Genomic DNA, 51,451 nt, shown 5'->3' with positions numbered 1-51,451 from the left:
AATAGATAAATCAATATATGAAAAACAAATCTTTTATTATATCAGATTTAATTTACAGACTTTCTTGCACACTCCCATTTTATTATATAAAATATCATGATATTTTGTGATCGAAGTAAAAAAATCTATTTAATACAGTCCTTTTTTGTATATAAATTAATATAAAATTATTTTTAAAGTTATTAATTTTTTTAACTAGATTATTCATTCTAAATATGTTAAGATATTAGAAAAATCAAAGGGAGTTATTTTATGGAAGATTATAAGCCAGCTATTATTGTTGTTGTCATTTTCGGCGTAATATTACCTCTGGTTACTTACCTGATTACATTTATGCCTTAATTGCGCAGCCCGTTTTCGGGCTTTTTTTATTGTTATTTTTTTATTTTAAAACATCTGTTTCTTTTTACTGCTGTTTCATGAGACTAGTTGTTATTAAACGCAACATACTGCCCTTCAAATTCAGCTGCCAAAATATCGTCTTCGTAGCAATATACTTTTACAGATAATTTTCCTTTATGGTTTTCATTATACATTTTCAGAAAATTTATTTTATCATCTTCATTTGTTAATGTGCATTCTGCTGTGAAATCCTTTTTTATCGGCTTTAAATATTTTATGTTGCTTTTGGAAATCACAATGTGGGCATTGGGGTCTACTTCTTTGATATTTGCGAATGTTAATGCCCAGCCTGCTACAGTCATGAGACAGCTTATGCTTCCGCCGAATGCTGTAGACTGGTGATTTTTATTTGGCTCTAATTTCGCAGAGATTTCGACCTTCAATTTTGTGAATTCTTTGACACTGAATTCCATGGCTTTTGTGACTGGTATTTGATTATGGAGAAATTGTTCAAATTCATTTTTGTTCATGCGGGCTCCTTTTTCTTAGTGTGTTTTTGTGGATATTATAGCATTTATCTTTTGATTGGGGAAGGGTGTGTGTGTTTTGTTTGCAAATAATTTATGGAATGAAACTTAACCTCGCTTCTACTAATTCTCAGCAACTAAAAAACCCCGAAAACCTGCGTTCTCGGGGATATAAAAAAACATAATATTATCTTTTTGAAAATTGCGGCGATCTTCTTGCTTTTTTCTTTCCGTATTTCTTTCTTTCTACCATTCTTGAATCTCTTGTTAAGAATCCAGCTTCTTTTAAAGCTTTTTTCAGATTCTCGTCAGCTTCAAGTAATGCTCTAGAAACACCGTGTCTTATAGCTCCTGCTTGTCCAGTATTTCCTCCTCCGTTTACATTTACTTTAACTCCATATTTAGTCAAAGTTTCTGTAAGTGTCAAAGGTTGTTCTACTATCTTAGCTAAAAGCTCTCTTCCGCCAAAATAAGTTCTCATTTCTTTACCATTTATAACTATCCCATTTTCTCCAGGAATTAATCTTACTCTTGCTACTGAAGTCTTTCTTCTACCAGTTCCCCAATATTGAATTTTATTTGCCATTAATTTATCCTCCTATAATTCTATCTTTTCAGGTTTTTGTGCATCATGTCTGTGATCTGTGCCTTTATAAATTTTAAGTCTGTTAATCATTTCTCTTCCTAATTTATTTTTCGGCAGCATATTTTTAACGGCTATTCTTATTACTTCAGTAGGTTTTTTATCTAACATCTCTTCCAAAGATCTAGTTTTTAATCCACCTGGGTATCCACTATGTCTATAGTATTTTTTATCAAGCATTTTATTTCCTGTAACTACGAATTTATCTGCATTAGTTACAACAACAAAATCTCCACCGTCAACATGTGGTGTATAAATTGGCTTATGTTTTCCCATTAGTCTAACAGCTATTTCCACAGCTATTTTCCCTAGTACTTTTCCTTCTGCATCAATTTCGTACCAATCTCTTACTACTTCTTCTTTTTTTAAGTTCTTAGTGTATTTATTATTCACTTTATCCTCCTAAATTTTTTTATTTAAGGATAACGGTTCCTTTGTGGGAAAGGATTATACCTTATCATTATATTAGATTTAACCCGCTATGTCAAGTAAAAGTGCTTATTTTTTTGAATAATTAATTATATTTCTATAAATTATTTTAATAATATATTTCTCAAAAATTTGGGTATCTTTATTATAAGATTTTGAAAATTTCCTTTTTCCCTGAATTATCCTTTTTGTTTTTCTATACTACATAGCCAGATTTACTATTGCCAGTACAGTTATTATCCAGAGAATAGGATTTATACTCTTTATTTTCCCCTGAAATATTTCTATTACTACATATGAAATAAATCCGAAACTTATTCCTATACTTATACTATACGCCAGAGGCATCATTATTATTGTCAGAAATGCCGGTATTGCCACTTCTATTCTGTTAAAATCTATATGAAGCAGATTTTTAAACATATACACTCCCACTATTATCAGTGCCGGAGCTGTTGCATATCCCGGTACTATTCCTATAATCGGGGCGAAAAACAATGTTAATATCATACACAGTGCTACTATTATTGAAGAAAAACCTGTTCTGGCACCATCTGCCACTCCCGCTGCCGACTCTACGAATGTTGTTGTTGTACTTGTTCCCAGCATTGATCCCACTACAGTTGCTATGGCATCTGCCTCGAGTGCTTTCCCTATATTCTGTACATTACCGTCCTCATCTTCCAGCCCTGCTGCTTTAGCACATGCTATTATTGTTCCAATCGAATCAAAAAGATCAAGAAACATAAAAGAGAATATCGGTCCTATAAATGATATTTTTAATGCTCCTATTACATCAAACTTCAAAAATGTCGGTGCTATACTCGGCGGAAATGACACCACAGTTGCAGGAAGATTCGCGTTACCTGTAAGTATCCCGATTACTGTTGTTATCAGAATCCCATACAGTATTCCTCCCTTTATCTTTTTTAATTCAAAAAATCCTGTAATAACAAGGCCTAACACACCTAAAATTACTGCAGGTGTAAATTTTCCTATTCCTATTAAAGTTGCCGGATTTGCTACTATCAGCCCCATATTCTGCAGCCCTATAAAGGCTATAAAGAGACCAATTCCCGCTGCTATTGAGTATCTTATTACTATTGGAATAGAATCTACTACTTTTTCTCTTATTTTCATAAGTGTTAACACTAAAAATATCACACCTGATAAAAATACTATTCCTAATGCCTGTTCCCATGGGATTCCTCTTCCTATTACCAGTGAGTAGGTAAAAAATGCATTCATTCCCATTCCCGGTGCCATAGCTATAGGCATATTAGCTATAAATGCCGCCAGCAGACATCCTATTGCTGCTGCAAGGCACGTTACTGTTATTAGCGCTCCCTTATCCATACCTGTACCGTCACTTAATATTGCCGGGTTTACTATTACAATATAAGCCATTGTCAGAAAAGTAGTCAAACCACCTATTATTTCCTGCTTTAAGTTTGTTTCTCTTGCTTCAAAACCAAAAAATTTTGAAATCATCTCTGTCCTCCTATTATTTTTGAATCAAAAAAGCCCCATTACTTCATGGGGTTTAATAGTTTTAAAATATTAAAACTCCCCATAGTAAACTGTTATCGGCAGTTTGTAGAAACTCTTGACCTTATTTCAAGATTATATGGTTAACTTTTTTCATAATTATAATACCTGTAATTTTACATTGTGTCAATATCTTTTTCGTTAATTTTTTTATAATAGTTCTAAAAATTCCGAATAATCTAGCTGAAATACCTGATTATCGAATTTCAGATAATATGCCAGAAGCATTAATTCACCTTTTGTATTTCTGTCTCCGTATTTTTTGTCACCTGCTACAGGAAATCCCATATCTGCAAGCTGAACACGTATCTGGTGTTTTCGCCCGGTTATTAATTCTGCTTCCAATACTGTATATTTGTTTTTTATTGTTTTTATTTTCTTAAAAACTGCTTTTGCTGCTTTTCCGTTTGCTTCATCAGAAACTATTACTTTGCTTTCTGTAGTTTCCAAAAAATTTTCAATAGTAAATTCATCTTCTTCTACAATTCCGCATACTACAGCTATATATCTTTTTTCCAGTTCATTATTTCTGATTTTTTCCGTAAGATATCTCAAAAACTTCAGATTTTTTGCTCCAAGGAGTAATCCTTTTGTTTCTTTATCTATTCTGTTTGCAAAATTGATATTTTCATTTTTGTAAAGTGATTTATAAATCTCGGCAAGTCCGTAATCATTTCCTGTTCCTTTATGTACAGCTATTCCAGCAGATTTATTTATAACGAGACAGTTTTCATCCTCGAAAAAAACCATTTTCATGTATTTATTTCTATCTACTTTGAGATTCTTATACTGACTTTCTTTGGGATTCTCCTTCTCTTCAAGAAATTTTATTTCTATCATATCTCCAAGAGCAAGCCTGTAATTTTCTTTTTTCTTTTTCCCGTTTATTTTCACTTTACCTGTTCTTATATATTCAAATATTGTATTAAGAGCCGTCTCTTTCAGTCTTTTTCTCAAGAATCTGTCCAGTCTGACTCCTTCCATATTTTCATCACACTTTATTATCATAATGCCTCTAATCTACATGTATTTTTACACTCTGTACCAGCCCGATAAGCATAAATGAGGCCAGATACGAACTTCCCCCGTAACTCAGAAACAACAGAGGTTTTCCGGTTACAGGCATCATCCCCATTGTCATTCCCACATTTACTATAAGATGAAAAAAGAAAACACTTGCCGCACCGTATAAAATCATCTTGCCAAATTCATTCTCTATTAATTTGCTGGGCCTCAGAATAAAGAATATAAGGAGGAAATACAGGACTATTACAGATGCCGATCCCACAAATCCCAATTCTTCTGAGATAATGGAAAATATAAAATCCGTCTGTGCTTCGGGAAGAAAGCTAAGTCTGCTCTGACTTCCCTTAAAAATACCTGTTCCTGTGAGTCCGCCTGCTCCAATTGATATTTTTGACTGGACAATATTCCAGCCGTCACCTCTTACATCCCTTTCCGGATTCATAAAAGTAGTTATTCTTGTTTTCTGATATGATTTTAACCCGAACATATATACCGGAACTGCCAGAACACATGCTACCAGCCCCATTATTATTATCGGCTTTAATCTCACACCATACAAAAAAATCATTGATAAAAATATAAATATTATTGCAAGTGTTGATCCCAGATCCGGCTGTATCAAAATCAGTACTACTATAATGGATATGGGAAGAAACACTACAAAGATATCAATTATGGTATTTATTCCGTTTTTATAATTTTTTGTGATAAAGGCGCCTAGTATCAGTATTACCATTACCTTGACAAATTCAGACGGCTGTAGTGAAAAAGGCCCTATCATGATCCATCTCTGGGCTCCCAGTCTTGACTGACCGGCAAATTTTACCAGTAACAAAAGTCCTATACTTATGCAAATCAATATCAAAATTCGCTTTTCAAATTTTCTGTAATCATAAAATGTAAGAAAAACCATTACTCCTGTTCCGAGTACTACCCAGAAAAGATGTTTTACTATTATGCTTTGTGTCTTTGGGTCTTCTTTTGTGGCACTATATATAAAAATAGTACCAATTGCCACAAGTGTATACACTATTAAAAGAAGTAGCTTATCTACTCTGTGTAGATTTGTCTGCAGCCTCCTTGTTAACTGTTTATTTTTAAACATAATTTCTCCTTTTTATTTGCCTGTATGACCAAAACCGCCCTCTCCGCGCTTTGTTTCTGAAAGGTCTTCTTTTACTTCAAAATCCAGTCTGTAGACCTTGCTTAATATTAGCTGCCCTATTCTCTCATTTGGCTGTATTTTATACACTTCATTGCTTAAATTTATCAAAAGTACCTTTATTTCTCCTCTGTAGTCAGAGTCAATTGTCCCCGGAGTATTCAAAACAGTTATCCCGTGTTTAAAAGCCAGACCGCTTCTCGGTCTTACCTGTACCTCGAATCCTTCAGGTATTTCAAGCTTTATTCCTGTGGGAACAAGATATCTCTCTAAAGGTTTTAACTCTATTTCTGTTTCAATATTGGCAGAAACATCAATCCCTGCTGACCCTTCTGTCATATATCTCGGTATTTCCACATTATTTTCCGCAGTAATTCCTACTTTTATTTTTTCCATTTTATATCTCCCAGTATAGTTACATTTTCTTCGTAATATTTATCTTTTATAAAGTCATTTATCAGATTCAAGTCTACATTTTTTACTTCTGTACGAAGTTTTTCTTCATCAAATATCTCTCCGTATTTCAAATAATGAGTACCTATAATATTCATTCTGTTTCTTACATTTTCTAATGAAAAAGCTATTTTGCTCAAAAATTTATTCTGTGCTTTTTCCAGTTCAGAAAGATTTATCCCGTTTCTTCTAAGATTCAAAAATTCGTCTTTCGTAATCTTGATAGCTTTTTTATATGACTTTTCGTTTGTCCCTATATATGTTGTTACTACTCCGCCTTCTTTGTATGTCTGGTTAAATGTGTGAACAGAATATGCCAGTCCCATTTCTTCCCTGATTTTTTGAAATAGTCTGGAACTCATAGTTCCTCCCATTATATTTGATATTACGTCATAGTAAATTCTGTTTTCGTCAAGATAAGAAACTCCCGGATAAGATATACATATATTTACCTGTTTTATGTCTTTTTCATAGATTTTTTCTCCATTTTGAAATGAAAAATCTATCTTTTCATATCTGTCAGTTCTCTCCTGATTAAAATTACCGAAATATTTATCTATTATTCTTTTGATTTTTTCTTTTTTAAAGTTTCCTGATACGACTATTACGATGTTATCTTTTGTATATCTTTCAGTATAATATTTTACAATATTTTCTCTTGTAAAACCTTTTACACTTTCTTCAGTACCTATAATGGGTTTCCCCAGATTCCCTGTTATACTGTCTTTGGAATTAAGCTCCATAACCAGATCATCCGGTGTATCCTGATACATTTTTATTTCTTCCACTATTACATCTTTTTCTTTTTCAAGCTCTTCCTCATCAAATGTAGAATTTCCCACCATATCGCATAAAATTTCCAGCGCCTGCTCGACATAGTCTTTCAGAACACTTATATAATATACTGTTTCTTCTTTGCTGGTATAAGCATTAATGCTCCCGCCTAAATAATCCACCTCTTGTGATATTTCCTGATAATTTCTGTTCTTAGTTCCTTTAAACATCATATGCTCTATTAAATGTGACAATCCATGCTCTTCAACTGTTTCATCCTTTGCTCCTGTTTTTATAAAGACACCTATGGATGCTGAAGAAACATTTGAAATATAGTCATAAATTATTTTTATTCCTTTTGGCGTATTAGTTAGTTTTAACATCTCTCACTCCTTTAATATTCAGCTTTTCTAAATAAATATATTCCCAGTGCAAAAAATACTATATTTGTCAGCCATGCTGTTATGTATAACGGGAATAGTGAAACTACCGGTCCCATTGATCTAAGCATGGTTGATATTCCATAATAACTGTATCCTATCAGCACTGACAGCCCTATATTTATTGCTGCTCCTCCCCTGATATATTTACTTCCCAGAGATAACCCGATAAAACTCATGATGAATGAAGCAAAAGTAAATGACAGTCTGTTGTATAATTCTGAAAACAGATCATTTGTATTCGCCCCCACTCTGCTGTAGTAAACTGATTTCTCTCTTAGTTCCCTCAAAGTTAGTTCTTTTGCTTTTACCTGATCTTCTAATATCTCATTTGGCGTTGCCCGCAGCTGAAATTCACTGCTTAGTATCTCACTTTCTGTATTCTTTTCTACATCCAGCTCTTTTAATGAACTGAAATCCCATATTTTTGACTGATTGTTATATGACGCACTTGGTGATACATATATTTCTTTTATACCATTTAGGTTATCATGAAAATCTACAATCATAATTCCTTCCATTATATTTTTGTCTTTATTTACATAACCTGCGTAGAGCATTCTGTTTTTATCAAGTTTTATATATACATCTTTTTTCTCATTTTTTTTAGTCTGGTCTTCTTCTTTTAATTTTCTGTCTTTCATTTCCCGTTTCATCTTATTTGATTCCGGGAGAATATTTATGCTCATATATACTGTAAAAAGCGATACCAGCGCTGAAAATAGTATTGGAAACAGTACAAATCTTCTGAAGCTGATTCCGGCAGTTTTTACTGCTGTTATTTCCAAACGTTGTGCCATTTTACTTATTGAAAGAAGGCTCCCAAGAAGAATCCCCAGTGGTGCTGTATTTACAATTATGTCCGGCAGTCCGTATCTTATATATGTCAGACTGTCGCCAAGAGTAAACTTATCTTCCATTATCCATCCGGTAACATTGATGCTTTCTGCCAGAAGGAATATCAGCAGAAACATCATCATCCCGAGTATAAAACCTTTTATATAATTTATTAAAATATATTTGTCTAACTTATTCACTATCGGCTCCTTGACTTTTTAATAGATAATACCAAACATAAAACCAGTAAAATAAAATTTGGCATCCACATAGCTATATTGGGATCTACATGATTTTTCTGCACTACTATTTTGGCATAACTTACCAGTCCTATATAAACAAATATGACTATAAGACTTATCCCGAAACTTATACCTTTCCCCGATCTTTTATTAGACACTGCCAGAAGAACTCCCAGCCAGCATAATAAAACACTCGCAAAAGGTCCTATTATTCTTTCGTTATATTTTATCATGTATTTTACAGAATCTTCATAAGATTCGCCGTCTGCCATAGATTGTTTATAGGCTGCTTTTAATTCTTTCAGGTTCATTTCACTTCTTGATTTTTTCTCTACATCTTCCTGCTTAAAAAATGTACTCATGGGAAGATATTGTTCTTCATACCTCGCGACCACTTTTCTGTCTCCGGTTTTATCAAAGTTAAATCCTTCCACATTTTTCAAAAGCATATACCCTGCTTCAAACTGGGCTTTCTCTGCAAAAAATATAGTAGGATATTCTTGATTTTTTGATTTCTGAAAGAGTACAAATTTACTTGCCTCTGCTTTGCTGTTATCCACTTCGTCTACATAAAACCCGAATCCCGCATCAGAATTAGAAAGAAATACTTTTGCTTCTGTAAGTGAGCTGGGTTTTGAAGAAAACAGGTTTCTCTTCTCTATGTTTATATTATTCAACGCTCTGGGATTAACTTCTATTTCCATAAACAGTCCCAGTGCAGTAAGAAGCAGACCGAATATAATTGCAGGTCTTGTTATTCTGAACAGGCTTGTTCCGGTACTTTCTATTGCTATAAGCTCATTAGTTTCAGAAAAGTTTCCATAAGTCAGCATTACCCCGAGAAAGGCTCCCATAGGAATTGTCTGTGTAAGCACACCCGGAACCAGATATATAAAGTAATCTATTACCAGCAAAAGCGGAAGATCATTCGTAAATAATTTTTCCATTATATCAATGAAAACATTAATTATCAGTATAAAAGTAAATATGCTTATTCCAAATACTGAAGGTAATATAAGTGCTTTGTATATATATTTATCTATTATTTTCATTTTCCACCTTCGGTTTCTCGTCGTTATTTTCAAGTTCTTTCAATATATCATTTCTAAATTTTTTTTCATCATTATTCTGTTTGTACTCTGCAAGTGTATCTTTTATAAAATCAGGGAATAAATCTGAATAACTATATAGATATGTTGATATTATATTGACTGAAATACTCTCTTTCATTGCTGTTCTGATTTTTTTATCAGTTTTTGAAACCAATAAAAGTATTATAAAAATTATAAATACCAAAAAGCTTCCTTTTAGTAACCCCAAAAAACCTCCCAGTATATTATCCAACCTTTTTAACTTTATTAATTTCAAAAATCTTTTGAATAAATTCAGTATAATAAATAATATTACAAAAATTGCAGCGGTAATTCCTGCAAAAATCTTTACATTATCCAAATATGTCCCGTTATCCTCAGTAAAAAAAGCGGAAATAAAAGGGTATAACATATTTGAAAGATAAAATGACAGTAATGTTATAAATATTCCAAAAAATTCAAAAATAAATCCTTTTTTGTATCCCAAAAGAAAAAAAAGTGCCAATATAATTAAAAAAGCTATATCAATTATCATTATTTCTCTCCTATATAAATTCTGGTTACTCTTTGACCAATTCCACACAAAATTTCATACGAGATAGTCCCGCATAGCTCTGCTACTTCTTCCACATGAATATTTTCCCCAAAAAATTCCACTGTATCGCCAGCCTGTACATCAAGATCTTCCGGTATACTTACCATAAGCTGATCCATGCATATTGTCCCTGCTATCTTACATCTTCTGTCTTTTATGATAACTTCACCTTTTCCTGTAAGGTCACGTCTTATACCATCTGCATATCCTATAGAAACTGTAGCTATTTTTTCTCCCGCCTTAGCTTCATATCTTCTATTATAGCTTATAAATGAATTATTTTCTAATTTTTTTACAAAACTAACTCTGGCTTTAAGAGTCATTACAGGTTTGAAGTCATATGAAAATGTATTTTCCTTTTTTATCCCGCCGTATAAAATGATTCCTGGTCTTATAATATCATATTTTGAATCAGAAAACTGCATTAATCCAAAGCTGTTCAATATATGTTTATATTTCACTTCCGGAAATTTTTCCACTACTTTTTTAAATCTGTCAATCTGCCATTTTGAATATTCAGAATTCGAATCAGCAGAAGACAAATGCGAAAATAATCCTTCTATGTTTATTTTACTGCCCTCGCCTGTTCTTCTTTTCACTTCGTCAAGAGAATCTATATCAAATCCTATTCTTCCCATTCCCGTATCTACTTTAAGATGAACCCTTGGAGCCAGATTATTTTCATTAAGAAAATCTATTTCACTCATAGAAGTTAGCGGAAAAGCTATATTCATATCTATAGCTTTTCTCATATCTTCAGTTTCAATCGGACCGAATATCAATATATTTGCTGACTTATTAAGTTTTCGGAGTTTTTCCGCCTCATTAAATGTTGCCACTCCCACCCATTTTATACCTTCTGAAACAAGCACGTTAAATATTTCTTCTATTCCATGTCCGTATGCATTAGCTTTTATTGCCGGCAACAGCATACTGTCACCTGCTATTTCTTTCAGAATGTTTATATTATGTCTCAAATTATCTAAATTGATTTCAGCCCAACTTCTCATTTATACTCACTCCTATACTACGACTTTTTCCATACTTCTGTCTTTTTTTCCATGACTTTCCTGTTTCGGCGGCTTTTTGAATCTTCTCATCAGATAAACAAGAGGACTTGCCAGCCATATTGATGAATAAGTACCGTATACTATTCCCACCAATAATGTTATGTTAAATGTTCTTAATGTGCTTCCTCCGAATACAAGCAGTGCAACCAGTGCAAGAAGCGTAGTCAGTGATGTATAAACTGATCTTATGAACACTTTATTTACACTTTCATCAATTACATCTGCAAATGGTTTTTTCCCGTTATATTTATGGTCATTTTCCCTTATTCTGTCGAATATTACTATTGTATCATTCATTGAATATCCCAGTATTGTCAGTATTGCCGCTATAAACGGAGTATCTATCTCAAACTGGAAAAATGATACGAAACCTATAGTAACCACTACATCGTGTAAAAGGGCAAGAACACTGCTTAAAGCATATATCCATTCAAATCTTATTGTTATATATATAAGTATCAATATAGACCCTAACGCTAACGCCCACATTGCATTTTTAGCAAGTTCGTTTCCTACTACGGCTCCTACTGCGTCAGATTTTATTAATTCGTAATTCCCCTGTTTTTCTTTCAGATCTGCAAGTAATGCTGATTTTTCTTTTTCATCAGCTATCTGTGTTCTGAGTAAAACTGTATTTCCTTCTGAATATTGTACTTTATTTGATTTCAGCGAAGGATATTTAGTTGCCATTTCTTTTAATGTTTTGTCCATTGCTTCCTTGCTCACAGGCTGTTCGAATTTCATCTGGTAGATATTACCACCTGTAAAATCTATTCCCAGATTGAATCCTCTTGTAAATATTGAGAAAAGAGAAAATAATATCATACATATCGAAAATATAAAATATACTTTTTTTGTTTTCATTAATTTTAAATCCATATTATTCCACTCCTTTCATGCTGAATAATTTTTTTCCGTCTAAATGGAATATATTTACAAATATTTTTACAATAACTTTTGTAATAAATATTGCAGTAAACATACTTACCAGTACCCCTATAGTAAGGATAACGGCGAACCCTCTTACAGGCCCTGTACCAAAGAAGAATAAAACCATTGTTATCAGAAGTGTTGTTATATTTCCGTCCAAAATTGCGGGAAATGCCCTGTTAAACCCGTCATCTATACAATCCTGAAATCTTTTGCCTTCCATTATCTCATCTTTTATCCGTTCAAAAATAATTACGTTTGCATCCACTGCCATACCAAGCGACAATATAAATCCAGCTATACCCGGAAGTGTAAGTGTCGTTCCTATAGCACTCATCAAACCTGCTGTTAGTAAACCAAATACACATAGTGCCAAATCAGCAACGAATCCTGCCATTCTGTATACTGCAAGCATGAATATCGAAACCAGTGCTAAAGCTATCATTGCAGCTATTTTAGTTGCTTTTATAGATTCTGCCCCTAGAGAAGCATCCACACTTCTAGTTTCCATTATCTGGATATTTACCGGAAGTGCTCCGGCTTTCAGAAGATTGGCCAGATTCTGCGCGCTTTCATAAGTAAAACTTCCGCTTATTGAACCTTTCCCGCCTGGAATTTCTGATTGGATAACCGGCGCTGACTGTTCTTTTCCGTCAAGCATTATTGCCAGCTGTTTTCCCATGTTATTTCTAGTTATTTCAGCAAATTTAACTGCTCCTTCGTCGTTTAGTTCAAATCCAATCATTGGTTTACCAAGCTGATCTTGTTGAACATAAGCATTTTTTATTGCCGAACCGTCCAAAACTGTAGGTCCGTATGAATTATCCCCTGTTTTTATCTTAAACTCAAGTTTTGCAGTGGTTCCTATCAGATCTATAGCTTCCTGTGCATCTTTAACTCCTGCCAGTTCTACAATAAGTCTGTTTTCACCGCTTTTTTGGATAACCGGCTCCGACACTCCAAGACCGTCGACCCTTCTTTCTACTATTTCCCTTACTTTATCCATAGTGTCAGGCTGTAATTTTTTACCGTCTTCTTCCTGAGCTTCCAATACTACTGATGTTCCCCCTCTTAAATCCAGTCCCAGATTAATAGAGTTTCTAAAAAGCAATATTGCCGGTACTACCACAACCAGTATAAGTATTACTATCCTACTTGTCTTAATTTCCATTTTCCCTCCTACATTTTTTCAGTTTTGCTGTATGAAATATTTAATTTCATATCACTGCTGCTATTATCAGAATTCAAATATTCCTCAGAACCGCACAGTTATTTCATATCCAGAAACTTTTGCAGAATAATGGCAGCTGCCACCATATCTACTACTTTCCTGCGTTCCCTAGGATTTTTCTTTGAATAATTTCTCAGATAATGCTCTGCTTCTACTGTTGTATATCTTTCATCCACTGTAATAATTTCCAGATTATCTATACTTTTTTTCAATTCCTCAATGAATTCATTTACCTTTTCCACCTGTCTTTTTACTGTACCGTCCAGACTTTTTGGAATTCCTACTACCAGTCCATTGGTATTTTCCTGAATTAAAAGTTCTTTTATTCTCTTTACCGGATCTGTATCATTTCTGTTTATTACTTCCAAAGGAGTTGCAAGTATCCCCATGATATCTGATTTTGCAACTCCTATTCTTACATCTCCTACATCAAGTCCGAGATATTTTTTCATAGTTTTTCCTCTAAATATCTTTTTCCAAACTCAAGTGCCTCGTATACTTTTTCACCGGCTTTTCCCCCGGCCTGTGCGAAATCCGGTCTTCCTCCGCCGTTTCCGTTAGCTATTTTCGCTACTTCTTTTACTATATCACCGGCTTTAACTTTCCCGATAAGGTCTTTCGAAACCCCTGCGAGGAACATAGCATTGCCGTTGTTTGCCCCGATAAGAACAACTCCGCTTTTCAGCTTGTCCTTTACTCTGTCCACTATTTCTTTCAGTTCTTCATTATCTTTATTTTCGAATCCTTTGATAAGCACTTTTATACCGTTTATTTCTACAATGTGTCCCATCAATTCATTAATTTCATATTTTAAGAATTTCATCTGAAGATCATTATAATTTTTTTCCAGATCTTTATATGATTCTTTTAATTTTTCCACTGCTTCTTTTATTTTTTTCTCTTCTACTTTTAGTGATTTAGCCAGTTCTTTCTGTGCTTCTTCCAAAGAGTTCACAAAATCAAGACTTTTATATCCTGTAGTTGCTGTAATTCTTCTTACACCTGAAGCTATACCAGATTCACTTTCTATATTTATAAGTCCGATTTCTCCTGTTGACTTCACATGTGTTCCTCCGCACAGCTCAATTGAGAATTGCGGAATTTCTACTACCCTTACTTCATCACCGTATTTGTCACCAAAAAGAGCCATTGCGCCTCTTGATTTTGCAGTTTCTATATCTTCATTGTATACAGACAGCTCTATATTTTCCAAAACTATCTGGTTAGCTATTCTTTCTATAGCTTCTATTTGCTCAGGCGAAACTGCCTCATAATGTGAAAAGTCAAATCTCAGTCTTTCCGGGTCTACAAGTGATCCAGACTGCTCTACATGTGATCCCAGTACTTCTCTCAAAGCTTTGTGAAGTATATGTGTAGCAGTGTGATTTCTCTGGGTGTCTTTTCTTTTGAATTTATCTATTTTCAATGTAAGTTCATCGCCGACTTTCGGCATAATACCTTTTACCAGCTCTACTTCATGTATAAAGATATCTTTCTTCTTTATTACATTTACTACTTTTCCTTCAAATAAATCTATAGAATCTATAATACCTGTATCTGCTACTTGTCCTCCTGATTCTGCATAAAACGGAGTTTTATCAAATATTATTTCATAATTGCTTGACCCGTGGCTTTTATTTACATGCAGTACCTTTGCCTTTGTTTCTGTCTCTTCATATCCTATGAAACGTGTTTTCCCGTGTTTCTCATAGAATTCATCTATAAACTCATCTTTTATCATATCTGATATAGTTTCTTTAGAGCTTTTTGATCTTATTTTCTGTTCTTCAAGCTTTTCAAAAAATTCATCTTCAGATACTTCTATTTCTTCATATTCCAGTACTTCCTTAGTTAACTCAAAAGGAAAACCATATGTATCATATAACTTAAATGATATTTCCGAAGGAAATTTATCTTTTCCTTCTTTTTTCAATTTTTCTACTTCTTCTTTCAGAATTTCCACGCCGTTTTTCAAAGTAACAGTGAATTTTTCTTCTTCTATTTTCATTACTTTTTCTATATAATCGATCTTTGATTCCATTTCAGGATAAGCTTCTCTCATTATTTCCACAACTACAGGAACTAATTTATATAAAAATATATCCTCTTTTTCAAAGATTCTTTCTTTTATGGTACTTGCCACTCCAAAAGCTCTTCTTATGAGTTTTCTAAGAATATATCCTCTTCCTTCATTAGACGGAAGAACACCGTCTCCTATAAGAAATGTAGCCGCTCTAACATGGTCAGCTATTATTTTTAAAGCTTTATCTGTTTTGTTATTTCTTTCTACTTCAAGTATTTTTTCAGTTTCTTTGATTATAGGTATAAACAGATCTGTATCAAAATTCGATGCTTTTTTCTGCATAACAGCTGCTATTCTTTCCAGCCCTGCTCCTGTATCTATATTTTTTTCAGGCAGAGGAATAAGCGATCCGTCTTCCAGTCTGTTCCATTCAGTAAACACCAGATTCCAAATTTCAAGATATCTGTCACAGTCACATCCTGGTTTGCAGTCCAGATTTCCGCATCCCATTTTTTCACCGAGATCTATATATATTTCACTGCAGGGTCCGCATGATCCTATAGGTCCTGCTGCCCACCAGTTGTCCTCTTCCCCTAGTCTTACTATTCTTTCTTCTGGTATTCCTACATCTTTATTCCATATATTATAGGCTTCATCATCATCTAAATATACAGAAACCCATAATTTTTCGGGTTCTAACTTCAAAATTTCTGTAATATATTCCCATGACCAGAATATAGCTTCTTTTTTGAAATAATCTCCAAATGAAAAATTTCCGAGCATTTCAAAGAATGTCTGGTGTCTGGTTGTTACTCCTACATTTTCCAGATCATTTGTTCTTATACATTTTTGATATGTTGTTATTCTTTTAAAAGGTGCTTCTTTTTCTCCGAGAAAAAAAGATTTAAAAGGAACCATTCCTGCCACTGTAAGCAGGAGTGTTTTATCATCTGGTATTAAAGATGCACTTTCAAAGTATTTATGTTCTTTAGATTTGAAAAAATCTATAAAACTCTTTCTGATTTCGTTACCTGTCATTTCTCCTCCTAGTGATTTGACTTACTTAATTTTAATTTATATAACACTTGCGTGTCGAAATCACTTGTGCCCCTTGGGTGCTAGTGATTTGACTACTTTTATTTAAATTTATTCATACTATCGTGTCAAAATCACTTGTGCCACTTGGGTGCTAGTGATTTGACTTACTTAATTTTAATTTATATAACACTAACGTGTCAAAATCTCTTGTGCCTTTTAGGTGCTAGTGATTTGACTTACTTAATTTTATTTATATCATGCAGTTCTTGTCAGATTCAGATCTAACCAAGCTTTAAAAACAAAACACTGACAATCTGTCTTATTTGAATTTAAATTATTCTCACTCAAAATAATATTATAAAACCTGTTATTTTTATTAATAAGGGACTAATCTAATTTGAAATTCCCGCCTAAGTATACCTTTTTGGCCAGTTCATCATTGGCTATTTCATCACTTGTTCCGCCTATCAAAATTCTTCCTTCAGCCATGATATAAGCTCTTTCTGTTATTTTCAGAGTTTCCCTTACGTTATGATCTGTTATTAATATTCCCAGTCCTCTGTCTTTCAGGTGTATAATTATATTTTGTATATCTTCCACGGCAATAGGATCGACTCCGGCAAAAGGCTCATCAAGAAGTATAAAGTCAGGATCTGTAGAAATAGTTCTTGCTATCTCTACCCTTCTTCTTTCTCCCCCTGATAGTGAATATCCAAGGTTTTTAGATACATGTGAAAGCTTGAATTCCTCTATAAGTCCGTCTTTTATTTTCTCACGCTCTTTTTTCTTAACGCCGCGCATTTCCAAAACAGACAGTATATTTTCTTCCACACTTAAATTTCTGAATATCGAAGCTTCCTGAGGAAGATAACCAAGTCCGAGTCTTGCTCTTTTATACATGGGATAATCAGTTATATTTTCGTCGTTATACTTTACTATCCCTTGATTTGGTCTTATTATTCCCGTTATCATATAAAAAGTTGTTGTTTTTCCGGCACCGTTTGGTCCCAGAAGCCCCACTACCTCACCTTTTTTTACGATCAGGTCTACATCTTTTACTACTTCTCTTTTTTTATAAATCTTTTTCAGATTATTAGCTTCGATACTAATAGTTCTATACGCCATTACTGACTCCTTATCTTACTTTTATATTATAAGTTTTTCTGTATGTTCTTCCGTTGAATTTCAAAATTTCCACTATCTGAGTATCACTGTATAACTGTATTTCATTTGTTACCACATCGTCATTTTTATTCCATTCTACTGGAATTTCCAGTATTTTACCGTATATATTTACTTTAGCAGTAGCAGGAAGAGATACTTTTTCCCCTATTTTTACGGCATTTGGAATATACACCTTTGTACTTGCCCGTTCAAGCATTTCTTCAATACTTTCAGGCTGTACATTTACATTAAAAGATTTCGATCTGCTGGCTGTACCTGCTGTTAATTCTGCTGTCAATGTTACATAAGTAGTTTTACCGCCGTAGAATTCCTTGCTTACTCTTCCCGTTCTGTCAATGCTCCCGTCATTTGAACTGCTCCATTTTATATTCACAGGAATTTTATTAGAAGCTTCCATGCTTTTCGGAAGACTAACACGGTTTCCTTTTATTTCAGGAGTTCCCAGTCTCGCATATACATCATCCACAGCGTCTGTATCAGTCTTTTCTGACTTTCTTTCATTTTGTGCAGGCTCATTTTTCTTCAGATAATAATCTACTTTTATATTTTCTTCATTTTGAAGTATCTTCTTATCTATATCATAGTATGCTTTGTTTGAGCTTATTCTCGTCTTATCTTTATAAGTCACTACGTTCCCCAAAAGCTCAAGCTGTCTTGTTTTGTTATTTATAATGGCTTTATCCGTACTTATGTCTACTTTTCCGCCGCCGATATTATTAATTATTTTTACGTTTGTCTGAGCATACCCGTTTTCTGTATTCAAATCTATGTAGAAATAGTTAGCTGTCATTTGTGTACTTTCCCTGAATGTCAGTCTGACATCATCTCTTGAAAGAACCACGTTTTTACCGGCATCTATTTCACTGTACTGTGAAAGCATGTTCAGATCTTTATAGCGTACATTTACATTATTTTTTATTTCTCCTCTGGTCATGCTGTATTCATTATCCTGATGAACCAGAAAGTATATTTTCGCAGTAGCTCCTGTAAAATATATTGCTTCGGAATCTATGAGCTTTTCTTTACTTTTTACAAAGTCTTTTACATTTCCTCTTATTTTTCCGTTAACGTTTCCGTCAAACTTAAACTCTCTCTTTTCAAAGTTACCGTCTCCGGTATTGGAAGTAATAATATCTCCCTGATCACTTCTCATAACCATACTGTTTGCAAAGATATTTTTTGTTTTGGTATTTGCATTACCGCTGCTGCCCGAAACGACCATATTTTCCCTTCTTACGGAAAAACTGGAACTCATAAGTGCATCTCCGGTACTTACTACATAATGAAGACTGTTTCCTTTTATTATATACCCGTCGTTATTTAATGTAAATGCAGAATTCGTCACCAGTACCTGATCTTTTAGATTATAAATACCTTCTATGTAATCACCGTCAACATTATTCTGCGGATACTTAAATCTTCCTCCGCCTCTGGCATTTACCATTTGTCCTTTTATATCATAAACTGCATGTCCCGCAGTAATCTCAGAACCTGCGTCCTTGTAATATACATTTCCGTCAGCAGTAAGTATTTCTGTCAAAAGTTCGTATACTGCCGAATTAGCTTTTAATTCATTGCCTTCTCCGGTATAATGCACACTTCCATTGGCATCTACTTTTTTCTGTTCTGTATAATACACTGCCTTATCAGCAGTTATCCTGTCTTTTTCCTTTGTAAAATCAGTATTTCCGGTAAGATGTATTTCCAGAAATTCAGTTGTGGTTTCTAATTTATCTCCCAGTATTGTCGTACCGTCTTCACTGTTTACAGCCTTTGTTCTCACAGGTGACGCCAGTTTATCCGTGGCTTTCTCATAAGTCAGAAGTTCGCTGAAAAGAGTCCACTTATTATCTTTGGTTCTTCCTACTACTTCGCCCTTTATCTGCATATCCTGTGACTCTGTCTCAAGAAGTCCCTCTTTTCCTGTTATCATTACATCTTTTTTCAGTAAATCTATAATTACATTTTTAAATGTAATTTCCTTATCATCAGGAAGTCCTATCTGTTCATCAGCATATATTACCGCATCGTCTTTCAGATAATAAACTACCTTTTTGGTTTTGGCTTTTTCTTTTAATTGGTCTATTTCCGATGGAGGTGCAACAGTTTTAAAAAATATAACATAAATAAAATATGCTACAAAAACAGCCAATAATATGTATATAAGTTTTTTCCACATTTAATTTATCTCCTCCATTTTTTTCTTCAGGTCGCTTAAAATACTCAGAGCTTCCAGCGGCGTTAAATTATTAACATCTATATTTTCAATATCAAATAATAATTCCTCGTAAAAATCTTCTTTCAGATTCTGCTGTTCTTCTTCTACCATATCATTTTCCGCAAAAAGGGAAAGCTGTTCTACATTAACTGTTTTTTCTATAAGCTCTTTGCGCTTTTCCAGTCCTCTCAGTATTTTTTTACTATTCAGAAGGACTTCTTTAGGAAGACCAGCTAGTCTTGCTACTTCTATCCCGTAAGATTTATCGGCTCCCCCGCGTACTATTTTCCTCAGAAAAACCACACTGGTAGCTCTTTCTTCTACTTCTATCCTGTAATTCAAAATACTGTCAAATTTTTCCTCAAGTTCTGTAAGTTCGTGATAATGTGTGGCAAATATTGTTTTTGCCTTTATTTTATCATGAATATATTCAGTTATGGCCGTAGCAATGGAAATCCCGTCAAACGTAGAAGTACCACGTCCTACTTCGTCAAGAATGATAAGACTTTTTTCTGTTGCGCTGTTTATGATATTTGACACTTCACTCATTTCTACCATAAATGTACTCTGTCCGCTGACAATATCATCAGCTGCCCCTATTCTTGTCAGTATTTTATCCACTATGGAAAGTTTGGCGCTCTGTGCCGGCACATAAGAACCTATCTGTGCAAGAATCTGAATTAATCCTATCTGTTTCATGTATGTAGACTTTCCGGCCATATTCGGCCCTGTAAGAATAATGAAATTTCCTTCTTTGTCCATACGTACATTATTTGAAACAAATTCTTCGCGTCCTATGAGTTTTTCCACCACAGGATGCCGCCCTTCTTCTATATCTATCATATAATCATCCACAAATTCCGGACATACATAATTGTTTTCTATTGCAGTGACAGCAAAAGAGATTGCCACATCAAGGTAAGCAAGAATCTCTGATAGTTTATTAAGTATTTCTTTCTTTTCTTTTACTTTACCTGAAATTTCCTTAAATAAATAATATTCTATCTCTTCTACCTTTGATTTTGAATTGATGATTTTGTCCTCATACTCTTTCAGTTCTTCTGTTATGTATCTTTCAGCATTGGAAAGTGTTTGTTTTCTTATATAATCTTCCGGTACGAGATCTTTATTAGAATTGCTTACCTCAAGAAAATATCCGAATACTTTGTTATATTTTATCTTAAGATTTTTTATTCCTGTTCTCTCTTTTTCCCTTGCCTCTATTTCCAAAAGATAATCTTTTCCGGAACTCATTATTTTGAAAATCTCGTCAAGCTCCTGATTATATCCTCTTTTTATCATATTTCCTTCTCTGATTGAGAAAGGAGCATCTTCTTTTATGCTTTCCTCTATGATATCACGTATCTGAATCAGTATTTCCGTATCAATTCCTTCAAAAAAACTTGTTTCCCTCAAAAAATCCATTATTTCAAGTGAAGATATAATTGATTTTTTTAAGGCTGTAAGATCTTTTCCGTTTTCATTTCCCAGCACAATTTTCCCTGCGAGACGCTCAAGATCATATACTTCTCCAAGCTTATCCTTGATCTCCTCTCTGATAAGAATATTATCTATAAAATACTGCAGATCATCCTGTCTTTTCTTTATTTCATCTATCTCAAGAAGAGGATTGTTAATTATTTTTTTCAAAAATCTTGTTCCCATAGAAGTTTTGCATTTATCCAAAACCCAGAGAAGTGTTCCATAACTTGTTTTCTCTCTCTGATTTCTTGTCAGTTCCAGATTTCTTCTTGTAGTTGAGTTTATCTCTGCAAAACTGGTTATATTTATATACTCTATTTTTTCCATGGGAAGTTCTCCCTCCACCTGCATGGAAAGAGCATAATCCAGCACCATTCCCGCTGCATGAACAGCTGATCTGACTTCACTTATCCCGAAGCTCTCAAGGGAAACTATGTTAAAATAATCCGTCAAAAACTTTTCCGGGTCTCTCAGCTTATTTACCAGAGTAATTTTAGAATCAATTTTTTTGCTGTAGTCATCGAATTTATCTTTCAAAGCTTCGTAAAAATTAAATTCTGCCAGTATTTCTTTAGGTTCTATTTTATAAAGTTCGTTAAATGTCTTGGAATAGTCTTTATCATCTTCTATTTCCAAAACTTTGAATTCTCCGGTTGTGATATCAAGATAGGCTATTCCCACCTTATTATCCAGATGTTTTACAGAAAGCAGATAATTATTGCTTGTGGCATCCAGTGAATCTACATCTATTACAGTCCCCGGAGTCACTATCTTCACTACTTCTCTTTTTACTATTCCTTTAACAGTTCTGGGATCTTCTACCTGTTCACATATAGCGACTTTATATCCTTTGTTTACAAGCTTAGTGATATAAGAAGCCGAAGAATGGTATGGTATACCTGCCAGAGGCACATCCATACCTTTTTCTTTATTTCTCGAAGTTAAAGTCAGACCCAGTTCTTTTGATGCTGTAACTGCATCCTGAAAGAACATCTCGTAAAAATCCCCGAGTCTGAAAAATAATATTGAATCCTGATGATTTTCTTTTATTTCTCTGTATTGTTTCATTAACGGTGTTTCTGACATTATTTTTACCCCTTTGTTAGTCTATTTAAAAAACATATGTTTATTTTGTTTTTAGATCAAAAAATTATATCATAAATTTATCTATTTTACAATAAAACTATGCATTTTAGTGTTGCATAAAATTCAAAATTTTTTATTATTTTTTTTTACAAACTTAACATATTGCCTTATATTGTGTTTTATTCGCAGTCTGTACTTTTTATCTGCTTTTATCATATATTTTCGAAACTGCCAAAAACATTTAAACATTTTCTTGATTTATGCTTGTAATATTTTATCTAATATTGTATACTTTATAAAGTATTAAAGTTTTTAGGAGGTTAACAATGGTTATCAAGCCAAGATTAAAGGGGAGTCTCGCACTTACTGCCCATCCCGTAGGATGTGAAGAATTCGTTAAAAGACAGATAGACTATGTAAAAAAATCAGATAAATATAGCGGACCTAAGAAGGTTTTAATAATTGGTTCTTCTTCTGGGTATGGTCTGGCAAGCAGAATCTCTTTGGCTTTTGGTGCCGGCGCTGATACTATTGGTGTCGCATTTGAAAAAGGTGTGGAAGGTAAAAGAGTAGGGACTGCCGGTTGGTGGAATACAGTAGCCTTTACAGAAGAAGCCCGTCGTGAAGGATTAATTGCTAAAAATTTTATGGGTGATGCTTTTTCTGATGAAATAAAAGAAAATGTTATTGAATATATAAAAAATGAGTTCGGCGGAAAGATCGACCTGCTTATATACAGTCTTGCAAGTGGTGTAAGAACTGATCCCAAAACAGGAATAACTTACAGATCAGCACTGAAGTCTACTACTAACGAAATTGAAGGTCCTACTATAAATCTGGAAAAAGAAATTATCGAAAACGGAAAAATGGAAGTTGCTACAGAAGATGAGTTAATAAGTACAGTAAAAGTAATGGGCGGGGAAGACTGGAAGCTTTGGATAGAAGCTCTGGACGGTGCCGGTGTCCTTACTGAAGGATTTAAGACTGTTGCATATTCATATCTCGGGCCGAAAGTTACTTACGGTATCTACAAAGAAGGTACTATCGGAGCTGCTAAAAGAGATATTGAAAAGACATCTAACGAGTTAAACGATTATCTTGCCGAGAAATATCACGGAGAAGCTTATATTTCATTAAGTAAAGCTCTTATGACAAGAGCAAGTGCAGTTATACCTGTATTTCCTCTTTATGCAGCTTTGCTTTACAAGATAATGAAAGAAAAAGGAATACATGAAGGAACTATTGAACAGAAACACAGATTACTAAAAGATATGGTTTACGGGGATCATAAAGAAATAGATTCTGATAGAAGACTAAGACCTGATAACTGGGAAATGAGACCGGATGTTCAGGAAGCTGTTGAGAATTTATGGGATAAAGTTACACCTGAGAATTTCAAAGAACTTACTGATTATGCAGGTGCGAGAGAAGAATTTATGAACCTGAACGGTTTTGATTTTGATAATGTTAATTATGATGAAGATTTAGATCTTGATGAATTAGCTGCGAAAGAAATATAAATTATATAATAAATCAGCAGACCCTTAAAAGTCTGCTTTTTTATTATTCAAAAAATTCTTTTGCTATTTTGAGAAAATCCTCTCCAGCTGTGATAAATGCAGGATGACCGCCTTTTCCAAACAGGTACATCCTTCCGTCAGATATTTCTTCAAGCATTTTTCCATAAGTTTTTTCAAAAGAAACATACTCTGAGAATTCATCTTCAAGACTTCCGGTAAGCAATACCGGAACTTTTAGTTCAGATAATTTCACCGGAAAAAAATTTTTCACATTTTGATAATGTTTTACTATTGCTTTAGTATCATTATCAACCACTGTTTCCCAGTCTTTCCCATGATTTCTCTCCCAAAAGCCGGCCATATCAGGATCAGTCTTAGAAGCTGCCCTCTCATTCTCTATATTTTCTCCTATAATATCCAGAGCATATTCGCCTTCAAAACTGTCTGCTATAATTTTATTTATTTTTTCAGGATACAGTAAAGCCGCATTTATTGCTGTCAAGGCACCTCCGCTTGTCCCTATTATATTTATCTTTTCCATACGAATATTTTTCAAAAACTCCACTGTCTGCAAAGCTTCTTCGTACCAGATGTTATCAGGAATTTCTGTTATTCTGTCTGAATTTCCATGCCCAAGAAAGTCTATCATAAATATCTTAAAATCTTTTTCATATAAACTGACAATTTCACTGAACATTTTAGAAGATGCAGTATTCCCGTGAAGGAATATTACTGGAATATCTCCTGTCCCTCTTTCTTCATAATAAATATTTTTCTCTTTGTATTTAAAATAAGGCATCTCTCCTCCTGTTATACTTTTTTAGTTTGGTTTCATTCCTTAATTATACCTTAAATATTACATAATTCAAAATAACAGTCTCTAAAAATAAAAAAATGTCCTCCAAAAATTCAGAGAACATTTTCCGTATCTTTATTCAATTAACTCCATGCTGTGGCATCTTTAAACTCACAGTCATTTTTATCAAAGATAAAATATACATCAAAATATTTAACTATTGTGTTATTTCCTTTATTAAAAATTTGTATATCTTTGTATGCTTTTTTATTGAATACACCTATTACTTCTTCGTCCCCGCTCCCGCTTTTACTTACTAAAGCCATTTTATCCCAGTTTTTATATATTTCTTTTAAGCTGCTATAAGTTGTTACAGTAGTTTTCAGACTGTCTTTCGGTATTTCTGTTCTCACAAAATCAATTTCTCCGCCGTCAGATTTTACGAAAGTCAAATCTTTATAAAAATACATATCACCGCTTGGATTATCGATATCTACAGTTCTGATATCTTTATAAGGATTTCCGGCTAATATTACTTTTGCCCCTGATGTACTTCCTGTTTCTGCTGTTACAACAGACCATGGTCCTTTATTATTGTAAATATTTGATAATTTGATAGGTTCTGAATAAATTAAAGCGCTTAAAATAAACAAAACTGCCAAAATAAACTTTTTCATTTTTTCCTCCTAAATTTCACAGTTATTTTATGAGAGAATATCAATATTTTATCTCTACAATAGATAAATTATCATATTATTGTTTTTTTGTAAAGACTCGAATATTAAATTTAATTATTTTGCCTTATTTATTAACATATATTTTCATCTCTGAAAAAGTTTCATCTGTATTTTGAATTGCATTTACGATAAATATGTGTTATTATAAACTTGATATTAAAAGGACTGGAGGATTGTTCGCGATGTGGATTGCTAAATTAAAAATGCAAAATGATTAAACAATTAAATATGCAAAAACTCTGTTTGCTCAGAGGTGTATTAGTCTATCCGAATTTCGGCGAATGATTTACGCTCCTGTTTTTATAGCGTACAATTTATTTTATAAATTTTTAGATAGTTACTGACTATCTTTTTTTATTACATTAAATTTATAATACTGTTAAATAAATCAATAATCTGTTCAAAAATATTCAGTTGCTGAATTGATTTCCGTTTTTTGACTAAATTAATGAAATGGGAAACTGGTTTTTGTGAAAATATCAGGAGGAATATATGACAAAAAATGCAATTATTATAGGAGTAAAAATAAATAATCAAAAAGACTTTGATTATATGATGGATGAGCTGGAAAATCTTGCTCATGCCAATAATATCAATGTTACTGAAAGACTTGTACAGAGCCTTGACAAAATACATGCGGGACATTATCTCGGCAGCGGTAAAATTGATGAATTAAAAGATATTACATCTGAGACAGGTGTTGACATGGTTATATTTAATGATGAACTCTCTCCGTATCAGATAAGAAACCTTGAAGAGCTTCTGGATGTAGAAGTCATAGACAGAACACAGCTTATTCTGGATATTTTTTATAAGCGGGCTAAAACCAAAGAAGCAAAGCTTCAGGTAGAAATTGCAAGACTTCAATATGAGCTTCCAAGAATGCGTACCAGCCGTGATGAAAAGCTCGATCAGCAAAGCGGTGCTTCCGGTACCAGCAACCGAGGAGCCGGAGAAACAAAGCTGGAGATCAATTACAGAACTATAAAACACCGTATTCAGCTGCTTAATAAAGAACTGGAAAATGTAATCAAAGAGAGAAGTATTCAGCGTAAACAGCGTAAAAAGAATCAGATTCCCGTTGTTTCCCTTGTAGGATACACTAATGCCGGAAAATCTACTATTATGAATAAATTCGTTAATAAATTTAATAAAGGTGAAAGCAAGGAAGTATTTGAAAAAGATATGCTTTTTGCCACACTTGAAACTAGTGTCAGAAATATCACACTTCCAGATAAGAAGAAATTTCTTCTTACTGATACTGTTGGATTTGTGAGTAATCTGCCCCATCATCTGATAAAGGCTTTCCGTTCTACTCTTGAGGAAGTCCGTGAGGCTGATCTGCTTATTCATGTGGTGGACTATTCCAGCATTCACTGCAAAAATATGATGGAAACCACTAATTCCACTCTTGCTGAAGTCGGAATAAAAGATGTACCGGTTGTATATGTTTATAACAAATCAGATCTCACTGAAAAAGAAATTCCCGAAGATGACGGAGATTCCATCTATATTTCTGCGAAAAAAGATATCGGTCTGGATTTACTTCTTGAAAAGATCTATGAGAAAATTTTTCAGAATTATGAGAAAGCTGTATTTTTGATTCCGTATAACAAAGGTGAAATAGTATCACATTTTAGTGAAAATGCTTCTGTTCTTGACATAAAGCATGAAGAAAACGGCACAAAAATTACTGTTGAATGTCGTAAAAGCGACATTGAAAAATATAAAAATTATATTATCACAAATTAATAAAAAACTGCGGTGTACTTGATTTTTTCAGTACACCGCTTATTTTATCATATTATTTAATTTTAGCTGTTTTGTATCAGATTAAACCATTTATTTCTGTTAAGCAGCGATAATTTATATTTTTTCCCTTCTTTTGTTACCACCTTTATTCCAAACGGAAGAATTGGCAGTAAAATAGGTCCAATCCCGCATTTTTTCAATGTATCTATCTCACTATATGAGAATTCCACATTTTTGGCTTTACCAATCAAAGATGACGGAGTAAATACTACCCTTTGATTTGTAAAAATATAACTTCCTCTCTTTTGCCCGAAATCCCACATATCACCTTTTACTTTTTCCACTATTATTTCATTTGGTTGTAAATCAATATTCCCGTTCATATCCAATTCTCCTTTTTTGATTATATATCTCTTTTACAGTTTTTCATTTCCTAAAATTTTTTTTATAATTTTAAAAGATACCGCAGTAAAATTTTCATTTCACTGCAGTATTCTTTATTTTATAATTATTTGCTTTTATCCTAAAATACAGCTTTAAGTGTTATCCCTACTTTGTAGTCATCCTGATCTTTATTTCCTACTCCGTATTCACCAGTAACAAAAACTCCGTATCTGTCTGTTACTTCCACTCCCACAGAAGCCCTTGCCCTGAAAGTTCCTTTTTCCTCTTCAGGTTTTGACAGCTTGTGGTAATCATCTTCCACCGCAATAAGTTTCGCATATTCCCTTTCGTTTAATCCTGCCAGTTCATACTCATAAGCAAGGTCAAGCGCTCCTTTCAGTTCCCATGCAGATTTCGACCCTAAAGGCACAGATGTTTTTAATTCTACACCTGCTCTCGGCTTTGCACTCCATGCATCATTACCTTCTACTTCCAGCCTTTCAAGTCCGCTTTCGCTGAATGTCGGTCTTGTAACATACATTGCCTTGAATGCCCCGTATGGTGTTACGCTGAATTTCTTCCCTACAGGTATTTCTTTCCCGATAATATTATCCAAAGTTACCGAATATGTTTCGTAAGTTCCGTTCATTTCTGATCTGCCCACAGGTGAAGGCCAGTCAATATTTCTGTCTATATTATGTAAACTTACTCTTCCTGTAAGGTCATTTCTCAGTTTCCATCCGTTTGTCTCATATTTATTATGAAGACCAAGCTGAATTGTATCTACCCATTCTTCACTTTTGTTATCATCTTTGAATTCAAATCCTGTATGCAGATACCCAAGCGAGTAACCGAATGTGTGTCTGTAAGTTCTTTCCACCTCTCTAAGAGCCAGTACACCTGCTGTAGTATAGTCATAAGGTACAACTCCGTCTGTATCTTCATTTGTTCTTCCTCTTCCGGCTATTACATTTATTTTCAAGTTTTCTTTTGTGTTATTTCCAGAATTTTGCATTAAATCATTTGAGTTTGAGAAAATCGATGCTATATCTGCCTCTCTTTGATTTATGTTCGCATACACATTTCCTGCAAGACTTGCCATAGCGTGTCTGAATTCAGGCTCAGACTGAATCATGTCTATTTTATCAAATACTTTTAATCCGTCGCCTGTCTGCCCCGCATATTTCTCATTAAGAATTCTTCCAAAGTCTTCATACCAAAGTCCGTCAGTAAATTTATCATATGATATTCTTGTCATAACTATGTCAGACCCCTGTCCTGTAGCATCCCATGTTAACGACTGGCTTATATACTGTCCTTTTCCGTCAAGCCCTCTGAATATATTCTGAAGAACATATCTGTCAGCAGAAGTTCCTTGGGAAAAATCAGGTGTTATCTCAAGTTTGTCCGGTATTGTACTTCCTCCGAAACCTACCTGGCTTGAAGCATTTGTAGTAGCCTGATTCGTAGAAGGATCTACTTTTACGATAACTTTCATATTTTCATATGAGAATTTATTTGCTACATCTATTATTATTTCTCCAGAGTTTATTAATGTAGGCAGTTCCGGAAGCTCATAACTTTTTGAAGTAAATCCGGTTTCCACATAACCTGTTCCGCTTATATTCCCGGCTCCTCCAATTATGTTTGAAGTATTAAAGTCAGAAGTATAACGTATTCCTACGCCGTTTTCATCAGCGCCTCCTGTATTGGTTATTATGATTTTCCCGTGATTTTCTACTGTTGTCGTTCCTCCTGCAAGATAAATTCCTGTTACATTTTTACCCGTAACATATATTTCACCGCTTGCAGCGTTATAAATTTGTGCCCCGTTTCTTCCTGCCATTCCTATTACATCATCACCGGTCATGATTATTTTACCATGATTTTCTACTCTCGTATTATCTGCAAATACTCCTATGGCTCTGTTCCCGTTACCTATAATTGTTCCATAGTTATATGATGCAGTAAATGCATCTTTCGCATACATACCTACGCCGTCTTCACCCACAGTAATAGTTCTTCCTGCTTTATTCTCCACCGTAGCACCTTCGGCATAAATACCCACAGAATATCCTGTTTTCTGTCCATTGCCCATATCTATCAGATTTGAATTCCCCAATGTAATATCAGCATCATTTATTATTACTCCTTCAGTCTGAAGACCTTCCAGCTTCATAAGATCTCCCTGAAGTTCTTCCACAGCATAGATTCCTCTGTTATATATTCCTATATTTCCTGTTCCAGCAGTGCCTGTAATATTGGCATTATTCAGTATACTTCCAGCTTTTACCATATAAAAAGCTGTATTATCCGAGCCGGTCATATTTATCTGACCGTCATTTATTATTGAACTTGCTTTATTTCCATATGTAAATATACTGTTATCCGATAGTGTCACTGCAGCCTGATTCCATAAACTAGAACCGTTTTCAAGTATAGTACCGTAACTTCCCGATCCTATGCTCATTACCGCTGTAGGTCTTATATTTACAGTTGCATTATTTACCGCATACAATCCCACAGCTTCATTATTTCCTATTAAAATCTGTGCACCGTTATTTATATCCAGTATTCCCTGCTCTTTATATATACCTGTTCCTTCGTCTCCGACTTTTATTATACCATTTTGAGTTACAGAAGTTCCCAGACTGTAGATTCCCAGAGCTTTTGTTCCTGTTTCTATAGTTCCGTTATTTACTATAGTGTCTGTAAGACTTTTTGTATATATTCCAATTCCCGGATCATCAGTGCTTCCTGAATTTCCGATTTTTATCGTACCGTTATTTACTATATTCTGTGTTCCGTTTACCGAATATATTCCTATTACTTTATCTCCTGATAAGTCTATAGCATTATTATTTTCCACAATTCCGGTATTACTGTCTGTGTACATTCCGATTGATCCTGAACCGGCACCCGCTATAATATTATTATTTACTATATCTTGTCCGCCTCTTAGGTACAATCCAGTGGAATTCTTACCTATATTAATTGTTCCGGTATTTTTTACATCTGCCCCTGAACCTAGTGCATAAAGTCCCACGGAAGATTCTCCTACACTTATAGTTCCGGTATTTGAAAGTCTTGCACCGTTTTTACCATATATAGCAGCTGAATCATTACCAAGGCTTATTGTTCCTTTATTTTCCCCTTCCACTGAATATGGAGATACAAATCCTCCTGTATATTGCCCGTTTAGTAAAAGAGCAACTACACCTGTTCCCGCTGAGCTGATATTTGCGGATGAATCGAATAAAATAGCCGAGTCAATACCATTTAGCAGTGTACTTCCCGATCCGAGACTCTGGGTACCTGTATAAGTATAAGTTGTATTTGTCATATTCCCTATAATATACGATGAACCCGCTGCAGCATTTATAGTAAGATTATTGGTAAAAGTAGAATTCAGCATGTGAAACAGCACGATATTTTTTCCGTCTATGTTTATTGTTCCGGAATTTCCGTTCAAAATACTGTCTGTCATGTAAAAGCCTACTACTCCGTCACCTTTCAGGTTAATTTCCCCGCCGTTTATTGTTACTTCACTGTCTTCTGTATAAAATGCAATTCCGTCTTTTCCTACTGTTATTTTTCCGTCATTAGTTATTGTTGACTTTTTGGCACTAACTCCTATTCCGCCTGTCTGTGCTGACATATCTATATTAGAATTTGAGAATAATTTTACTGTAGAATCTGCTCTTGATACTGATGTTTCAGTATTATTGGCAAATACACCGTAGCTTCTTCCTCCTGTTGCAGCAATTGAATTGATTATACCATCATTTTCAATTTCTATTTTTCCATTTCCGTAATCAGGATTTACTTTATTTTCTCCGTATATTCCCACGCCGCCTGCACCTACAGTTATTTTTCCGTTATTTCTTATAAAAGAACCGTTATATGCCACTACTCCTATAGAATCTGATCCCACAGCTGATATTTCACCGTTATTCAGAACTTCACCATAGTTAACTACTATCCCCACAGAACCTGTACCTGACATATTTATTTTCGATCCGTTATTTACATTTATTGTTATATCATTTCTTCCTGTATTTCCGAGATAGCTTTCCTGCCCGATTGCATACTGCCCTGCAAGTGTTCCTGTCATTGTTTTTCCGCTTAACAGTTCCACTTTTGAAGAAATAAATTCTGATCTGTTATATGCATCATTTCCATTATCTATATTAACATTCAGATCTATGTTTAATCCGCCTTTGAATACCGAATACGGTTTGTAATTCGGATTGCTTGAAGCATCTATTGTTACTGTTGACGGAAGACTTCCAGCTATTCCTTCCGGTGTAGCGTCACTTAGATTGATTATACTTCCGGGATTATCCAGTACAAAAAGACTTGAAGTCGAATCTGTCAGTTTTATATTTAATTTTCCGCTTCCTGTTATCATATTTGTTAAAAATGCATTTATTCCTGCCGGTACTCCTTTAAAGTAAAATGCTGTCCCGTTAGAATTCACTGCTGCATTAACTGTACCAGTTACATTAAATTTCCCTACTGCATCTCCTGCTGATGAGTAATTATACAGCATTAGTCCTCCGCTATTGGCAACAAGATTCGCAGTTCCCGTAAGATTTACCGTTGCTCCTCCTGCTGAATTCGGTCCGTCTGCATAAAGACCTATTGCTCCGTTAGATGAAATTATTGTTCCGCCTGATATTGTTGTGCTTACAGTGTTATCTTTGGTATATAGCCCTATTCCTTTATTGGAAGATATATCTACAGTTCCTCCTGTCATGCTGAATGTTCCCTCATTATAAATACCAACGGAATTATTACCGCTTGAATTTATAGTGCCTGTATTCAGACCGCTTGAACCGCTCAAAACTGCAATTCCCTGTGAGTTTTCCGCTCCTAGGTTTATTGTTCCGTTATTTGTCAATGATCCGTTGTTAGATGCCAGCATTCCCGTCACTGTATCTATTCCTGAGTTTATATTTATGGTTTTTCCTGTATTAAGTCTTATTAATGTATCTGTTCCGTTTGACTGCATTACAGTATTATTTCCATTTCCCTTGCTTATTGTTAGATCTCTGTCCAGAGCCACTGTTTTAAAGTCAGATCTTATGAGAACTCCGCCCGTTGCGTTGTCATCAAATTCCAAAAGGCTTAGATGAGTGCTTCCTAAAACCATATCCTCAGTTTGAGTGTTAAGATAATCTCCTCTTCTCAAAACTCCTACACCGTTTGTCCCATCAAGAACTACTCTCAAGTTTCTTACATTTCCTATGGGATCTGTAGAAGCTGCTGTTGCTATTTTCTGTGAAAATGATACCCCTACATTATTTGTCCCGGCAACTGTTATTATCCCGTTTGATCCGTCAATCTCTGCATATTCATAGTAGTCAGCACCTAATACCCCTCCATACCATGAATCCGGACTGTTTGATAGATCCTGTACTCTTAGCCCGTAATTCAGACTTCCGTTTACATTAATGTTTCCGGGTCTTACTTCTACATTTGGATGACCTGTATATGGTTTCCCATTTAAATCTCCTGCTGCATATGTCCCGCCCATAGCAGGATTTCCCACATATGCTCCAAAATCTATTCCTATACTTTCAGTATTATTTACATTTATTGTCCCCGAATTTATTGTATAAGATTTATACGGTGACTGTGTCCCCTCTGAATCGACCATAATCCCTATTACCTGTGTTCCCGATGCCAGATTTATCGTTCCTGTATTCTCAAAAGTGGAATATCCTGTTAGCATGGCAGGACTGGTCCCGCTTCCATTACCATATAACAACTGATGCTCCACACCTACAAGAACTGAATTCCCTGTAGTCTTCCCATTCAAGTCCATTGTTCCGCTAAAATCCACTTTAATTCCCTGACTGGTTACATTATAAGGATTATAACTTATAAAACGATATGTATTTGATGAAAATGTATCTGTATTCTGTATGTTAAAATTTCCTTTTATATTAACATCAGAGTTATTTACCATACTGTAAAATGCATTAGTCACAGAACCATAGGCTCCGTTTGTCAGTGATAAAGGAGTTCCTCCCTGTATATAGTTTATAGTACCGGTAAAAGAAGTTGTCGAACCAGCTGATACATTTACTGTTCCCACTGCTTCTATTTCTTCCTGATTTCCAAACATTATCCCCTGACCGCTGCTGTTCTGAATTATATACATTTGATCCTGACCAAAACCTGTTGGTATAAATGTCAGATTCGGCGGTGTTGTTGTATTAGGCACTACAGGTACAGGTGACACAGGATTAAAAGCTTTAATTGTAAGTGTCGGTACTGTGGGTGACACAGGAACATCAGGTGTAAAGTCAGGTAATACTATATTTGGTTCTGCCGGTATTGATGGTGCCGGGTTCAAAGGATTTCTGTTTATTACCTTTGGTGTTATATTTATTCCGAGATCGATTTCTTTTGGTTTCTGCGGACTTTGATAACTCTTAAAACCATCTATTTTAGTTATATACTTTAGTCCGTTATCCAGTATATTTCTTATTATTTCCTGATTTTGTACGTCTAATTCATTTATCACATTGTAATATCCGCCCATTATTGACTCTAATTGTGATGCTGAAAGAAGTCCGGTATTTCTCAGTTCTGCTTCCATTCTGTCATAAGCTTCCTGATTTTGTTTTATTGCACTGCTGTGCGTTTTTGGCTTAGAATAAAATTCAGCATTTTCCAGAGTATTATCTCCTCTGTTCTGTTCTGTATAAAAACCGCTGAAAAATATCTGCCATTCGAGATATTCCGGTTTTACCACAAAATCACTCTGCAAATATAAGTCTTTTAATTCCTTATTTCTTTGGTTGAGCGTTCTTTCTAGTAATTGATATGCCTTATCATTAGATTTTCCACTTTTAATATTCTTTATCATACTTTCATAAAGCCTGTCATACTTAGCTGTAAGCTGATTTTCCGCAGCACTGGCATTCATAGATACTGCGGCATTCAAGGCTAAAAAAGATAATAATAATTTTTCATTTCTTCTCATAAATTCCTCCTGAAACTCACTTTTATACTGATTTTGTTTTTTGGTAGTTTTTGGTAGTTTTTTTTCATTTTTTTGATATATCATCTCCTTTATTAAAATCATATTTTACTTATAACATTATTTTTTATAAATATAAAGTTTAAATAAATTATATTTTGTTAAATATAATTATTTTCATATATTTTCTATTTATATACATTTTTCCCCTGTTAAAATGTCAACAATCTCTTTTTATATCATCCAAAATAAACTTTTTTTAAATGATTAAAGCATTCAATACACAAATATAATTAATTTAATTACTGTCCTTTTCAAAAAATAAATGACAGATAAGTTTTATTTCCCCTTTCTTTTTTTGATATATATCCTTTTTATCACCTCATTTCACAATATTTTTTTAAAAACCTGACAATTAATTATAACTTTTTTCTACAAAATGTCAACTATTATAAAAATAGAATTATTACAATTTTTCCTAAAACAAAACATAAACTGAATATTTAATAATTATATATTTTTATTATTAATAAATAAGTTTTATATATAAAATAATTTTCTGAATATATCTGATATTTTTACTAAAATGAAATGATGAAAAGAAGATTTTTTTCATCATAATGTACTTTCATATTTTTCCCGTATAATTTTATCACTTCAGTTATATTTATAAACCCGTCCTGATACATTGTATACCCTTTCTCTTCGCTGTTAGACGAACTGTGTACCTGCGGTAATTTAAAAAGAAATTTATCCTTTGATAAGTCGGAAAATGTATGCAGAATATTTCCGTCATTATCCAGAAGCAGATAATCCCGCTCTATTTCTGCTGCATTTTTTTGTATTTCTTTTATTATGATATATTTTCCGGGTTTTATCATTACCTCTCCGGAAAAGTATTTATTATTTGTATCTTTCACCTGATAATCATCTTGTGAGACAGCTATTATCTTTTCTATTTCTGGTCCTACGGTATCCAAATAAAGGCTGTTATTTCCGGAGTTTTTTTCTGTTGCGGCTTTTCTGCCGATTTTCCCTATTTCGTATAGTTTTCCGTTACTTTCATAAACAATAAGATAATTATCTTTCACTGTATATCTGTTACTCACTCCCCAAAGATAAAGCTGGTATCCTGCCGCTCCCATTAACAGCAAATAAAACATCAAAATAAATTTCTTCTTCACTTTTTACTCCTTCTGTAATATTTCATATTAAAAAACATAAATAAATCTATAATTAATTACATTCGTTAGTTTAACATATTTCAATATAAAATAACAGTTCTGTCAATTAAATAAATATAAAAATACCGATTTTCGGGGAAAATCCCAAAAATCGGTACTATATATTCTATTTCAGATTTTATTTACATCAGGATTCATAAAAGTATCACTGGAATCTTCACTATTTGAAGAAAATCCGCTGACCCCCGCACCTTTTATTCCCTGCTCTGAACCAGTATCTTATATTAGGAGCTGTTGTATACTGTTTTATTCCAATACCCCGCCTTTTATATTTTCAGATATTTCTCTATCCATACAGTTTTATCACTCCCATAAAATTATGATTTTATCTGTAAAGCCCTGATTTGTCTATTGATGAAAATAATTTCATCTTATGATTTATGACTTTCTGGGCTTCTGTTATACATTCAGGATATATTACATTCGGGTCCCATAATTCTGTAGTGCTTAAAATTTCCCGTGCTTTTTTAAAATATGCATATTTCATATCACTTGAAATATTTATTTTGCTTACTCCGAGCCTTACTGACTCTGCTATTTCACTGTCAGGATTCGCAGAACCTCCATGAAGTACCAGAGGAATATCAGTTGCCTCTCTTATTTTTTTCAAAATATCCAGCTGCAGCTCCGATTTCACATCTTTAGGATATATCCCGTGTGCAGTCCCTATTGCTACTGCGAGAGTATCCACTCCTGTTCTCGTGACAAAGTCCTTTGCCTGTTCAGGATCAGTATATGTAATCTTACTGACTCCGCCTTCCACAGAATTACCAGTCTGCCCTATAGTCCCCAGTTCTCCTTCTACGGAAACCCCCGCTGCATGTGCTATCTCCGTCACTCTTTTTGTGATACTTACATTTTCCTCATACGGCAGTGTTGAACCGTCTATCATAACCGAAGTAAATCCACATTTAATTGCTCTCACTATTTCTTCCATATTCCCGCCATGATCCAAATGTATAACAAGGGGTACATTACTTACATATGCTCTGTGCTTTACATATGATATAAATTCATCAGTAACAAATTCAAGTTCTGTGGGATGAATCGCTATTATTGCCGGTGATTTTGCCCTTTCCGCTTCTTCTACCACTGCTCTCAAAAATGTACTGTCTGCCACGTTAAACGCCCCTACTGCAAATTTATTTTTTTGTGCTGTTTCCAGTAATTCTTTCATTGTTAGTAACATATTTTCATCTCCTTATTTTTTTATTTATTTAAAAAGCCGCCTCTTTTATTATTTCTTCTGCCCGTCCCTCTGAACCTGAAAATGCAAGATATCTTATTATCTCTTCCTTACATGCCTTTTCCATTTTTATCATCAGTTTAAATAAATCAGCATCAGGGTTTCCCATTAATTCTTCATATATTTTCTTTCTTCCTGCTTTGAATATATCTGCCCCTACATTGATTTTATTAATCCCGCAGGAAACTGCTTTTCTGAGTCCTTCCCCGTCTGCACCGCTTCCGCCGTGTAAAACCAGCGGTTTTCCGGTAATATTTTTTATTTTCTTGATAAGCTCAAAATTAATCTTGGGAACTACTCCCTCTTTATAAAGACCGTGAGCTGTTCCACAGGAAACTGCCAGAGCATCTATTCCGGTTTTCTCAAAAAACTCTTTTGTTTCACTCGGATCAGTATAAAGCTCTTTTTGATTTTCACAGTTATATGAGCTTCCTGAACCGATATGACCTAACTCACCCTCCACGCTGAGACCCGCTGCTTTGGCAAGCCGCACCACTTCGCCGGTAATTTCTATATTTTCTGCAAACGGTTTATTGCTTGCATCTATCATCAAAGAAGTGAATCCATGCCTGAGTGCATAAACACAAGAATCATAATCTTTTCCATGATCAAGATTTAATGCTGCAGGAATATTTTTATTTTTCACCAGTTCTTCTGTTATAGGTGCAATTAATTCAGCCTTTGCATGTTCCTGAAAATGATCCTGCACTATATTTATGATTATCGGTGCTCTTTTTTCTTCTGCTGCTTTCACTGCAGCTCTCACAGTTTCCATATTAAAGCAATTTACAGCCAATACTGCATAATTATTTTTATTGGCATTATTTAGCATTTCTTTCATTGAAACATACATTTTTACCGCTCCTATCCGCTAATAACGATATTTGATAAATCTACTTCTTTTTCATCGTCAGAAATAATTTCATCTTCCGGATTTACTCTTTTCTTTACAATAACCAGTAAAACAGCAGTTACGACAGTACCGCTTAATAAAGCGATTACTGCTCCTAATGGATTACTCATAGCCGGAATAACAAATATTCCGCCAGATGGCACCTTACTTCCCACCCCTAATGAAAAACTAATTGCACCTGTTACTCCACAACCAATTGAAGTGCAAAAAACAGTTCTCAACAAATCATTCATAGCAATTGGGATAACTCCTTCAGAAATCATACATAATCCCATTGGAAATGCTACTTTAATATTTTCAACTTCTGTGTTTTTATAAATATTTTTTTTCAAAACTCTGGAAAGAACAAGAGATAACGCTACCCCTAACGGCGGAACCATAGCTGCCAATACTTTAATCGCTTCCGGCTCAGTAATACCTTCTAATAATAATCCATCACAAATTAAATTCGGAACTTTACTAATAGGCCCTCCATAATCAATACAGCCTAATCCGCCGATAATAAATCCATATAAAATTTTAGCTGAACTGTCAAGCCCGACAATAAAATTTGTTAATCCGTTTGTAATCCATACAATTGGTGTCCCGACTACAAAATACATCAGCAGTCCGCCGATAATAGCAGATAACGTCGGAATAATCATCATCGGCATTAATGCCTGTGCCCACTTTGGAACTTTTAGATATTTTTTAATTGCCAATGCAATATATCCAACAAAATATCCTCCAATCATCCCTCCTAAAAATCCCGCACCAAGAAACGAAGCAATTTGCCCCATTAAAAATCCGGGTGCTATTCCGGGACGGTCAGCAATACTATATGCGATATAACCTGAGATGAACGAAGGCAGTAACCCCATCCCAAATACTCCAAGTGATGTTAATGCACTGGGAATTGTCATTTTTTCTATATCTGTAACAACTTCCCCGCCCATTAAATTACCAATTGCAATAAGAAGCCCTGATGCCACTACAAGCGGAAGCATATACGATATGGCTGTTAATGCATGTTTTTTTAACTCCTGACCTATATTCTTCATATTTTTCCTCCTTTATTTTCCTAATTCTTCTTCAATCTTTTTAATTAATTGTTTTGATGATTTAATGCAGACACTAGTTGGAATTTCAATTGTTTTCTTTCCTTTAAAACGTTCTTTTCCTGACACTGCAATATCTGCTGCAATAATAACAATATCTGCGTCTGCGATATCCTGACTTGTTAATTCTTCTTCTGTTCCAATAGTACCCTGCGTTTCAATGTGAACTTCATGTCCAGCCTCTTGTGCAGCACGTATCAATTTTTCTTTTGCAATATAAGTATGTGCTATTCCTGACGTACATGCAGCTATCCCTACTATTTTCATAAGTTTCCTCCCTGTTTTTTTGATTACTGTTTTATTTTTTTTCCCTGAATAACTCCATTATTTCTTTTGGATTTTCTTTAGTCAGAAGTTTTTCAGTGATATCATCATCAGCAAGCGCTTCTGCCACCTGAGAAAGCAGTTTTATATGTGTTGTTGTTTTATCCACTGCTCTTACTGCAAACAAAATAATACATTTTACCGGCTTTCCGTCCAGAGTTTCCCATTCTACAGTATTGTTCGTCCTTCCTATTGCAAGTGAAGTCTTTAGTACACTTTCAGATTTCCCGTGCGGAATAGCTATATAATTCCCCAGTCCTGTCTGTCCTTCCGCTTCTCTCTTATAAACATCCTTAAGAAACCCCTCTTTTGAATCAATAATGTTTTCGTTAAAGAGCAGATCTGTTAGTTCACTCAAGACCTCGTCCTTGTTTCTTCCCTTTAGATTCAAATTAATAGTTTTCTCATTAATCACTTTTGTTATATCCATATATGTCCTTTCCGCTATCTTCATATGCAAAGATTTCATGGGTTTCAAAATATTTGTACCCTTCCGGTCTGAATATTCAGGCTGTAAAATATCAAAGTAACAGAAATAGCCCTGAATCTCATCCCTCACCAGCTTGTTCATATGTCAAAATATAAATAAGGCAGGATACTAATTTAAATTTATTAATTCGCAGATTTCATTGGTATTTCTGCAATAACATATTTTTTTCAGCAGTTCTTTGTTATTATAAAGTTCAAATATTTCCTTTAATAATTGTCTGTGTACTTCATCATTATCCTTAACCCCGATTATTATATCCGCTTTGTATTCCCCTGAAGTATTGCTTTTTATTCTGAAACCTATACGTGTTTTTGTTACTATTTCTTTTTTTATAAGGTATACAGAAAAGTTTTTATTAATATGTGTTTCAGAAATATACTCATTGATGTTTCTTTTATCCAGATAATTTTCATTTATAATTTTTTTTATTAATTTCTTTACACTGGTTTTTTCTGAAAAAATTTCATTCTCTATCTGAATATATTTTTTATTTAAAAACTTTTTTATTACCTTAAATGAAAAAACAGTATTTTTACTCTTCAATGCATTTTTCAGGTATATTTCGGTTACATTCCGCACATCAGCTTCGTTAAATAATGCCGTTACATATGCTACAGGCATGCCTGTATCCGAGATATTTATTGTAGAAATTATAAGATCAATATTTTCCAGATCATATCCTGCTTTCAGCCGTCCTGTAGATATTACGTCTACAATATCCCATTCAGGAAATGAATTTCTTATACGTCCTCTCAGCAAATGCGACGATCCCACTCCGCTTGAACATACCACCAGTACTTTTTTCTGTTTCATATTCTGCTCTATTGCAGCCTGAAAATAAAATGTAAGATATCCTATTTCATCAGGACTGATAATTCTTATGTCATATTTTTCCATCGTATCAAGCGTTACAAGCCCCACCAGTCCGTAAATCGCGGAAAATTCCTTTTTTATATCTTCCAGAATGGGATTTTTTATGCTTATATTATATTTCAATCTGTTCATCATAGCTTTCAGATGCAGAATCAGACTTTCATACAGCTGATTATCAGGTTTTAATTTAAAATCCGCTATTTCTGAAATTTTCCCTATTATTTCTCCTGCTATATCCATTATTACAGGACTGGTATCAAGCAAAAACCCGCTTTTATCAGTTCCAGCATTGCTGATTTCCATACCTGAGGAAATGAGATACTGATATATAAAATAAATTTCCTCATCGTGTACTTCTATTTTAAAAGTTTCAGATATTTTCTCTGCCATTTCCTGTGATATACTGTGAATTCTTTCATCAGTTTTTCTGGCATCGGTTTTTATTTTATTTTCATACTGGATATTTCCGTGTCTGAGTCTTTTTATCAGTATCAATACATGTGTTATCATATTTATGTAGTATATTTCACCCATTTTGTAATTTAGCTGTTGTTCTGTCTCCTTTAGAATCTCTGCGACTGCCTCTACATCCTCTCTTCCAAACTGCCCGAAGAGTTCATGCAGATTTTCATCATCAAGCCTGGATTCCCTTGTTCCGTGCTTATTTTCATGATTTACAGCTATAAGCTCGTTTATTATTCCCAGAATAGCTTTTCTTATATTCATTTCCGAGCCGGTAAGCATAGTTCCGTTTTTATTTCTTTCGAGCCGGAGATCATATTGTTTTATACAGTCTTCTATATATTTCAGATCATTTACTATAGAAGCCCTGCTTATATAATATTTTTCCGATAACTGCTGTATAGAATAGGCCTTTGGGGAATTGCTCAAAAATTCTGTAAGTATTTTTTGTCTCCTGTGTTCTGTGGACATATAATCATTTTTATTTTCTTTTCCTATATGAAGTTCAAAATTCAGTTTCATTTTCTGCTCTTTTGTAATCTTGAGCTTTATTCCTGTCCCCGGCCGTTTTTCCAAAAATATATATCTGCTGCTCAGGTATTCCTCTATTGTTTTCAATTCTCTGTAAACAGTTTTCTCTGATACCCTTATATTTTCTGCAATATTTTTTACGGGTATATAATTTGTTTTATCCATGAGATATATAATAATCTCTTTTTGTCTTGATAATAACGAATGCATTCAGACTTCACCTCCTGACTTTTTTATATACCTAAATGTTAACACTATTTTCCCTTATGGAAAATACTAATTGCTGTCCACAAGTATACAGACTTTTTATGCTGTATTTTTGCTCAGTCATTCTCAAACAATATAAAGAGAGATTTTTTTCATACTTTTTAAAATAAAATCTTATGATAAAAATTTTATGTTTTGCTTTTTTTTACCAAATAAAAAACCATTTCAAAACAAAATGAACTGATAAAATAAACAGATTTTTATATTTTCATCTGATATTTTATAAATTATTTTATTCTGAAATGGTTTTTTTATTATGTTCTGTATTTATTTTAAAAGCTTTATCTTATTGTTTTCGAGTGATTCTATTCTTACCAGTGATAAAATAGGTATATTTGCTTCTTCCACATACTTACGCCCGTTTTGAAAGGCCTTTTCAATTACGATTCCCACTCCTGCTATATTAGCGCCAATCTGTTTTGTTATATCTATAAGCCCTCTGATTACCTCGCCCTTAGCTAGAAAATCATCAATAATCAGTATATTATCCTCAGGTTTTATGTAATCCTTTGAAACAGCTATAGTATTTTTCTCCCCTTTAGTGTAAGAATTTACTTCTGTTGTTACAAGCCCGTCATTTAATGTCAGAGATAATTTTTTTCTGGCAAAAACAACCGGTACGCCTAAATGAAGTGCTGTAAATACTGCCGGAGCTATTCCCGATGATTCCACGGTTACTACTCTGGTAATATTTTTATCCTTAAAATACTCAGCGAACTCTTCCCCCACTTTAGCCATCAGTTCTGCGTCTATCTGATGATTCAAAAACGAATCTACCTTTAGGATAGATCCTGGTAAAACCCTTCCTTCTGATAATATCTTATCTTCTAGTAACTGCATTTTATCCTCCCAATAAAAATTTATTTCATCCATTATAACACAATAAGTAATTTTTTTGTGTAAAATCTTAGAAAATAATTTTTTATTTTATACAAACAAAAAAATTGTATAATAAATTTTCATTTACGATTTATCTATTTTAAAAATCAAAAATTCCGGACTTTTTATCTTATCAGTATAGCAACTCTTTCAAATCTGAGTTTCTCATTCATTTTTAATATTTTCTGCCCTAACTGCTAAAATCTTCATCAATTTTTATGTTTCATACTATCCCTTCCCTGCCGTTCTTACTGCCGTTATATACGATACATTATGATCTCTAAATATTTTCTTATATAATTTCTGCTGAAAATACTGATTTTCCCTTTAAATAAAAAGCCCTTCACTATTTTGAAGAGCTGTTAAATTAAATTAGCGGGCTGTATATCGATATTTCTGCTTCTTTTGAGCATTTCTCACCTATTTTAGGCAAAAGTTCCACAAAATGTTTACTTTTCATATGTGCATCAAGATGCTCCTTTGACTCCCATTTTTCAATTATTATAATTTCATCTGGAGAATTATTGCTTAAGTATGATCTATATTCTATGCATCCATCTTCCTGATTAGTTTTTTCAATTAATTCCCTGAGTATGTGTTCTGCTTCTTTTAATTTTCCGTCCTTAAAATACATTTTTGCCGTAACTACTACCATTTCCAATACCTCCTGCATGTTTTTTATTTAGTATAACATATAAACCATTTTTCAACTACTGGTTTTCCCGGAAATATTTCCTTCATCTTTTCGAAAGTATGATATTTTCAATATTTACAGGCATCAAAAAATCTCATTGACAAAAAATGAAAAATGAGCGATAATTAAGTGGTACGGACAACATGACAATTTTACTAAAATATATGCCGTAATTTTGGCAGAAAAGGAAAAGTATGAAATTAAAAAACTCTAAGTTACCTCTTTACCACCAGCTGGCTGAAAAAATTACAGAGGAAATAAAAGATAACAATCTGGCAGAAGATGAAAAAATTCCTTCTGAAAGAGAGTACTGTGAAAAATATAAAGTGAGCAGATCCACAGTACGTGAAGCTGTAAAATATCTTGAACAGACAGGATATCTATACAGAATTCAAGGAAAAGGAACCTTTGTATCGCCTAAAATGATGAAGCAAAATCTTCTTGAATTTTACAGTTTTACAGAAGAAATGAAAAAACTCGGAAAGACACCTTCCTCTATAATCAAATCATTTAAAGTTATTACAGCTGACAAAGAAACCGCTAAAAAACTGAATATTCAGAATGAGAGTAAAATTTATTATCTGGAGCGGATCAGACTTGCAGATGATACACCTATTATGTTAGAAAAAACATTTTTACCTGCATCAAGATTTCCCAGACTCTCAAAGAATGATTTTGTGAAAAACCCTATGTATACAGTTTTTATTAATGAATATAATGTGACTTTTGAAAAAGCAGTCGAAAAATTTTCAGTAGCACACCCTACAGGAGATATATCGAAAAAGCTTCTTCTTACATCTAATATTCCCTGTATAAAACTGGAACGTACAACATATGAAAAAGAAAAAATCATTGAATATACAGTAGGAATTATCAGAGGTGACAGATTTCAGTTTGAAGTAATTCTGGACAATAACAGGAAGCACTTTTAAAACATTTATTTTTATCTTATCGAATTTTTTATAGGAGGAAGCCATGGAATTAAAATATGAAACAATTAAAGAGATCAAACAGCAGAAAAAATTGTGGATTGAACTGCTTGATTCTCTAAACTTAAAAAACGGGGAGATTAAAGATTTTTTGAATTCAGTAAATGCAGATAAAAGAAAAATTATTTTTACCGGTGCGGGAACTTCTGAATTTGTAGGAAATACACTTTTACCTAATATGAAAGATAATTTTCGTTCTGTAGCCACTACAGATATTGTAGAAAATCCTGAAACATATTTTAAAAAAGATGATAAAATTCTGCTCGTTTCTTTCGCAAGATCTGGTAACAGCCCCGAAAGTCTTGCAGCTGTTGATCTTGCAGATCAGCTTGTGGACGATATCGCCCACTTTGTAATTACATGCAGTGAAGAAGGAGTCCTTGCACAAAATTCCAAAAACAAGAAAAAAGCTTATGTATGGTATACTCCTAAGGCTTCTAATGACAAAGGTTTTGCCATGACAAGCAGTTTTACATGTATGCTTCTGAGCGGACTTTATATTTTTGGAAACATTGAAAAGACAGAATTAAGAACTATGATAGAAAATACAATAAAAGAAATAGAGAATCAGGAAATGAATTTTGAAAAATATGTAAAAGAACTTATCAGTCTGGATATAGAAAGAATTGTATATCTTGGAAGCGGAACATTAAGAGCTCTTGCTGAGGAAGCTACTCTAAAATGTCTTGAGCTTACCGGGGGAAAACTGAATGTTTTTTATAATTCGCCGTTAAGTTTCAGACACGGACCAAAATCAATTGTTAATGAAAAAACTCTGGTAATAAATCTGATGTCTAACTGTGATTATACAAGAAAATATGAAATAGACCTTATTAAGCAGATGCGGGATGAAAAAAGCAAAAAATATATGGCTGCACTTGATGTAAAACACGATAAAGAGATAGAATCAAGTATAGCTTATTATATTTCATTTAATAATTCTACACTTGCAGAATATCCTGACATTATCAATGCTTTTATCTACATATATTTTGCTCAGCTTTTGGCATACTGCAAATCCGAAAGCCTTGGATTCAACCCTGATAACCCTTGTCCTTCTGGCGAAGTAAGCAGAGTTGTGCACGGAGTTATAATTTATCCATATGAAAAAAAATAAATAAGTATATATAAAAATCAGAACCTGCTCTCCTAAAAGAAAGTATGGTTCTGGTTTTTTGTTAATTTACCGCTTCTGTATCTGATATTCATATACTATTTTGACTTTCTTCGGCTTGCCATGTCTTTTTCCACATATCCCTTGATTTCTTCTCTTGAGAGGTCTCTATGTTTATTCATATCTGCGTAATTATCCATCCCCCACTCCAAAAATTGATTATAATATTTTTCATAAATTTCCGGTTTTGATTTTTCAAAAGTCATAAGAGATCTGTAATATAAATTTCTATCTTCATCTGTAAAAGAAGAAAACTTTTTATTTTCCTGCATAAAAGCCAGCTGTTCTTTATTAAATGTTGATTTTCTGATATTATCTCCGTATTGTACTATTCCCATTCCTATAAAAGCCACTGCTAAAAGAATAATTCTTTTTTTCCAAGTCCAGCTTTTCAGTATTACTTGGGAATAAATTCCCCATATAATTATTGCTGCTATTATAATTATACCAATGATCATGATAAAATTCATTTTTCCTCCTGAAATATTTTTTTATTTTAGTTACTAAATTTATCATAATTATACATATATGTCAATTTTTTCTGATATATGTATAATTTTAAAGAAAAACTATTATTCTAATCTAAACAGAAAAAACCGGATTCATTCATATAAAATCCGGTTTTTTCATCTATATTACTTTTATACATACTTATTTTATTTCAGTGCATTCAGCCCTGCGAGGTTTAAGAAGTTCCAAGGCTTATTAAAGTGCGGCTGGAAGAAGAAATCTATAAATGCAAGTTCATCAATAGTCATATTATTTTGTATGCATACTGATATTGTATTTATTGACTGAGTGAGATCCGCTTTTGAGTTCAGCTGCGCTCCTATTATTCTTCTTGACCCTTTTTCAAAAACAACTTTTAATGTTACTTTTTCATATGTAGGCATAAATTCAGGTCTGTAGTTATCCACAGCATAAACTATATCCACATCAATTCCTTTTTTCTTAGCCTCTTCTTCTGTGATTCCTGTAGATGCCATATTATTTTCATATATTTTAATTCCTGAAGTTCCCTGTGTTCCCGGATGCTTTATTTTGTCTCCTTCAAGGTTAATTGCAGCAAGTGTTCCCATTCTTACAGCATTTGTAGCAAGAGGTATATACATATATTCTCTTGTAGGATTGTAGTAAACAGAACAGCAGTCTCCGGCAGCCATTACATCTTTATCACTTGTTCTCATATACTCATCTACTTTTATAGCTCCATTTGGAAGCATATCAAGCTGTCCTTTGAATATATCTGTGTTTGGTCTGAAACCTACACTCATTATTACCATATCAGCTTCATATGTATTTTTATCAGTGATTACTCTTTTTACAGTTCCGTTTTCACCTTCGAATTTTACTACTTTTTCAGATACAGCTATTGTTATTCCATGTTCTTTGAATGTTTTTTCCGCTACATCAGTAAAGTCTTTATCCAGATATTTGCTCAAAATTCTATCCTCTGCATCTATAAGGACTACTTCTTTTCCTTCCTCTCTGAATGCTTCAACCAGTTCCACACCTATATATCCCGCTCCCACTACTACTACTTTCTTTGAGCTTTTAGCTGTTTCGATAATTTCATTTGAGTGATTAAAATTTTTAGAAAGCAGGATATTATCCATATCTATTCCTTCTATTCTTGGAATAATAGGCCAAGAACCAGAAGTAATTATTAATTTATCAAAAGCTTCTTCAAATTCCAGTCCTGTATCCAGATTTTTGACTACAGCTTTTTTTCCTTTTATGTCAATACTGACAACGTCATGTTTCATCTTTGTATTTACATTTAGTTCTTTCAATTTTTCAGGCGAACAATAAAACAATCCCTGCGGATCTTTTACTACTCCGCCTACATATAATGCAATTCCACAAGATAGAAATGATATATTGTCATTTCTTTCAAAAACTGTTATATCTGCATCAGGGTTTATTCTTTTGGCATTTAATATTGCAGCTGTTCCCGCATGTGTGCATCCTACTACTACTATTTTCATATTTACATCTCCCTTTTGTGAAAAATTTACTTTTTTATTTTATACATATCTCATTGATTATTTATAGCTTTATTTTACAACATTTTATAAAATTGTCAAGTGAAGAAAATAATTTGATAATCAAATGAAACTATTTTTTCATAAATCAAATTTCACTTTTTCGGATATTTTTCAAAATTTCACGAACAATATGACTTGCCTTATTATTTTTAAGATTTTGGGAGCTTATACTGTTTTTCCAATATTTGCTTCCTTTTGCATTATGAAAAAGCCCGAGTGTATGCCGCATAAACAAATGTGTTCTTTCACCATTTCTTTCCAAGTTTTCCAGATAAGGTATCATCTTTTCCAGAATCTCATCTCTGGTAATATTCTCATTGCCGTTATTATAAAATGAGTTAACTTCTGCAAGAAACATGGGATTATCATAAAATTCCCTTCCAATCATGACACCATCCACATGTTCAAGATGTTTTTCTATATCTTCTTTTGTTTTTATGCCGCCGTTTATTTCGATCTGCATATGAGGCTTTTCAGCTTTCAGTCTGTATACTTCATCATATCTGAGAGGAGGAATTTCTCTGTTCTGCTTGGGATCAAGCCCGGCAAGAACGGCTATTCTTGCATGTATAGTATATCTGTCCGGTTCCGCTTTCTCTATGATATTAACAAAATTCAACATATCTTCATATTTCTCAAAAAGTGTTTTCCCCATATTATCCGGAAGTATTCCCTTGCCGTCTATACCTATTCTATGCTTTATAGTAACAGTTTTTTTTGTAGCTTCCTTCATTGCATTCAAAACATCCAGAACAAGTTCAGGATAAGCCATAAGACATGCTCCCATCATATTTCCCGAAACTCTGTCTGACGGACACCCTACATTCAGATTTATTTCGTCATAATTATATTCCTCAGCTATTTTTACTGCTTTATATGCATCTTCAGGAGTGGTAGCAGCTATCTGAAGCGCTATAGGGTGTTCTATTTCATCAAACCCCAGAATACGCTCCAGATCACCGTGTATAATTGCCTGTGCAGTGACCATTTCTGTATACAGCAGTACATCTTTATTTATCATACGGACAAAATTCCTAAAATATCTGTCTGTTTTATCTACCATGGGTGCCGCGCTTATTACAGGCTTTTTTATTTTCATTTTATTTCCTTTCACTAAACTGTTCACTCACAGTTATTTTTCCAAATATTCTTTTATCACTGTTGCCATTGTTTTAGCAGAAATTCTCAGACTTTCCTCGTCTATATTAAATTTGGGGTGATGATGCGGATACCATACATCCCCTTTTGGTCTAGCCCCTACATAATAGTATGACCCCGGAATTTTTTCCAGATAATAGGCCATATCTTCTGAGCCTGTTACCTGACCGCAGTCCACAAAGTCTTTCACTTCTGTAAGTCCGGAATTTTTTATGGCATTTACTACCAGTTCTGTCATTTCGGGATTATTAACTAAAACAGGATAGTCGTGTGAATAAATCAAATCATAAGTACATTTATAAGCTTTCATTATTCCATCCAGTATTGTCTCAAATTCTTCTTTTACCAGCTCTCTGACTTCACCTGACAGAGTTCTTACATCTCCTTCCAGCTCCACATGATCATTTATTACGTTAAAAGATCCTTTTCCATCAAAAGAACCGATAGTTACTACAGCTGTTTCCAGAGGATTCACTCTTCTGCTGACAATTGACTGTACTCCCACTACAAAGTGCGAAGCTGCCACTATAGGATCATTTGATAAATGAGGCATTGAACCATGACCGCCCTTACCGTTTATTCTCACTTTAAAATATGATCTTCCCGCCTGTGTAACTCCCGGATGATATCCTACAGTCCCGACAGGAGCCGTTGTCATCACATGAATACCGAATATCGCATCTGCATCATCCAAGATTCCTGATTCCATAATTGTTTTTGCTCCGCCCGGAGGTGTTTCTTCTGCGGGCTGGTGTACGAACTTTATTGTACCTTCTACATCATCTTTCATTCCTATTAATATATCTGCAAGCACCATCAGGTAAGCTGTATGCCCGTCATGCCCGCAGGCATGCATTACTCCCGGATTTTGTGATTTATATTCTATATCATTTTCTTCCTGAATGGGAAGCGCATCAAAATCTGCTCTCACAGCCACTGTTTTCCCCGCTTTATTTCCCTTCAGTGTTACTACAATTCCGTTCCCTCCGGCGATATTCGTGACTATATCCACATCTTTTCCTTTATAAAAATCAGCAATATATGCCGCAGTTTTTACTTCATGAAAAGAAAGTTCGGGATGCATATGAAGGTATCTTCTGATCTCCACTATCTCATCATATCTTTTGTCTATTTCCTGATAAACCTTTTTTATATCCAACATTTCTCTCAGCTCCTTTATTTATAATTTGTTACTTCTGTTATTTTATAAACATTATTTTCTTTTGTAATCTGAATAACAACAGCAGAATTATCACTTTCATCAATATATCTGAGAGCGTAAATTCCGTATCCTGAATCAGGATCATCCATAAAAAAATCTATCAAAAAACTCTCATAATCCAGATTATTCAGTATTTTTACAAATCCCGCCGGGTTCAATCCCTCATCTACAAGTAACCCCTGAATTTCACCTGTATTTATATCTTTTGAAAATGCAGACTTATAATTCGATACATTTATATTTTTATAATTTTTTATAAGTATATCTCTTGTGTCAAAGATATCTTTTACTGTTTCTTCTGCCTCTTTTTCGCTGCTTAATCTGAACCTGGATTCTTTCTGGTATGTTATAAGATTCTTGGCTGCTGTTTTATAATCTTTCTCATTTATATATTTCACAATATTTTCAGTTGTCATCTCCGGGAAAATAACAAAACTTATTAATAATACTCCCAAAAATATCAGTTTCTTCATTTTTCCTCCTAAAATTTTATCTTTTTGCTTAATATAAATAATACCTGAATTAACACCAAAAATCTAGTCCTTTAATAAAAAAACTGTAGACAAAAATAAATTTTTTCAAAAATCTTTTGTCTTTCTTTGATGCATGTACCTGATATTTTAAAAATATTTTCATTTCTCATTTTTTTATTTTTCTTACAAATAAAAAATAAGTATTATATAAGAAATTTCTTCTATACAATACTTATAATTATTTGATTTTTCTACATTTCATATTATTATTTATTCCAATTTTCTTTAATTACATAATTTAATTTTTCAGATAATTCTCATATATATCAAGCTCTGACCATTTCTCAATCTTTAAAACCTTGTAATATTGTTTTTTTCTCCGACTCTTAAAATAATAATATTTATTATCTGAATATATAAGTTCCAGTTTTTCAGATCCTAAATTAAACTCTAAATGATTTAACCTCTTTCTGCACACTATTTTATAGTATATTCCCTTCAATGTTCACCTCTTTTTCTATTTTGTAAAACTTAATATTAAATTTTTCTGTTTCTTTGGTGTGTTTTTCTAATACTTATATATTTTAGATTATATCGTTTTTCTTATGGCTTACCAGATTATTTTAAATCCGGCTTTTATTACCTGATCATCATTACCATCTAATAAGCCTTTATTGTATTCTCCATATAATTTCAACTCGTCTCTAAAGCTGTACTCTAATCCCAGTCCTGCATTTGTAATGGTCAAGCAAAATGGGAACATTAGGATCCAAAGAAATTGAATCTAGCCTGGTAAGGAGTAATAAACCCAT

Annotated in this window: 42 protein-coding genes and 1 riboswitch; of the genes, 4 read left to right on the top strand and 38 right to left on the bottom strand. The window is 33.7% G+C overall.

Translation table 11 applies throughout. The features are described from left to right. Positions 1-425 precede the first annotated feature (425 nt). The 19 genes from NK213_RS07715 to mutS form a co-directional block, all read right to left on the bottom strand. A complete protein-coding gene (locus NK213_RS07715) occupies positions 426-872 on the bottom strand; it encodes a YiiD C-terminal domain-containing protein (protein WP_253348332.1) in 447 nt (148 codons plus the stop codon). Positions 873-1,056: 184 nt separating this feature from the next. Continuing rightward, the gene (rpsI, locus tag NK213_RS07710; RefSeq protein ID WP_253348331.1) at positions 1,057-1,455 is read right to left on the bottom strand and encodes a 30S ribosomal protein S9; all 399 of its coding nucleotides are present in this window, start codon (positions 1,453-1,455) and stop codon (positions 1,057-1,059) included. 12 nt (positions 1,456-1,467) lie between these two features. After that, a complete protein-coding gene (gene rplM / locus NK213_RS07705) occupies positions 1,468-1,905 on the bottom strand; it encodes a 50S ribosomal protein L13 (RefSeq protein ID WP_253348330.1) in 438 nt (145 codons plus the stop codon). 237 nt (positions 1,906-2,142) lie between these two features. After that, positions 2,143-3,432, bottom strand: coding sequence for an NCS2 family permease (locus tag NK213_RS07700; RefSeq protein ID WP_253348329.1), 1,290 nt, complete (start codon positions 3,430-3,432; stop codon positions 2,143-2,145). Between the two features lie 62 nt (positions 3,433-3,494). Beyond that, positions 3,495-3,592: riboswitch (purine riboswitch) on the bottom strand. A gap of 47 nt (positions 3,593-3,639) precedes the next feature. Beyond that, a complete protein-coding gene (locus NK213_RS07695) occupies positions 3,640-4,497 on the bottom strand; it encodes an RluA family pseudouridine synthase (RefSeq protein ID WP_253348328.1) in 858 nt (285 codons plus the stop codon). A 7-nt stretch (positions 4,498-4,504) separates the two neighbouring features. Then, on the bottom strand, positions 4,505-5,620 hold the full coding sequence (rodA, locus tag NK213_RS07690; RefSeq protein ID WP_253348327.1) for a rod shape-determining protein RodA: 1,116 nt from the start codon (positions 5,618-5,620) through the stop codon (positions 4,505-4,507). Positions 5,621-5,632: 12 nt separating this feature from the next. Further along, positions 5,633-6,073, bottom strand: coding sequence for a dUTP diphosphatase (gene dut, locus NK213_RS07685; protein WP_253348326.1), 441 nt, complete (start codon positions 6,071-6,073; stop codon positions 5,633-5,635). Then, the gene (locus NK213_RS07680) at positions 6,061-7,287 is read right to left on the bottom strand and encodes a pitrilysin family protein (RefSeq protein ID WP_253348325.1); all 1,227 of its coding nucleotides are present in this window, start codon (positions 7,285-7,287) and stop codon (positions 6,061-6,063) included. Before NK213_RS07680 ends, dut begins: the two co-directional genes overlap by 13 nt. An 11-nt stretch (positions 7,288-7,298) precedes the next feature. Then, positions 7,299-8,381 (bottom strand): LptF/LptG family permease, encoded by a 1,083-nt coding sequence (locus NK213_RS07675; RefSeq protein ID WP_253348324.1) that lies wholly within the window; start codon positions 8,379-8,381, stop codon positions 7,299-7,301. Next, a complete protein-coding gene (locus tag NK213_RS07670) occupies positions 8,381-9,475 on the bottom strand; it encodes an LptF/LptG family permease (protein WP_253348323.1) in 1,095 nt (364 codons plus the stop codon). The genes NK213_RS07675 and NK213_RS07670 overlap by 1 nt, the downstream gene beginning before the upstream one ends. Beyond that, positions 9,459-10,049, bottom strand: coding sequence for a CvpA family protein (locus NK213_RS07665; protein WP_253348322.1), 591 nt, complete (start codon positions 10,047-10,049; stop codon positions 9,459-9,461). The genes NK213_RS07670 and NK213_RS07665 overlap by 17 nt, the downstream gene beginning before the upstream one ends. After that, a complete protein-coding gene (gene alr, locus NK213_RS07660) occupies positions 10,049-11,119 on the bottom strand; it encodes an alanine racemase (RefSeq protein WP_253348321.1) in 1,071 nt (356 codons plus the stop codon). Before alr ends, NK213_RS07665 begins: the two co-directional genes overlap by 1 nt. Before the next feature lie 12 nt (positions 11,120-11,131). After that, complete coding sequence (secF, locus tag NK213_RS07655; RefSeq protein WP_253348320.1) at positions 11,132-12,058, bottom strand: protein translocase subunit SecF; 927 nt, start codon at positions 12,056-12,058, stop codon at positions 11,132-11,134. Position 12,059: 1 nt separating this feature from the next. Next, positions 12,060-13,280 carry a protein translocase subunit SecD gene (secD, locus tag NK213_RS07650; RefSeq protein WP_253348319.1) on the bottom strand — a complete coding sequence of 407 codons (1,221 nt, stop codon included), beginning with the start codon at positions 13,278-13,280 and terminating at the stop codon, positions 12,060-12,062. A 98-nt stretch (positions 13,281-13,378) separates the two neighbouring features. After that, the gene (gene ruvX, locus NK213_RS07645; protein WP_253348318.1) at positions 13,379-13,792 is read right to left on the bottom strand and encodes a Holliday junction resolvase RuvX; all 414 of its coding nucleotides are present in this window, start codon (positions 13,790-13,792) and stop codon (positions 13,379-13,381) included. Beyond that, positions 13,789-16,401, bottom strand: coding sequence for an alanine--tRNA ligase (alaS, locus tag NK213_RS07640; protein WP_253348317.1), 2,613 nt, complete (start codon positions 16,399-16,401; stop codon positions 13,789-13,791). Before alaS ends, ruvX begins: the two co-directional genes overlap by 4 nt. 387 nt (positions 16,402-16,788) lie before the next feature. Further along, positions 16,789-17,526, bottom strand: coding sequence for an LPS export ABC transporter ATP-binding protein (gene lptB / locus NK213_RS07635; RefSeq protein WP_253348316.1), 738 nt, complete (start codon positions 17,524-17,526; stop codon positions 16,789-16,791). A 10-nt stretch (positions 17,527-17,536) separates the two neighbouring features. Then, positions 17,537-19,765 carry an immunoglobulin-like domain-containing protein gene (locus NK213_RS07630; protein WP_253348315.1) on the bottom strand — a complete coding sequence of 743 codons (2,229 nt, stop codon included), beginning with the start codon at positions 19,763-19,765 and terminating at the stop codon, positions 17,537-17,539. After that, complete coding sequence (gene mutS, locus NK213_RS07625) at positions 19,766-22,372, bottom strand: DNA mismatch repair protein MutS (RefSeq protein ID WP_253348314.1); 2,607 nt, start codon at positions 22,370-22,372, stop codon at positions 19,766-19,768. Positions 22,373-22,698: 326 nt separating this feature from the next. On the opposite strand from mutS, the gene fabV reads away from it, so the two are divergent. Further along, complete coding sequence (gene fabV / locus NK213_RS07620) at positions 22,699-23,892, top strand: enoyl-ACP reductase FabV (RefSeq protein WP_253348313.1); 1,194 nt, start codon at positions 22,699-22,701, stop codon at positions 23,890-23,892. Between the two features lie 43 nt (positions 23,893-23,935). On the opposite strand, the gene NK213_RS07615 is transcribed toward fabV, so the two are convergent. Together NK213_RS07615 and NK213_RS07610 are read right to left on the bottom strand one after the other, a co-directional pair. After that, entirely contained in the window at positions 23,936-24,691 is a 756-nt protein-coding gene (locus NK213_RS07615) for an alpha/beta fold hydrolase (RefSeq protein WP_253348312.1), read from the bottom strand. A gap of 140 nt (positions 24,692-24,831) precedes the next feature. Further along, entirely contained in the window at positions 24,832-25,365 is a 534-nt protein-coding gene (locus tag NK213_RS07610) for a hypothetical protein (RefSeq protein WP_253348311.1), read from the bottom strand. Positions 25,366-25,917: 552 nt separating this feature from the next. Here NK213_RS07610 and hflX point away from each other — a divergent pair. Further along, the gene (gene hflX, locus NK213_RS07605; RefSeq protein ID WP_253348310.1) at positions 25,918-27,177 is read left to right on the top strand and encodes a GTPase HflX; all 1,260 of its coding nucleotides are present in this window, start codon (positions 25,918-25,920) and stop codon (positions 27,175-27,177) included. 62 nt (positions 27,178-27,239) lie between these two features. Here hflX and NK213_RS07600 read toward each other — a convergent pair whose 3' ends face one another. From NK213_RS07600 to NK213_RS07550, 11 genes are all read right to left on the bottom strand, one after another. After that, positions 27,240-27,560 (bottom strand): PH domain-containing protein, encoded by a 321-nt coding sequence (locus tag NK213_RS07600; protein WP_253348309.1) that lies wholly within the window; start codon positions 27,558-27,560, stop codon positions 27,240-27,242. A 140-nt stretch (positions 27,561-27,700) separates the two neighbouring features. Continuing rightward, entirely contained in the window at positions 27,701-34,558 is a 6,858-nt protein-coding gene (locus tag NK213_RS07595; RefSeq protein ID WP_253348308.1) for an autotransporter domain-containing protein, read from the bottom strand. Between the two features lie 578 nt (positions 34,559-35,136). Continuing rightward, positions 35,137-35,739 (bottom strand): hypothetical protein, encoded by a 603-nt coding sequence (locus NK213_RS07590; protein ID WP_253348307.1) that lies wholly within the window; start codon positions 35,737-35,739, stop codon positions 35,137-35,139. A gap of 385 nt (positions 35,740-36,124) precedes the next feature. After that, positions 36,125-36,988 carry a ketose-bisphosphate aldolase gene (locus tag NK213_RS07585; RefSeq protein ID WP_253348306.1) on the bottom strand — a complete coding sequence of 288 codons (864 nt, stop codon included), beginning with the start codon at positions 36,986-36,988 and terminating at the stop codon, positions 36,125-36,127. Positions 36,989-37,016: 28 nt separating this feature from the next. After that, positions 37,017-37,898, bottom strand: a complete 882-nt coding sequence (locus NK213_RS07580) for a class II fructose-bisphosphate aldolase (protein WP_253348305.1) — start codon at positions 37,896-37,898, stop codon at positions 37,017-37,019. An 11-nt stretch (positions 37,899-37,909) separates the two neighbouring features. Then, on the bottom strand, positions 37,910-38,998 hold the full coding sequence (locus tag NK213_RS07575) for a PTS fructose transporter subunit IIC (RefSeq protein WP_253348304.1): 1,089 nt from the start codon (positions 38,996-38,998) through the stop codon (positions 37,910-37,912). Positions 38,999-39,010: 12 nt separating this feature from the next. Further along, positions 39,011-39,322, bottom strand: a complete 312-nt coding sequence (locus NK213_RS07570; protein ID WP_253348303.1) for a PTS fructose transporter subunit IIB — start codon at positions 39,320-39,322, stop codon at positions 39,011-39,013. 31 nt (positions 39,323-39,353) lie between these two features. Next, the gene (locus NK213_RS07565) at positions 39,354-39,809 is read right to left on the bottom strand and encodes a PTS sugar transporter subunit IIA (protein ID WP_253348302.1); all 456 of its coding nucleotides are present in this window, start codon (positions 39,807-39,809) and stop codon (positions 39,354-39,356) included. A gap of 168 nt (positions 39,810-39,977) precedes the next feature. Next, positions 39,978-41,945, bottom strand: coding sequence for a PRD domain-containing protein (locus NK213_RS07560; protein WP_253348301.1), 1,968 nt, complete (start codon positions 41,943-41,945; stop codon positions 39,978-39,980). A 324-nt stretch (positions 41,946-42,269) separates the two neighbouring features. Next, positions 42,270-42,842 carry a xanthine phosphoribosyltransferase gene (locus tag NK213_RS07555; RefSeq protein ID WP_253348300.1) on the bottom strand — a complete coding sequence of 191 codons (573 nt, stop codon included), beginning with the start codon at positions 42,840-42,842 and terminating at the stop codon, positions 42,270-42,272. 406 nt (positions 42,843-43,248) lie between these two features. Beyond that, complete coding sequence (locus tag NK213_RS07550; RefSeq protein WP_253348299.1) at positions 43,249-43,536, bottom strand: putative quinol monooxygenase; 288 nt, start codon at positions 43,534-43,536, stop codon at positions 43,249-43,251. A 233-nt stretch (positions 43,537-43,769) separates the two neighbouring features. On the opposite strand from NK213_RS07550, the gene NK213_RS07545 reads away from it, so the two are divergent. Continuing rightward, on the top strand, positions 43,770-44,507 hold the full coding sequence (locus NK213_RS07545) for a GntR family transcriptional regulator (protein WP_253348298.1): 738 nt from the start codon (positions 43,770-43,772) through the stop codon (positions 44,505-44,507). Positions 44,508-44,550: 43 nt separating this feature from the next. Further along, the gene (locus NK213_RS07540; RefSeq protein WP_253348297.1) at positions 44,551-45,681 is read left to right on the top strand and encodes an SIS domain-containing protein; all 1,131 of its coding nucleotides are present in this window, start codon (positions 44,551-44,553) and stop codon (positions 45,679-45,681) included. A gap of 95 nt (positions 45,682-45,776) precedes the next feature. Here NK213_RS07540 and NK213_RS07535 read toward each other — a convergent pair whose 3' ends face one another. The 6 genes from NK213_RS07535 to NK213_RS07510 all read right to left on the bottom strand — a co-directional run bounded on the left by NK213_RS07535 (position 45,777) and on the right by NK213_RS07510 (position 51,402). Continuing rightward, the gene (locus NK213_RS07535) at positions 45,777-46,208 is read right to left on the bottom strand and encodes a hypothetical protein (protein WP_253348296.1); all 432 of its coding nucleotides are present in this window, start codon (positions 46,206-46,208) and stop codon (positions 45,777-45,779) included. 186 nt (positions 46,209-46,394) lie between these two features. After that, complete coding sequence (locus tag NK213_RS07530; RefSeq protein WP_253348295.1) at positions 46,395-47,726, bottom strand: FAD-dependent oxidoreductase; 1,332 nt, start codon at positions 47,724-47,726, stop codon at positions 46,395-46,397. A gap of 145 nt (positions 47,727-47,871) precedes the next feature. Beyond that, the gene (gene dusA, locus NK213_RS07525) at positions 47,872-48,885 is read right to left on the bottom strand and encodes a tRNA dihydrouridine(20/20a) synthase DusA (RefSeq protein ID WP_253348294.1); all 1,014 of its coding nucleotides are present in this window, start codon (positions 48,883-48,885) and stop codon (positions 47,872-47,874) included. Positions 48,886-48,918: 33 nt separating this feature from the next. Continuing rightward, complete coding sequence (locus NK213_RS07520) at positions 48,919-50,106, bottom strand: amidohydrolase (RefSeq protein ID WP_253348293.1); 1,188 nt, start codon at positions 50,104-50,106, stop codon at positions 48,919-48,921. 14 nt (positions 50,107-50,120) lie between these two features. Next, positions 50,121-50,639 carry a hypothetical protein gene (locus NK213_RS07515; RefSeq protein WP_253348292.1) on the bottom strand — a complete coding sequence of 173 codons (519 nt, stop codon included), beginning with the start codon at positions 50,637-50,639 and terminating at the stop codon, positions 50,121-50,123. 610 nt (positions 50,640-51,249) lie between these two features. After that, entirely contained in the window at positions 51,250-51,402 is a 153-nt protein-coding gene (locus NK213_RS07510; RefSeq protein WP_253348291.1) for a hypothetical protein, read from the bottom strand. Between the last annotated feature and the right edge of the window lie 49 nt (positions 51,403-51,451).

The sequence above is a fragment of the Sebaldella sp. S0638 genome (assembly GCF_024158605.1).
Classification (GTDB): Bacteria; Fusobacteriota; Fusobacteriia; order Fusobacteriales; family Leptotrichiaceae; genus Sebaldella.
The sequence above is the reverse complement of the archived record's forward strand: the minus strand, read 5'-3'. Positions and strand labels throughout refer to the sequence as shown.

Excerpts from the sequence above, each read along its gene's own strand:
- NK213_RS07550 (WP_253348299.1), bottom strand. The coding sequence starts at position 43,536 with ATGGTAGTAGTTACGGCAAAAATGTATTTTAAGGACGGAAAATTAAAA.
- NK213_RS07570 (WP_253348303.1), bottom strand. The coding sequence starts at position 39,322 with ATGAAAATAGTAGGGATAGCTGCATGTACGTCAGGAATAGCACATACT.
- NK213_RS07700 (WP_253348329.1), bottom strand. The coding sequence starts at position 3,432 with ATGATTTCAAAATTTTTTGGTTTTGAAGCAAGAGAAACAAACTTAAAG.
- mutS (WP_253348314.1), bottom strand. The coding sequence starts at position 22,372 with ATGTCAGAAACACCGTTAATGAAACAATACAGAGAAATAAAAGAAAAT.
- NK213_RS07715 (WP_253348332.1), bottom strand. The coding sequence starts at position 872 with ATGAACAAAAATGAATTTGAACAATTTCTCCATAATCAAATACCAGTC.
- NK213_RS07600 (WP_253348309.1), bottom strand. The coding sequence starts at position 27,560 with ATGAACGGGAATATTGATTTACAACCAAATGAAATAATAGTGGAAAAA.
- dut (WP_253348326.1), bottom strand. The coding sequence starts at position 6,073 with ATGGAAAAAATAAAAGTAGGAATTACTGCGGAAAATAATGTGGAAATA.
- dusA (WP_253348294.1), bottom strand. The coding sequence starts at position 48,885 with ATGAAAATAAAAAAGCCTGTAATAAGCGCGGCACCCATGGTAGATAAA.
- alaS (WP_253348317.1), bottom strand. The coding sequence starts at position 16,401 with ATGACAGGTAACGAAATCAGAAAGAGTTTTATAGATTTTTTCAAATCT.
- hflX (WP_253348310.1), top strand. The coding sequence starts at position 25,918 with ATGACAAAAAATGCAATTATTATAGGAGTAAAAATAAATAATCAAAAA.
- NK213_RS07520 (WP_253348293.1), bottom strand. The coding sequence starts at position 50,106 with ATGTTGGATATAAAAAAGGTTTATCAGGAAATAGACAAAAGATATGAT.
- NK213_RS07665 (WP_253348322.1), bottom strand. The coding sequence starts at position 10,049 with ATGATAATTGATATAGCTTTTTTAATTATATTGGCACTTTTTTTTCTT.
- lptB (WP_253348316.1), bottom strand. The coding sequence starts at position 17,526 with ATGGCGTATAGAACTATTAGTATCGAAGCTAATAATCTGAAAAAGATT.
- NK213_RS07585 (WP_253348306.1), bottom strand. The coding sequence starts at position 36,988 with ATGTTACTAACAATGAAAGAATTACTGGAAACAGCACAAAAAAATAAA.
- NK213_RS07545 (WP_253348298.1), top strand. The coding sequence starts at position 43,770 with ATGAAATTAAAAAACTCTAAGTTACCTCTTTACCACCAGCTGGCTGAA.
- NK213_RS07575 (WP_253348304.1), bottom strand. The coding sequence starts at position 38,998 with ATGAAGAATATAGGTCAGGAGTTAAAAAAACATGCATTAACAGCCATA.
- NK213_RS07615 (WP_253348312.1), bottom strand. The coding sequence starts at position 24,691 with ATGCCTTATTTTAAATACAAAGAGAAAAATATTTATTATGAAGAAAGA.
- NK213_RS07670 (WP_253348323.1), bottom strand. The coding sequence starts at position 9,475 with ATGAAAATAATAGATAAATATATATACAAAGCACTTATATTACCTTCA.
- fabV (WP_253348313.1), top strand. The coding sequence starts at position 22,699 with ATGGTTATCAAGCCAAGATTAAAGGGGAGTCTCGCACTTACTGCCCAT.
- NK213_RS07560 (WP_253348301.1), bottom strand. The coding sequence starts at position 41,945 with ATGCATTCGTTATTATCAAGACAAAAAGAGATTATTATATATCTCATG.
- NK213_RS07580 (WP_253348305.1), bottom strand. The coding sequence starts at position 37,898 with ATGTATGTTTCAATGAAAGAAATGCTAAATAATGCCAATAAAAATAAT.
- NK213_RS07515 (WP_253348292.1), bottom strand. The coding sequence starts at position 50,639 with ATGAAGAAACTGATATTTTTGGGAGTATTATTAATAAGTTTTGTTATT.
- NK213_RS07510 (WP_253348291.1), bottom strand. The coding sequence starts at position 51,402 with ATGTTCCCATTTTGCTTGACCATTACAAATGCAGGACTGGGATTAGAG.
- NK213_RS07630 (WP_253348315.1), bottom strand. The coding sequence starts at position 19,765 with ATGTGGAAAAAACTTATATACATATTATTGGCTGTTTTTGTAGCATAT.
- secF (WP_253348320.1), bottom strand. The coding sequence starts at position 12,058 with ATGGATTTAAAATTAATGAAAACAAAAAAAGTATATTTTATATTTTCG.
- rpsI (WP_253348331.1), bottom strand. The coding sequence starts at position 1,455 with ATGGCAAATAAAATTCAATATTGGGGAACTGGTAGAAGAAAGACTTCA.
- NK213_RS07695 (WP_253348328.1), bottom strand. The coding sequence starts at position 4,497 with ATGATAATAAAGTGTGATGAAAATATGGAAGGAGTCAGACTGGACAGA.
- alr (WP_253348321.1), bottom strand. The coding sequence starts at position 11,119 with ATGAGAAGTTGGGCTGAAATCAATTTAGATAATTTGAGACATAATATA.
- NK213_RS07595 (WP_253348308.1), bottom strand. The coding sequence starts at position 34,558 with ATGAGAAGAAATGAAAAATTATTATTATCTTTTTTAGCCTTGAATGCC.
- ruvX (WP_253348318.1), bottom strand. The coding sequence starts at position 13,792 with ATGAAAAAATATCTCGGACTTGATGTAGGAGATGTAAGAATAGGAGTT.
- NK213_RS07565 (WP_253348302.1), bottom strand. The coding sequence starts at position 39,809 with ATGGATATAACAAAAGTGATTAATGAGAAAACTATTAATTTGAATCTA.
- NK213_RS07540 (WP_253348297.1), top strand. The coding sequence starts at position 44,551 with ATGGAATTAAAATATGAAACAATTAAAGAGATCAAACAGCAGAAAAAA.
- rodA (WP_253348327.1), bottom strand. The coding sequence starts at position 5,620 with ATGTTTAAAAATAAACAGTTAACAAGGAGGCTGCAGACAAATCTACAC.
- NK213_RS07535 (WP_253348296.1), bottom strand. The coding sequence starts at position 46,208 with ATGAATTTTATCATGATCATTGGTATAATTATAATAGCAGCAATAATT.
- NK213_RS07610 (WP_253348311.1), bottom strand. The coding sequence starts at position 25,365 with ATGAAAAAGTTTATTTTGGCAGTTTTGTTTATTTTAAGCGCTTTAATT.
- NK213_RS07530 (WP_253348295.1), bottom strand. The coding sequence starts at position 47,726 with ATGAAAATAGTAGTAGTAGGATGCACACATGCGGGAACAGCTGCAATA.
- NK213_RS07555 (WP_253348300.1), bottom strand. The coding sequence starts at position 42,842 with ATGCAGTTACTAGAAGATAAGATATTATCAGAAGGAAGGGTTTTACCA.
- NK213_RS07680 (WP_253348325.1), bottom strand. The coding sequence starts at position 7,287 with ATGTTAAAACTAACTAATACGCCAAAAGGAATAAAAATAATTTATGAC.
- secD (WP_253348319.1), bottom strand. The coding sequence starts at position 13,280 with ATGGAAATTAAGACAAGTAGGATAGTAATACTTATACTGGTTGTGGTA.